Origin of the sequence: Geobacillus zalihae NBRC 101842 (assembly GCF_001544135.1) — a bacterium.
Lineage (GTDB): Bacteria > Bacillota > Bacilli > Bacillales > Anoxybacillaceae > Geobacillus > Geobacillus zalihae.
In genome coordinates this window covers 1-47,917 of record NZ_BCPV01000030.1, presented here as the reverse complement: position 1 = coordinate 47,917, position 47,917 = coordinate 1, and the positions used below count along the sequence as shown (strand labels likewise).

44 protein-coding genes, 4 pseudogenes and 1 riboswitch are annotated in these 47,917 nt (G+C 52.0%); of the genes and pseudogenes, 36 read left to right on the top strand and 12 right to left on the bottom strand.

Translation table 11 applies throughout. The features are described from left to right. The first annotated feature begins 94 nt into the window (after positions 1–94). The 7 genes from GZ1_RS10125 to GZ1_RS10095 all read left to right on the top strand — a co-directional run bounded on the left by GZ1_RS10125 (position 95) and on the right by GZ1_RS10095 (position 5,376). Entirely contained in the window at positions 95–616 is a 522-nt protein-coding gene (locus GZ1_RS10125) for a hypothetical protein (RefSeq protein WP_047817667.1), read from the top strand. Positions 617–695: 79 nt separating this feature from the next. Further along, on the top strand, positions 696–1,577 hold the full coding sequence (locus GZ1_RS10120) for an ABC transporter permease subunit (protein ID WP_060788410.1): 882 nt from the start codon (positions 696–698) through the stop codon (positions 1,575–1,577). Further along, positions 1,577–2,590: an ABC transporter permease gene (locus tag GZ1_RS10115; protein ID WP_060788409.1), complete on the top strand. Its 1,014-nt coding sequence runs from the start codon at positions 1,577–1,579 to the stop codon at positions 2,588–2,590. Before GZ1_RS10120 ends, GZ1_RS10115 begins: the two co-directional genes overlap by 1 nt. A gap of 26 nt (positions 2,591–2,616) precedes the next feature. Then, the gene (locus GZ1_RS10110) at positions 2,617–3,222 is read left to right on the top strand and encodes a kinase (protein WP_240432104.1); all 606 of its coding nucleotides are present in this window, start codon (positions 2,617–2,619) and stop codon (positions 3,220–3,222) included. A 520-nt stretch (positions 3,223–3,742) separates the two neighbouring features. Beyond that, positions 3,743–4,222, top strand: coding sequence for a DUF2975 domain-containing protein (locus GZ1_RS10105; RefSeq protein ID WP_011229691.1), 480 nt, complete (start codon positions 3,743–3,745; stop codon positions 4,220–4,222). A 10-nt stretch (positions 4,223–4,232) separates the two neighbouring features. Next, positions 4,233–4,457: a helix-turn-helix domain-containing protein gene (locus GZ1_RS10100; RefSeq protein ID WP_013144000.1), complete on the top strand. Its 225-nt coding sequence runs from the start codon at positions 4,233–4,235 to the stop codon at positions 4,455–4,457. Positions 4,458–4,473: 16 nt separating this feature from the next. Continuing rightward, a complete protein-coding gene (locus GZ1_RS10095) occupies positions 4,474–5,376 on the top strand; it encodes a DUF817 domain-containing protein (RefSeq protein ID WP_174520681.1) in 903 nt (300 codons plus the stop codon). Positions 5,377–5,439: 63 nt separating this feature from the next. Here the strand turns inward: GZ1_RS10095 and GZ1_RS10090 are convergent, their stop codons facing one another. The 3 genes from GZ1_RS10090 to GZ1_RS10080 are packed head-to-tail and all read right to left on the bottom strand — an operon-like array spanning position 5,440 to position 8,153. Then, a complete protein-coding gene (locus GZ1_RS10090) occupies positions 5,440–5,928 on the bottom strand; it encodes a DinB family protein (RefSeq protein WP_060788408.1) in 489 nt (162 codons plus the stop codon). A 49-nt stretch (positions 5,929–5,977) separates the two neighbouring features. Further along, positions 5,978–6,730 (bottom strand): TatD family hydrolase, encoded by a 753-nt coding sequence (locus tag GZ1_RS10085; protein WP_060788407.1) that lies wholly within the window; start codon positions 6,728–6,730, stop codon positions 5,978–5,980. A 49-nt stretch (positions 6,731–6,779) separates the two neighbouring features. Next, positions 6,780–8,153 (bottom strand): sigma-54 interaction domain-containing protein, encoded by a 1,374-nt coding sequence (locus GZ1_RS10080; protein WP_060788411.1) that lies wholly within the window; start codon positions 8,151–8,153, stop codon positions 6,780–6,782. Between the two features lie 234 nt (positions 8,154–8,387). Here GZ1_RS10080 and GZ1_RS10075 point away from each other — a divergent pair, with 234 nt between their 5' ends. From GZ1_RS10075 to GZ1_RS10055, 5 genes are all read left to right on the top strand, one after another. Then, complete coding sequence (locus tag GZ1_RS10075) at positions 8,388–9,800, top strand: amino acid permease (RefSeq protein ID WP_060788406.1); 1,413 nt, start codon at positions 8,388–8,390, stop codon at positions 9,798–9,800. A 96-nt stretch (positions 9,801–9,896) separates the two neighbouring features. Continuing rightward, complete coding sequence (gene pruA, locus GZ1_RS10070) at positions 9,897–11,444, top strand: L-glutamate gamma-semialdehyde dehydrogenase (protein ID WP_060788405.1); 1,548 nt, start codon at positions 9,897–9,899, stop codon at positions 11,442–11,444. 71 nt (positions 11,445–11,515) lie between these two features. Further along, positions 11,516–12,715 carry an ornithine--oxo-acid transaminase gene (locus tag GZ1_RS10065; protein ID WP_060788404.1) on the top strand — a complete coding sequence of 400 codons (1,200 nt, stop codon included), beginning with the start codon at positions 11,516–11,518 and terminating at the stop codon, positions 12,713–12,715. Positions 12,716–12,741: 26 nt separating this feature from the next. After that, positions 12,742–13,980, top strand: coding sequence for a Glu/Leu/Phe/Val family dehydrogenase (locus GZ1_RS10060; RefSeq protein ID WP_014194643.1), 1,239 nt, complete (start codon positions 12,742–12,744; stop codon positions 13,978–13,980). Between the two features lie 236 nt (positions 13,981–14,216). Continuing rightward, positions 14,217–14,825 (top strand): DedA family protein, encoded by a 609-nt coding sequence (locus GZ1_RS10055; protein ID WP_060788403.1) that lies wholly within the window; start codon positions 14,217–14,219, stop codon positions 14,823–14,825. A 198-nt stretch (positions 14,826–15,023) separates the two neighbouring features. On the opposite strand, the gene GZ1_RS10050 is transcribed toward GZ1_RS10055, so the two are convergent. The 4 genes from GZ1_RS10050 to GZ1_RS10035 form a co-directional block, all read right to left on the bottom strand. Then, on the bottom strand, positions 15,024–16,013 hold the full coding sequence (locus GZ1_RS10050; RefSeq protein WP_011229701.1) for a FecCD family ABC transporter permease: 990 nt from the start codon (positions 16,011–16,013) through the stop codon (positions 15,024–15,026). Beyond that, complete coding sequence (locus GZ1_RS10045; protein ID WP_011229702.1) at positions 16,010–17,017, bottom strand: FecCD family ABC transporter permease; 1,008 nt, start codon at positions 17,015–17,017, stop codon at positions 16,010–16,012. The genes GZ1_RS10050 and GZ1_RS10045 overlap by 4 nt, the downstream gene beginning before the upstream one ends. Positions 17,018–17,084: 67 nt before the next feature. Continuing rightward, positions 17,085–18,011: an iron-hydroxamate ABC transporter substrate-binding protein gene (locus GZ1_RS10040; protein WP_021322045.1), complete on the bottom strand. Its 927-nt coding sequence runs from the start codon at positions 18,009–18,011 to the stop codon at positions 17,085–17,087. A gap of 6 nt (positions 18,012–18,017) precedes the next feature. Continuing rightward, entirely contained in the window at positions 18,018–18,809 is a 792-nt protein-coding gene (locus GZ1_RS10035) for an ABC transporter ATP-binding protein (RefSeq protein ID WP_011229704.1), read from the bottom strand. A gap of 698 nt (positions 18,810–19,507) precedes the next feature. On the opposite strand from GZ1_RS10035, the gene GZ1_RS10030 reads away from it, so the two are divergent. From GZ1_RS10030 to GZ1_RS10010, 5 genes are all read left to right on the top strand, one after another. Then, on the top strand, positions 19,508–21,580 hold the full coding sequence (locus GZ1_RS10030) for a sigma-54-dependent Fis family transcriptional regulator (RefSeq protein ID WP_033013392.1): 2,073 nt from the start codon (positions 19,508–19,510) through the stop codon (positions 21,578–21,580). After that, positions 21,552–22,712: an acyl-CoA dehydrogenase family protein gene (locus GZ1_RS10025; RefSeq protein ID WP_011229707.1), complete on the top strand. Its 1,161-nt coding sequence runs from the start codon at positions 21,552–21,554 to the stop codon at positions 22,710–22,712. Before GZ1_RS10030 ends, GZ1_RS10025 begins: the two co-directional genes overlap by 29 nt. A gap of 388 nt (positions 22,713–23,100) precedes the next feature. Beyond that, the gene (locus tag GZ1_RS10020) at positions 23,101–23,355 is read left to right on the top strand and encodes a hypothetical protein (protein ID WP_021322043.1); all 255 of its coding nucleotides are present in this window, start codon (positions 23,101–23,103) and stop codon (positions 23,353–23,355) included. 37 nt (positions 23,356–23,392) lie between these two features. Then, a complete protein-coding gene (locus tag GZ1_RS10015; RefSeq protein WP_021322042.1) occupies positions 23,393–24,934 on the top strand; it encodes an aldehyde dehydrogenase family protein in 1,542 nt (513 codons plus the stop codon). 16 nt (positions 24,935–24,950) lie between these two features. Beyond that, the gene (locus tag GZ1_RS10010; protein ID WP_021322041.1) at positions 24,951–26,162 is read left to right on the top strand and encodes an iron-containing alcohol dehydrogenase; all 1,212 of its coding nucleotides are present in this window, start codon (positions 24,951–24,953) and stop codon (positions 26,160–26,162) included. A gap of 104 nt (positions 26,163–26,266) precedes the next feature. On the opposite strand, the gene GZ1_RS10005 is transcribed toward GZ1_RS10010, so the two are convergent. Continuing rightward, on the bottom strand, positions 26,267–26,668 hold the full coding sequence (locus tag GZ1_RS10005) for a DoxX family protein (RefSeq protein WP_011229711.1): 402 nt from the start codon (positions 26,666–26,668) through the stop codon (positions 26,267–26,269). Positions 26,669–26,809: 141 nt separating this feature from the next. Here GZ1_RS10005 and GZ1_RS10000 point away from each other — a divergent pair, with 141 nt between their 5' ends. After that, the gene (locus GZ1_RS10000) at positions 26,810–27,517 is read left to right on the top strand and encodes a DsbA family oxidoreductase (protein WP_031206260.1); all 708 of its coding nucleotides are present in this window, start codon (positions 26,810–26,812) and stop codon (positions 27,515–27,517) included. Positions 27,518–27,627: 110 nt separating this feature from the next. On the opposite strand, the gene GZ1_RS09995 is transcribed toward GZ1_RS10000, so the two are convergent. Then, entirely contained in the window at positions 27,628–28,092 is a 465-nt protein-coding gene (locus GZ1_RS09995) for a DinB family protein (protein ID WP_020278921.1), read from the bottom strand. Positions 28,093–28,156: 64 nt separating this feature from the next. Beyond that, a pseudogene (locus tag GZ1_RS09990) lies at positions 28,157–28,414 on the bottom strand (sensor histidine kinase); the annotation flags it as partial. An 86-nt stretch (positions 28,415–28,500) separates the two neighbouring features. On the opposite strand from GZ1_RS09990, the gene GZ1_RS09985 reads away from it, so the two are divergent. The 7 genes and pseudogenes from GZ1_RS09985 to GZ1_RS09960 all read left to right on the top strand — a co-directional run bounded on the left by GZ1_RS09985 (position 28,501) and on the right by GZ1_RS09960 (position 33,965). Further along, positions 28,501–29,166: a response regulator gene (locus GZ1_RS09985; protein WP_021322039.1), complete on the top strand. Its 666-nt coding sequence runs from the start codon at positions 28,501–28,503 to the stop codon at positions 29,164–29,166. A 9-nt stretch (positions 29,167–29,175) separates the two neighbouring features. Then, positions 29,176–29,874: a histidine kinase gene (locus GZ1_RS19815; protein WP_306304590.1), complete on the top strand. Its 699-nt coding sequence runs from the start codon at positions 29,176–29,178 to the stop codon at positions 29,872–29,874. Further along, positions 29,868–30,278, top strand: a pseudogene (locus tag GZ1_RS09975) (DrrA family ABC transporter ATP-binding protein); the annotation flags it as partial. The gene GZ1_RS19815 and the pseudogene GZ1_RS09975, both read left to right, overlap by 7 nt. Positions 30,279–30,315: 37 nt before the next feature. Beyond that, positions 30,316–30,447 (top strand): annotated as a pseudogene (locus GZ1_RS18930) (ABC transporter permease); the annotation flags it as partial. Continuing rightward, complete coding sequence (locus tag GZ1_RS09970) at positions 30,447–31,556, top strand: ABC transporter permease (protein ID WP_060788402.1); 1,110 nt, start codon at positions 30,447–30,449, stop codon at positions 31,554–31,556. The pseudogene GZ1_RS18930 and the gene GZ1_RS09970, both read left to right, overlap by 1 nt. 210 nt (positions 31,557–31,766) lie before the next feature. Then, positions 31,767–32,511, top strand: a pseudogene (locus GZ1_RS09965) (N-acetylmuramoyl-L-alanine amidase family protein). Between the two features lie 125 nt (positions 32,512–32,636). After that, positions 32,637–33,965 (top strand): S8 family serine peptidase, encoded by a 1,329-nt coding sequence (locus tag GZ1_RS09960; protein WP_047757494.1) that lies wholly within the window; start codon positions 32,637–32,639, stop codon positions 33,963–33,965. 17 nt (positions 33,966–33,982) lie between these two features. On the opposite strand, the gene ltaS is transcribed toward GZ1_RS09960, so the two are convergent. Next, positions 33,983–35,938 (bottom strand): lipoteichoic acid synthase, encoded by a 1,956-nt coding sequence (ltaS, locus tag GZ1_RS09955; protein WP_047757495.1) that lies wholly within the window; start codon positions 35,936–35,938, stop codon positions 33,983–33,985. Positions 35,939–36,388: 450 nt separating this feature from the next. Here ltaS and GZ1_RS09950 point away from each other — a divergent pair, with 450 nt between their 5' ends. The 8 genes from GZ1_RS09950 to GZ1_RS09920 all read left to right on the top strand — a co-directional run bounded on the left by GZ1_RS09950 (position 36,389) and on the right by GZ1_RS09920 (position 44,485). Then, on the top strand, positions 36,389–37,726 hold the full coding sequence (locus GZ1_RS09950) for a TrkH family potassium uptake protein (RefSeq protein ID WP_013522785.1): 1,338 nt from the start codon (positions 36,389–36,391) through the stop codon (positions 37,724–37,726). Between the two features lie 150 nt (positions 37,727–37,876). Next, a riboswitch (cyclic di-AMP (ydaO/yuaA leader) is annotated at positions 37,877–38,017 on the top strand. 104 nt (positions 38,018–38,121) lie between these two features. Continuing rightward, entirely contained in the window at positions 38,122–39,957 is a 1,836-nt protein-coding gene (locus tag GZ1_RS09945) for an APC family permease (protein ID WP_060788401.1), read from the top strand. 106 nt (positions 39,958–40,063) lie between these two features. Further along, the gene (gene ytaF / locus GZ1_RS09940; RefSeq protein ID WP_011229724.1) at positions 40,064–40,702 is read left to right on the top strand and encodes a sporulation membrane protein YtaF; all 639 of its coding nucleotides are present in this window, start codon (positions 40,064–40,066) and stop codon (positions 40,700–40,702) included. Positions 40,703–40,769: 67 nt separating this feature from the next. Further along, entirely contained in the window at positions 40,770–41,753 is a 984-nt protein-coding gene (locus tag GZ1_RS09935; protein ID WP_014194671.1) for a sporulation protein, read from the top strand. Then, a complete protein-coding gene (locus GZ1_RS18925) occupies positions 41,716–41,892 on the top strand; it encodes a hypothetical protein (protein WP_155824518.1) in 177 nt (58 codons plus the stop codon). Before GZ1_RS09935 ends, GZ1_RS18925 begins: the two co-directional genes overlap by 38 nt. Beyond that, positions 41,885–42,382, top strand: a complete 498-nt coding sequence (locus GZ1_RS09930) for a spore coat protein (RefSeq protein ID WP_060788400.1) — start codon at positions 41,885–41,887, stop codon at positions 42,380–42,382. Before GZ1_RS18925 ends, GZ1_RS09930 begins: the two co-directional genes overlap by 8 nt. A gap of 159 nt (positions 42,383–42,541) precedes the next feature. After that, entirely contained in the window at positions 42,542–43,480 is a 939-nt protein-coding gene (locus tag GZ1_RS09925; protein ID WP_060788399.1) for an ROK family protein, read from the top strand. A 183-nt stretch (positions 43,481–43,663) separates the two neighbouring features. After that, the gene (locus GZ1_RS09920) at positions 43,664–44,485 is read left to right on the top strand and encodes an undecaprenyl-diphosphate phosphatase (protein WP_015373784.1); all 822 of its coding nucleotides are present in this window, start codon (positions 43,664–43,666) and stop codon (positions 44,483–44,485) included. A 277-nt stretch (positions 44,486–44,762) separates the two neighbouring features. Here the strand turns inward: GZ1_RS09920 and murG are convergent, their stop codons facing one another. Then, a complete protein-coding gene (gene murG / locus GZ1_RS09915) occupies positions 44,763–45,836 on the bottom strand; it encodes an undecaprenyldiphospho-muramoylpentapeptide beta-N-acetylglucosaminyltransferase (protein WP_060788398.1) in 1,074 nt (357 codons plus the stop codon). 277 nt (positions 45,837–46,113) lie between these two features. On the opposite strand from murG, the gene GZ1_RS09910 reads away from it, so the two are divergent. From GZ1_RS09910 to GZ1_RS09900, 3 genes are all read left to right on the top strand, one after another. After that, positions 46,114–46,842, top strand: a complete 729-nt coding sequence (locus GZ1_RS09910) for a polysaccharide deacetylase family protein (RefSeq protein ID WP_033005337.1) — start codon at positions 46,114–46,116, stop codon at positions 46,840–46,842. Positions 46,843–46,852: 10 nt separating this feature from the next. Beyond that, positions 46,853–47,449, top strand: a complete 597-nt coding sequence (locus GZ1_RS09905) for a DedA family protein (RefSeq protein ID WP_011229731.1) — start codon at positions 46,853–46,855, stop codon at positions 47,447–47,449. Positions 47,450–47,461: 12 nt separating this feature from the next. Next, positions 47,462–47,917, top strand: a 456-nt coding sequence (locus GZ1_RS09900; RefSeq protein ID WP_444542588.1) for an MGDG synthase family glycosyltransferase, incomplete at its 3' end; no start/stop codon positions are given.

Here is a 47,917-nt window from a genome sequence, read left to right as displayed (position 1 = left end):
ATTCATTTGAACGAAATGGTTAACCTAATATTTCACATCGTATACTATTTTTCTTTTTAAAAGATGCTTATACATACATATAAGGAGGGTTTTTATGAAGGATATCCGAATGACGGTGGTCCTTACGTTGTTGTTGCTATTGGTGCTAGTTGGCTGTGCCAAACCGAAAGTGGAGCAAACGGTAAAATTAGGTGGTGCGGTCAAAACGATCGGTGACCTAGTGGTGCTAAACGGAAACAGCAATTTGCCAAAAGGCGCCGTCGTGCAAATTGTGATGAAAGAAATCGAGGGGGGCAAACAGGTACTCGAGGAAAAAGTAAACGTTGGGGAAGACGGAAGTTATTCATGGAGCGCGAAAAGACCGGAGCGAGCTAAGGAATATGAGCTGGATGTGATGTTTTTGCCAGAATTGCAGCCGAAGCACGTAAAAGAGAAGTATGGCGAAAAGGGAGAGCTTATCAAAAAAGACTCGTCGGGCAGGGTAGAATATCAAACAGACGGACAAACCTATGTAGGAATTAAAATGTATGACCGCATCTTGAAAATAGGCGATGGAATGGGAGGACAGCAATCCATGTTAGCAGAAACATTGCCTCCACCGCCACCATCTTATTAACATGCAAGCACTGGCAGCTTACAGATGAAAGGAACATGTAGCAATCGTTTGCCTGTGCTCTGAGGGAGGGATCGGCCTTATGAAGAAATGGAAGCTCGCCTTGACGGTGCTGGCGGATTTGTTGCTTACCATTTTCACGATTATGGCGATTATCGCGTTTGCGCAAAGCTATTCCTTGTTCCCGAGCCCGCAAATGATCACGGTATTTTGGCAGCAATTTCAGCAGCTGTTTTGGAGCTTTTTTTCTATTCGTGATATAACGGTTTCGCTCTCGCAATGGCACAATGCTCCCCTGCTCTCAACGATGATGGAGCCGTATGCCTATTCCCTTGTTATTTTATGGGGGGCGCTGGCTGTTTCCTTCCTTATAGCCGTTACGGGAGCCTACATCTGCTTTTTGCTTCCGCGTCCGCTGCAAAAAATGGTTAAAGGCATCGCGTTTTTTCTTGAGTCGATCCCCGATGTTATTTTTATTTTTTCTACGCAACTGTTTGTCATCTGGGTGTTTAAAAAGACAGATTTGCTTATTGTCAATCCTGTTGCCGGTTTTGACAATGTATACGTGCTGCCGATTGTCATGATTTCCATTTTGCCTTCCATTCTGCTGTTCCAAATGACATTTCTTGCGTTTACGGAGGAAAAAGACAAGCCATACGTCGAATATGCGCTAGCGAAAGGATTGTCAAAAACGGCAGTGCTATGGCGCCATATGTTCCGCAACGCGCTGATCACCGTGTTTTCTAACGTCCAATATTTGTTTTGGTTTATGCTGTCGAACTTGTTAGTGGCGGAATATTTGTTTAATATGCACGGATTGTTCCGGTTTTTGTATGAGCAGCTCCATACGCCGGAAGTAGTGGCTATCGGTCTTGCCATGCTGTTTTTGCCATTTTACCTCATTGATGTGGCCGGGAAACGAGTGATTGCTTATTTGACGGGAATCGAGAGGGGGGTGGCGTGATGCGCGCATTCCGCAACGTGTATTTTGCGGCAGGGTTTATCATCGCGGCTGGTCTATTGCTGGCCAGTTTTTTCTATTCTTATTGGCTGAAAGACATCATTCCCCAGCCGCCGAAGCAGATCTACAATGAGGCTGGGCGGCTCGTTGACGTTCCTCCATACCCGCCGAGCTGGGCCCACCCGTTTGGCGTCGATCGCCAAGGTGAAGACGTGTTTTGGAAAGTCATCGATGGGGCGAAATATACGATTGTCACCGCATTGGCGGTCAGTTTGCTGCGGCTTGTGTTTGGGACGGTCGGCGGAATCGTGTATGCTTTTTATTTGCAGAAATTTCGGTTTATTGCCGAGTCCATCGTCCGCGCCTTTCGGTTTGTGCCGGCGATCTTTTTAACGATGCTCTTTTTTGCTTTCATTCCATTGGAGGAGCAAGGAGCTGGAATGGGAGTGTTGATCAAACAACTATTGGTGCTTGCGGCTGTTGCGCTTCCGCCGTTAATGCTGGTCATCGGCAATGATATCGCTGTCTTTTTGCAAAATGAATTTGTCGTTTCTTCCCGGCTGATGGGAGCTGATCACGTTTGGCTCATCCGCAAGCACGTTCTCCCGTATATGCGGCCGCGGCTGTTTTTGCTGTTTACCCAGCAGACGGTGCAGTCGCTCTTGCTGCTTGTGCATCTCGGGGCGTTTCAAATATTGCTAGGAGGCGTAAAAGTTATATATGATTCCGATGGGTTGGGCCCTCCGGAGAAGGTGGCGCTCTCCCTTTCGAACGAATGGTCCGGCTTGATCGGTCTTTCCTATCGGGAAATGATGCTTGACCAATGGATTGTTGTCGGGCCGTGTGTTGCCTTTATCGTTGCCATTTTTGCCTTTAAATTAATGGGAAAAGGGTTAGAGCAAGTGATCGCTGGAAAAGGAAAACGGAAGCAGCGGAAAAAACAGCGGAGTTCATCGGGAAAAACCGCTTCTTTTCCGCCGCAGCAGGGCGATTTTGAATTGGTCCTTTATAGATAGGCTATCCGAAAAATACATGAGGGGGGATGGGGTTGCGTGATCGCATCGACTTCTTATGCAAGACCATTTTGGCGATCAAAACAGCGGGCCGATTGGTCCTCGGGATTGATGGGCTAAGCCGATCGGGCAAAACGACATTCGCCAATCAGCTGAGTCAAACGTTGCGGGAGCAAGGCATCTCCGTGTGCGTTTTTCACATGGATGATCATATTGTCGAGCGAGCCAAACGTTATCATACGGGAAACGAGGAATGGTTTGAATATTATTATTTACAGTGGGATGTGGAGTGGCTAACGCATCAGTTGTTCCGTCAACTCAAAGCATCCCACCAGCTGACCCTCCCGTTTTATGATCATGAGACCGATACGCACTCCAAGCGAACGGTTTATCTCTCTGATTCGGACATGATCATGATTGAAGGTGTTTTTCTGCAAAGGAAAGAATGGAGGCCGTTTTTTGATTTCGTCGTCTATTTGGATTGTCCGCGGGAGATTCGCTTTGCCCGTGAAAACGATCAAGTGAAACAAAACATCCAAAAGTTCATCAACCGGTATTGGAAAGCAGAAGACTATTATTTGGAAACCGAAGAGCCGATTAAACGGGCGGATGTTGTTTTCGATATGACCTCATGATCGGGAATCTTTGGTAGGGTTTGTTCCTTTGCGAGGATGACGATGTTGGAAAAGAAAACATCGAATCGATCATCGATAATTTCATACAATTTGTTGAATAATCAACGAATTGTCTTGATCTAACCATTGAAAGTGCCCTCTTTCTTTTATAATGATAGACAGGTGTTGATGAAATTTATGGATTGAAGGAGGGTATCCTATTATGATTTCCGCGAAAGCACGGGCTGTCGATGAAAAACGAGTAATTGGGGGGAGTGCGGTTAAATAGCAGAATCAGGCCTGACGGGCCGAACGGCGGCTTTTTCCGGGATGGAAAGCGAATCGATTGGTAATGGGCGGCGTGGAAGTGAATACGGTGTGCCTGTTGTCTCAATAGGTATGGTCGGGCGTTACCGTGTGGGGACGTCTTTTCTTTTTGCTGTTTTGCAGAAAAAATTTAATTTAAATCAACAATTATTTATTGATAAACGATAAGACATTCATTACAATAAAGTCGAAAACGAGTCAGTGAGGTGTTTCGATGAAACGGGAAACGTTGTTTTTGAAGGCGTCTTTAGTGTTGATCGGCCTTCCGGTTTTGGCATTGTGCCTATTTTTGGTTCCTGCGCTTGCGAAGGTGGCTGTCAAGCTGGTGCCAACGTTCCCTTGGATCAAGTATTTTGTTTATCTTGTGTTTGAGGCGTCCGCGCTGCCGTTCTACTTCGCTTTGTATCAGGCGTTCCGGTTGTTAGTGTATATTGACCGAAACGACGCGTTTTCCGAGGCGTCGGTGAAAGCGTTAAAGACGATCAAACATTGCGCCGTCGCCATCAGCGGGCTGCATTTGCTTGTCTTGCCGCTGTTTTACTTGTTCGCCGAGAAAGACGATGCTCCGGGAGTCATCTTCGTCGGTCTGATTGTGCCGTTTGCGTCGCTTGTCATCGCTGTGTTCGCCGCGGTGTTGCAAAAGCTGCTGCAGCAGGCGATTGAAATCAAACAAGAAAATGAGTTGACCATTTGAGGTGGATGGCATGCCGATTATCGTGAATCTTGATGTCATGTTGGCGAAGCGGAAGATGAGCGTCACCGAGCTGTCGGAGAGAGTCGGGATCACGATGGCGAATTTGTCGATCTTGAAAAACGGGAAGGCGAAGGCGATCCGTTTCTCGACGCTCGAAGCCATTTGCAAGGCGCTCGATTGCCAGCCCGGGGACATTTTGGAGTATCGAAGTGATGAAGGGGAGTCAAATCCGTGAGCAGGGAGGGGACGGCTTGAAAGGGGAAAAGCAAGAGCTAGCGGTGGACGAATCTCCACCGTTTGGCCTCATGATCGTCCGGGTGCGCCAGTTTGGCAGAACGTCGCGGCTGATCAAAGCGTTTGTGCAGCTTGTTCGCTTCGGTTGGGCGCAGGCGCAATCTTGCGTGTTTCCGGTTGTCATTTTTGCCTCATTGGCGCTGACGAAGCTCGCGCCGCTTCCGCTATTGCCGCGGTATGATTGGCTGCTTGTTATTTGCCTGCTCATGCAATGGTGGATGGTGCGGTCAGGGATGGAAACGCGGGATGAACTCAAAGTGATCACCTTGTTCCACGTCATTGGACTTGCGCTCGAGCTGTTTAAAGTGCGCATGGGTTCGTGGTCGTATCCGGAAGAGGGGTATACGAAAATCTTTGGCGTGCCCTTGTACAGCGGCTTTATGTATGCGAGCGTCGCCAGCTATCTTTGCCAGGCGTGGCGAAGGCTGAAGGTGGAGTTGGTGCAATGGCCGCCGTTTTGGATGGTCGTTCCTCTCGCTTCGGCGATTTACTTGAATTTTTTCACCCACCATTATTGGGTGGACGTTCGTTGGTGGCTCTCAAGCCTCGTCATGCTTGTCTTTTGGCGGTCATGGGTGACGTATGAGGTCGGGGGAATCCGCTACCGGATGCCGCTTGTTTTGTCGTTTTTGCTGATCGGGTTTTTCATCTGGATCGCGGAAAACATCGCCACCTTTTTTGGCGCTTGGCAATATCCAAACCAGGCGAAGGCGTGGAGCCTTGTTCATCTTGGGAAGGTGAGTTCATGGTGTTTGCTCGTTATTGTCAGTTTTCTCATCGTGGCGACGTTAAAGCAAGTGAAAACAATTGCTGTGACAGGGGCAGTGGAGCGTTCGCATGAAGATGGAAAATCGTTGTAAGCCGAGCAGGGCGGGATTTGGCTGGTCGTTGCTCGGCTTTTTCCTTGATGAGCCGCCCGCTCCTCACGGAAGCTGTGCCTTGATTTCTTCAATTTGCGCGAGGTGGCGCTGTTCATGGTAGCCGACAAATTCCACCCATTGCTTCAAATTCAGTGGCCCAAAAATGGGATGCGGGAACGATTTGGCTTCCAAGTCAGCCGGATTGGCTTGCTCCGTGATTTGGCGCAACCGCTGCCGCGATTGATGCAATTTTTCTTCCAGTTCGTGTCGAGTGAAAAAGCGGTCGCTCGGGCGGGCGAAATCAGGCGCCTCCACTTTTTTAGAACGGTCAACGGTCAAGTGGATCGGTTTCTCCTCAACCGGCTGGCTCTCGCCATGCTTTACTGTATGGGCGATCATGGCTGCGATCGATGTTTCGATTAAGTACAGGTGTTCGAGCACTTGGGCGATGGTCCAACTCCCTTTCGCCGCCCGGGTGTTCAGCTGTTCGTCCGACAGCCCGGAAACGCTTTTGATCAGCTGTTGGCGCACTCGCTCATTATGATCCATCATGTTTCCCTCATTTCGATGTAGATTTGGTTTCATCGTACGATAAGGAAGATCAACCGTAAAGCCGTTTTGTGTTCGCCGTGATCATGGTTTTGACTTGTTCGATATCTCGGCCATAGTGTGCCGCCACGGCTCGCGCGGAGTCCAATAGCCATAACGGCGTTGTCAGTTTTCCGGCAAACGGGCCTGCAAACGGCCATGGGCCATCGGTTTCAAGGAGCAGCTGCTCGATGGGAACGAGGGATAACAGCTGCTTGTCGCGCTCGCGGTAGCACACTTCTGGAGTGACGGAAATGTAGCAGCCGTACTCGATGATTTGTTTGACCACGGCAGGCTCGGCCTTCAGCCAGTGGAAATGGGCTTGTCGGACGCCAGCTTGCTGCAAGATGGCCAAGGCGGTTTCGGCGCGGTCGTAGACGGCGTGAAGAACGAGCGGCAAGGAGGCATCCGCGGCGATGGCCGCGATTTCGGTTAATCGTTCTTGATACGCGGGCAGCTTGGCGCATGCTTCCGCTGAATAGTATGGCAGCCCGACTTCGCCGATGGCGGCGAGCAGCGGCCGCTCTTGTTTGACAAGCTCTGTCCATTCGTTCCAATCGGCTGCGCTTGGCAGCGGTTGCTCGGGATGAAAACCGATGGCGGCGTAGACGAAGGAAGGGAATCGCTGTTTCAACTCGAGCGTTCGGCAGCTTGAGCGCAAATCGGTGGATACGGCGACGACGCCGATGATGCCCGCTTCTTGCCAACGGTTGATTTGTTCATCGATGTCCGTGTACTGGTCGAGATGAAGATGAGCGTCGATCATCCACAGCGACCTCCCCTGTCCTTTTGGCCGTACGATCGCCAACTGCAGCTTATCCCCATTCCTTATCAATCTGGTACTTGCGGATGCGGTATTGCAAGTTTTGTCGGCTTAAGCCGAGCGCTTTGGCCGTTTTTGTGATGTTGAAGCCGTGATGCTGCAGCGCCTTGCGGATGTAGTAAATTTCGACTTCTTCCATGTATTTGTCAAGCGGCAACATATCTTCCGTATCGAACAAAAAGTCCGTTTTCGCTTCGTCGGGCGCCAGCTTGGCTCGAAAAGGGGCAGGCAGATGGGCGAGGGTGATGGTTTGTTCTTGTTCCATCGTCGCCATCGTTTCCAACATGACGGCCTCCAGTTCGCGCACGTTGCCGGGCCAGCTGTAAGCAAGAAACGCCTCTTGCACGTCATCGCCGAGTCCTTCGACATGTAGGCCATAGCGCTCGTTGCCTTGACGGATGAAATGGATAGCGAGCGGCAAAATGTCCTCTTTCCGTTCGCGCAACGGCGGCAGGACGATGCAGTGGACGGCAATTTGGTAGTAAAGCGATTTGAGCAATTCCCCGTTTTGGACCGCGTCAATCGGGTCGCCGCTTGTCGAGGCGATAAGGCGAACGTCCGCACGAACCGGTTTTTGGCCATGGGCGCGGACAAACTGTTTTTCTTGCAGGAAACGGGCAAGTTTTTGTTGAAGCGGCAGGCTTAACGAGTCGATATCGTCAAGCAGCACAGTGCCGCCGTCCGCTTGTTCAAACAAGCCGGGCTGGATCTCGCCGTCTTCTTCGCTGCCAAACAGCATCGTTTCCATCCAATCGTCCGGAAGCGACAAACACGTTTGCGCAAAAAACGGCTTCGCTCGCCGTTCGCTTTCATGGTGAATGCAGGAAGCGAGCAAGTCTTTTCCTGTCCCTTTCTCCCCAATGAGCAGCACGGACGCTTCGGAGCGGGCGGCATGACGAGCAAGGCGGATGGCCTTTTGCATGGCTTCGCTTTGGCCAATGACGTCGGCAAACGTGCGACCGGCTTCACCGCGTTGGTGGTGCTCTTGGATCAGCTTGCGGAATTTGGTGATGTCTTTGGCGATTTCCACGGCGCCGATGATGCGCCCGTCTTTTTGCAGCGGGTGTGTTTGATTGACCGTTGTCACGGCTTGTCCTTTATTATTGAAATACGTTTGCTGCTTGTTCAGAATGCTTTCACCGGTGCGCAGCGCTTCAAGCAATGTGCTCGGCTGCTCCGGGTTGAAGCGGAAGACGTCCAAAATGTTTTTATCGAGCACGTCCTCGATGTTCATACCCTCGATGTCCCGCATTTTCCGGTTGTAAATGACGGTTTTCCCATGTTGATCGACGGCATGGACGCCAAGGTCGATCAGTTCGAGAATTTGCTCATACATCGATAAAAGCGTTTCCATATCCCGGTTCACGATCAGCACCTCTCTTTTTTGTATTATAGCATAAGGTGGATGGGAGACGGGAAGGGAAAGAAAGATGTGAAAAAAATTTTTGCTAAATATATTGAAAATAGAAAAAAACAACTTCATAATAAAGTTGTGATACACGAAAAATTGAAAAATAATTTTGCATAAAAGGGGGTTCTGTTTGTTTGATAAAAATGTAAGCGGTTGCGAAATCGATCATAGAGAGGGGAGAGTTTTCGGATGCAACCCGTGCAAGAACTGAGACGAGAGCTAAAAAGCAGGCATTTGTTTATGATTGCGCTTGGCGGGGTGATCGGCACCGGTTTGTTTTTAGGATCGGGCTATACGATTCATGAGGCGGGGCCAGGCGGGGCTGTCGTTGCGTATCTTTTTGGCGGATTGGTCATGTATTTGACCATGCTTTCGTTGGGAGAATTGGCCGTCCGCATTCCTGATGCCGGGTCGTATCAGACGTATGCGACAAAATTCATCTCGCCGGCGGTAGGGTATTGCATCGGCTGGCTGTCATGGCTGAACTGGTCGGTGACAGTCGGCATCGAGCTTCTCACCGTCAGCATCCTCATGAAACGATGGTTTCCCGATGTGCCGACGTGGGTGTTTTGCGCCGTCTTCGCTTTGCTCTTGTTTTTGATCAATGCGTTGTCTGTCAAAGGATTTGGCGAGGTGGAGTTTTGGTTTTCGAGCATCAAGGTGCTGACGGTGATCGCGTTTATTGTTCTTGGTCTGGCGGCGATGTTTGGCGTCATCCAGATGAAAAATGGGCAGCCCGCTCCGTTTTTCTCGAATTTTACTGATCATGGCGGATTGTTTCCAAACGGGTTTTGGGCGATTTTTACGACGATGATCCTGGTGAACTTTTCGTTCCAAGGGACGGAATTGGTCGGCGTGGCGGCAGGGGAAAGCCGCGAGCCGGAAAAAACAGTGCCGGTTGCGTTGCGCAACACCGTATGGCGCATTTTGATCTTCTTTATTTTGGCCATTTTTGTGCTGGCTGGCTTGTTTCCGTGGGAGAAAGCCGGCGTTGTGGAAAGCCCGTTTGTTGAGGTGTTTGACAACATTGGCATTCCGTATGCAGCCGATATCATGAATTTTGTCATCATTACGGCGGTGCTGTCGGTGGCCAACTCGGGCTTATATGCGACATCGCGCGTCCTCTGGTCGATGTCGCGCCAAGGCATGGTCAGTCCGTTTTTCAGCAAGCTATCGAAACGCGGCGTGCCCATCAATGCGCTTATTGCCAGCATTGCCATCGGCTGCTTGTCTCTGTTGTGCAGCGTGTATGCGGAAGATACGGTGTACGTCTGGCTGACGGCGATCGCCGGTTTTGGCGCCGTCACGGTGTGGGCTTCCATCGCGCTGTCAAGCTATTTCGGCCGGAAAGCGTTTTTGCGCGAAGGCGGCGATGTGCGCGATCTGAAATACCGGACGCCGTTGTATCCGTTCGTGCCGCTCGCGGCGTTTGCGCTGAATATGGCGACGATCATCGGACTGGCGTTTATTCCAGATCAACGGATCGCTCTTTACTGCGGCATTCCGTTTTTGCTCGCTTGCTACGGGTACTACCACCTTGTGGCGAAAAAACGGGTTCAGCCCCTAGCCGCAGAAAAAGGGGAGCTCAAGGCCGCCAAGTAAAAACAATTGAAAAAAGCCATAATCATTTGCATAATATAACTATGAAACCGTTTTATAACGAAAAATTTTTTTGCCTTTAAAAAGGAGGATGACGAAATGGTGCAGCCGTACAGACACGAACCGCTCACAGATTTTACCGTGGAAGCAAACCGCGAGGCGTTTTTAGCAGCGCTCAAAAAAGTGGAATCGGAGCTTGGGCGCGATTATCCGCTTGTGATCGGCGGCGAGCGGGTGATGACGGAAGACAAAATCATTTCGATCAATCCGGCGAACAAAACGGAAGTGGTCGGCCGGGTGGCGAAAGCGAACAAAGAGCTGGCGGAGCGGGCGATGAAAACCGCTGATGAGGCGTTCCGTACATGGAGCCGGACGAGCCCGGAAGCGCGGGCCGATATTTTGTTCCGGGCGGCGGCGATCGTGCGCCGGCGCAAGCACGAGTTTTCCGCTTGGCTGGTGAAAGAAGCGGGCAAACCGTGGCGTGAAGCGGACGCCGATACCGCGGAAGCGATCGACTTTATGGAATATTACGGCCGGCAAATGTTGAAGTTGAAAGACGGTATTCCGGTTGAGAGCCGTCCGGGGGAAACGAACCGGTTCTTCTACATTCCGCTTGGCGTCGGGGTTGTCATTTCGCCGTGGAACTTCCCGTTTGCCATTATGGCGGGAACAACCGTTGCTTCGCTTGTGACCGGCAATACGGTGCTGTTGAAACCGGCGAGCGCGACGCCGGTCGTGGCGTATAAATTTGTGGAAGTGTTGGAAGAAGCGGGGCTTCCGGCTGGTGTGTTGAACTATATTCCGGGCAGCGGGGCTGAAGTCGGAGATTATCTCGTCGACCATCCGCGTACACGATTTATCAGCTTCACCGGATCGCGCGATGTCGGCATCCGCATTTATGAGCGGGCAGCGAAAGTGCATCCGGGGCAAATTTGGCTGAAGCGCGTCATCGCGGAAATGGGAGGCAAAGACGCCATCGTCGTCGATAAAGAAGCGGACCTCGAACTGGCGGCGCAATCGATTGTCGCATCGGCGTTTGGATTCTCGGGGCAAAAATGCTCAGCGTGCTCGCGCGCGATCGTGGTTCAAGATGTCTACGACCAAGTGCTAAACCGCGTCGTCGAGCTGACGAAGCAGCTCAACGTCGGCGATCCGGCGGAGCAAGCGACGTTTATGGGCCCGGTCATCGACCAAGGGGCGTACAACAAAATTATGGAGTACATCGAAATCGGCAAACAAGAAGGCCGTCTCATGACCGGCGGGGAAGGAGACGATTCGAAAGGGTTCTTCATCCAGCCGACCGTGTTTGCGGATGTCGACCCGAACGCGCGCATCATGCAGGAGGAAATTTTCGGACCGGTCGTGGCGTTTGCCAAAGCGCGCGACTTTGACCATGCGCTTGAGATTGCGAACAACACCGAATACGGTCTGACAGGAGCCGTCATTTCGCGCAATCGGGCGAATCTCGAAAAAGCGCGGCACGAGTTCCATGTTGGCAATTTGTACTTCAACCGCGGCTGCACAGGGGCGATTGTCGGGTATCAGCCGTTTGGCGGCTTTAACATGTCAGGCACCGACTCGAAAGCGGGCGGTCCGGACTATTTGATTCTCCATATGCAAGCGAAAACGGTGTCGGAAATGTTTTAAACCAAAAAAAGGGCGGCGGCGTCCGCCCTTTTATAGCGAAGAAACGCAGATAAGGAAAGGAGCGGTTGATGATGGCTACGAAGTCCGAACAGCTGATCGAACAAACGGAACGATATGGAGCGCGAAATTATCATCCATTGCCGATCGTCATTTCCGAAGCGGAAGGGGTATGGGTGAAAGATCCAGAGGGCAACCGTTATATGGACATGTTAAGCGCTTATTCGGCCGTCAACCAAGGACATCGGCATCCGAAAATTGTGGAGGCGTTAAAGCGGCAAGCTGATCGCGTCACGCTCACATCGCGCGCCTTCCATAACGACCAGCTTGGCCCGTGGTATGAAAAAGTGTGCCGGTTGACGAAAAAAGAGATGGTGCTGCCGATGAACACGGGCGCCGAGGCGGTGGAAACGGCGCTCAAGGCGGCGCGCCGCTGGGCGTATGATGTAAAAGGCGTTCCGGACAACAAAGCGGAAATCATCGTTTGTGAAGGAAACTTCCACGGCCGGACGCTTGCCGCCGTGTCGCTGTCGTCCGAACCGGCTTATAAACGCGGGTTTGGACCGCTGCTATCCGGAGTGAAAATCATCCCGTACGGCGACATCGAAGCGTTGAAAGCGGCGATTACACCGAATACGGCGGCGTTTCTTGTCGAACCGATCCAAGGAGAAGCCGGCATCCGCATTCCACCGCAAGGATTTTTAAAAGCGGCGTATGACGTATGCAAAGCGAACAACGTCCTGTTCATCGCGGACGAAATTCAAACCGGTCTCGGCCGGACCGGGAAGTTGTTTGCCTGCGACTGGGAAGAGGTTGTGCCCGATATGTATATTTTAGGGAAAGCGTTGGGCGGCGGGGTGTTCCCGATTTCTTGCGTCGTCGCCAACCGCGACATTTTGTCGGTGTTTGAACCCGGTTCGCACGGATCGACGTTTGGCGGCAATCCGCTTGCATGTGCGGTGTCGATCGCGGCGCTCGAAGTGATTGAAGAAGAGCGTCTAGCGGAGCGTTCGCTTGAGCTTGGCGAATACTTCCTTTCGAAACTAAAACAAATCCGAAACGACGATATTAAAGAGATCCGCGGCCGCGGCTTATTTATCGGCGTCGAGCTGCATGTGCCGGCGCGTCCGTACTGTGAGGCGCTGAAAGAGCAAGGATTGCTTTGCAAGGAAACGCACGAGACGGTCATTCGTTTCGCACCGCCGCTCATCATTACGAAAGAGGAATTGGATTGGGCGTTCGAACGGATTGCGAATGTCTTGTCCCGTCCATAAATCGAGTCAAAGAGGCGAATGAGACGATGGAAGAAAATATGTTTCTCTCCACCCAGCGCGTGATCAAAGAGGCGCTGGCCAAACTTGGCTACGGCGAGGAGATGTATGAGCTGCTCAAAGAACCTTTGCGCGTCCTTACCGTACGCATTCCCGTCCGTATGGATGACGGAACGGTGAAAGTGTTTACCGGCTACCGCGCCCAGCATAGCGATGCCGTAGGGCCGACCAAGGGAGGCATTCGTTTTCATCCGGATGTCACCGAGGAAGAAGTCAAGGCGCTGTCGATGTGGATGACGATCAAAGCCGGAATTGTCGGCTTGCCGTATGGCGGCGGCAAAGGTGGGATCGTCTGCGACCCGCGGAACATGTCGATGGGTGAGCTGGAGCGGCTCAGCCGCGGCTATGTGCGGGCGATCAGCCAGATCGTGGGGCCATCCAAAGATATCCCGGCGCCGGACGTGTTTACCAACTCGCAAATTATGGCGTGGATGATGGATGAATATAGCCGCATCCGCGAATTTGACTCGCCTGGGTTTATCACCGGCAAGCCGCTTGTGCTCGGCGGCTCCCAAGGCCGGGAAAAAGCGACGGCGCTCGGTGTCACGATTTGCATCGAAGAAGCAGCGAAAAAAGCGGGAATCGAGTTGCAGGGGGCGCGGGTCATTATTCAAGGATTCGGCAATGCAGGCAGCTTTTTGGCCAAGTTTTTGCATGAAGCTGGAGCTCGCGTCATTGGCATTTCCGATGCGTATGGCGCGTTGTATGACCCGAACGGACTGGATATTCCGTATTTGTTGGATCGCCGCGACAGTTTTGGCACGGTGACAACGCTGTTTGAGAATGTCATCACCAATCAAGAGCTGCTGGAAAAAGAGTGTGATATTTTAGTTCCGGCCGCGGTAGCGAATCAAATTACGCGTGACAATGCCGCGAATATTCGCGCTAAAATTGTGGTCGAGGCGGCCAACGGCCCGACGACGCTGGAAGCGACCAAAATCTTGACGGAGCGGGGCGTGCTATTGGTGCCTGATGTGCTGGCGAGCGCTGGCGGGGTGACGGTTTCCTATTTTGAATGGGTGCAAAACAACCAAGGCTATTATTGGACGGAAGAGGAAGTCGTCGAGAAGTTGAAAGAGAAATTGACGAGCGCGTTTCATCGCGTCTATGAATTGGCGGAATCGCGCCGTGTGGATATGCGCATGGCGGCGTACATGATCGGGCTGCGCCAAACAGCAGAAGCAGCTCGCTACCGCGGTTGGGTATAATCATGGAAAGGTTGTTGCTAGGGGGGCGTGCCGTCCATCCTCATCTGCTTGGGGGTGGGCGGCCTTTCGTTTGCGAGACGCCGATGAAGCCGGTGATATCGAAGGGAGAGCGAAAGCAAGCTGCTTTTCTTTTTTGCAAAGGATCTTTTTTTGTACTACCATATCATATACATACATTATGAGGAAAGAGACATGCGTACATACAATGAGCCGTGCGGAAGGGAGAGAATGGCGCCATGCAGGCGTGGATCACTGATTTTATGGAGCAATTTGGCTATATCGGCATTTTTTTTATGATCGCGCTGGAAAATATCTTTCCGCCGATTCCGTCGGAAGTCATTTTGCCGTTTGGCGGGTTTATGACGACGTACACGTCTTTGACGGTGCCTGGCGTTATTGCGGCGGCGACCGCCGGTTCGGTTGCCGGGGCATTGGTGCTGTACGGAATTGGCCGGCTGTTGTCGGTTGAACGGCTCGAGCGGATCGTCGACCGTTGGGGGAGATGGCTGCGGGTGAAGCCGGAAGACATCGATAAGGCGAACCTGACGTTTCACCGCTATGGGGTGTGGGCCGTTTTTTTCGGGCGCATGGTTCCGCTTGTACGCAGCTTGATTTCCATCCCGGCGGGCATGGCGAAGATGAATATAGGGCTGTTTGTCTGGCTGTCGGTGCTGGGCACGCTCATTTGGAATACGATTTTAATCTCGATCGGGGCGGCGCTCGGTGAGTCGTGGGGGAAAGTGTCCGAGGTGATTGGAATGTATGCCGAAGTGGTGTATGTCATTATTGCTGCGATCATTTTGATTGGAGCTGTCCGCTTTTGGAAGCGGCGCCGGGCTTCTTAATTCCGGCATTTTAAGGAATGGTTTTGCCAAAAAGGGCTGCGCGCCCAAGGCTGTTTTTCGGTCTTGGAGCCAGCCCTTTTCGCATCGCAAACGGAAAAATTCCCGTTTCAAAGTGAAACGGGAGTAGAGAGATGAAGATGAAGGCAGTTGAACGAGCTTATCCGCCATCCTTGATCCGTCTCATGGCCATCAAAAGGTTCAACGCTTCAATAACAAATAAATGAAGTATGGTGCACCGATGAATGACACAACAACTCCGGCCGGAAGCGGTTCGGCGAGAACGTTTCGCCCGATCGTGTCAGCGGCAAGCAGCAGCCAGCCGCCGATGAGCATCGCTGCCGGAATGGCCCGCTCATGGCGCGGGCCGATGATCATTTTGGCGATGTGCGGCGCCATTAAGCCGATAAAAGAGATGCCCCCGGTTACAGCGACGGCCGCTGCAGCGACGGCGACCGCTGTCGCCATCAGTACGAGCCGCTCGCGGCGAACATGAACGCCGACGCCGATGGCGACCGGATCGCCTAAATGCAAAAGGTTTAGCCGTTTCGCCCGATATAGACCGATCAATGCACCGATGACAAGCCACGGCAGCATCGCCCAAACAAACGGCCAATCATCGCCCCAAATGTTTCCGGAAAGCCATCTGGCGATAAAGTCGACTTTCGTTCGGTCCGCGGCGGAAATGAGGATGATCATGAGCCCGGAGAGCGCCATCGAAAACCCGATCCCGGTCAGGACGAACGATACCGGCTGCAGCCCGGTTGTTTGATGGTAGGAAACGGCGTACATGGCCGCCGCCGTCAACAGTGCTCCCACTAAGGCGACGAGCGGCAGAGCATAAAGGAACGTCCCGGCTTCAATCGGGAAAAATAAAAAGAATATAGCGACGCCTGCGCCGGCACCGGCGTTGATGCCCAATATGCCCGGATCGGCGAGCTCATTTCGGGTGGTGCCTTGCAGCATCGCTCCCGACAAGGCGAGCGCCATCCCGGCGAGCAACGTAATCACGATGCGCGGCAGGCGGAGAGAAAACAAAATAAACGCTTCTTGCATCGAACCGTAGCCGAACAGTGTCGGCGCGATGCGTCCGTACGAGAGCGGCGCTTCGCCGGTGCCCAACGCGATGGCGGCTGTTGCGGCAATAAGCAACAAAAGCATGCCTAACACTGCTGTGATGCGCATTCTCATTCAAAGCCCCTCCCTTTTTTCCGCACGACAAACAGGAAAAACGGCAAGCCGATCACCGCAACGATGGCTGCCACTGGCGTTTCAAATGGGGCATTGACCGTGCGGGCCGCCGTATCAGCGACGATCATGCCGGTCGCGCCGACCGTGGCCGACAGCGGGATGATAAATCGGTAATCGGCGCCGGCGATTGCGCGCACAAGATGAGGGATCATCAAGCCGATGAAGGTGATGTTGCCGGCGATGGCGACCGATGCTCCTGTTAATAAAAACACAGCGGAAAACAGCCACGTTTTGACGGCTGTTGTTTTTTGTCCGACGCCAACGGCGACGTCTTCGCTCAAGCTAAGAATCGTCAGCTGCCGCGAATACCATACGGCAATGGCGAGCCCGATCACGATGAGCGGAATGATGACTGACAGCTGTTTCCACGACGTTCCGGCTACCCCGCCCGATGTCCACATCGAAACGTCTTTGGAAATATGAAAATAAAGGCCAACTCCTTCAGCGACGGCAAACAAAAGCGCTGAGACCGCCGAGCCGGCTAGGACGATGCGCAATGGAGAAAAGCCGCCTTTGCGGGCGGCGCCGATGCCAAAGACCGTCCCTGCTCCCACAGCCGCCCCAAGCAAACAGGCGATGGTGATTGCGAGATAATGGGCGGAAGGAAAAAAGGCCATCGTTATGGCCAACGCTGCGTTCGCTCCAGCGGTTAAGCCGAGCAGTCCTGGGTCAGCAAGCGGGTTGCGTGTCATTCCTTGCATGATCGCCCCAGCGACGGCGAGTCCGGCGCCGACAAAGGCCGCCGCGGTTTCCCGAGGCAAACGGAGCTCGCGAATCAAGTCCAGTTGTTTACCTTGTTCATCGGAAAAGAGCGCGCGCCATACGTCACTCCATGTCGTATCAGCGACGCCGATGGCCATGGATCCGAACCAGATGGCCATCAGCAGGATAAGAGAGAAGAGAAACGTATAACGAAACGGCCATAGCCGGCGGTTTGCTTCCATCGGCGGTTTCCTCCTTTTCACAAGAAAGGACGGGACATTCACTGTCCGTGAACGCCCCGTCTCGTCATTATTGGCCTAAAAAATGCTTTTTAAAGAAATCGAGCTGGTAGTCTAACGTAATCGGGTCATTGAAATAAAACGCCTTGGCATCAGCGACGAACATACGGCCGTTTTTGACAGCAGGGATGTTTTTAAACGTGTTCGTTTCCATAAACGATGTATCGCCGTCGCCGTTTTTGCTTAAGATGAGGTAATCGCCGACAAACTGCGGCAGCGCTTCAAGGGAAACGGCATAGTAGCCCGGTTTGAGCGCCTGCTCTTCGACCGCTTTTGGCATTTTCAGCTTCATTTCTTGATACAAAATTTCTGTGCCGCGCGCCCAATTGTTGCCGAACACATACAGCTGCTTATCAAAGTTTTCGGCTACGGTGACCGTTGCGTTTTCGCCAATTTTCGCCCGGATTTCTTCCCCGGCTTGTTGCGCCCGTTGTTTGAAGTCGTCAATCCATGCTTTCGCTTCTTTTTCTTTATTTAACAGTTTACCAATCTCTAGAAACTGTGTTAAATAATCGACCTTTCCGTATGTAAACGTGACGGTCGGGGCGATTTTGCTTAATTTATCGACGTTTTTCGTATTGGATAATCCGATAATTAAGTCCGGTTTTAACGCCATAATTTTTTCAATGTCTTCATCGGTCACGACTTCGGCATCTTTCAGTTTTTCTTGAAAAAGCGGGCTCATTTTCGACCACGAATCCACGCCAACAATGGGGACGTCCAAGGCCAGCACATGCCCAGCAAACGTCGATAAGACGACGACGCGTTTTGGATCAGCCGGTACTTCCACCGGTCCGTTTTCCGATTGGTATGTAATCGTTTCCGGCTTTTTTTCTTTTGGTGAAGCGCTGCTGTTCTTGTTGTCGTCCGCCGCGTTGCCGCAGGCGCTTAGCACAAGCGCCAAAAGAAGCAACAAGGAAAGCCATGTTTTCCTCATGACGAATCAAGCCTCCCTAAGCAGTTGATAAGTGAAGCAAATCGGTTTGTTCGTCCGCGGGTCGCGGCCGATGTCAGCGTCAATGCCAAACACGTCGCGAAGCACATCGCGGCAAATGACGTCTTCGCTCGGCCCGGCTTTGACGATCGTGCCCGCCTTCATGGCGATCACATAGTCGGAAAACCGCGCCGCTTGGTTAATGTCATGGAGCACCATCACAATTGTCCGCCCTTCTTCTTTGTTCAGCCGTTCAAGCAGCTCGAGCACCTCGAGCTGGTGGGCGATGTCCAAATACGTCGTCGGTTCGTCCAAAAAGATGATGTCCGTCTCTTGAGCGAGCGCCATGGCGATCCAGACGCGCTGCCGCTGTCCGCCGGAGAGGGCGTCAACCGGCCGGTGTTTCAAATCGGCTGTTTTCGTTACGGCAAGCGCCCAGTCGATTGCTTCGTAATCTTGTTTCGTTAGGCGGCCCCATCCTCTTTGATAAGGGAAGCGGCCGTACGAGACGAGCTCAGCGACGGTCAATCCGCTTGTCGCTTCCGGCGTCTGCGGCAAAATAGCTATTTTTTTCGCCAGTTCTTTCGTTGGCTGTTGCGAAATGGCCCGGCCGTCCAAAATGACGGCGCCGGACTGCGGGGAAATGATGCGCGTCAACGTCTTGAGCAGCGTCGATTTTCCGCATCCGTTTGGTCCAATAATGGCTGTGATTTGTCGGTCGGGAATGCGGACGGACAAGCGTTCGAAAATCGTCCGGTCATCGTAGCGGACGGTCAACTCCTCGGCGTATAGGCGGACCATGAGGCCACCTCCTTCCGGATCAAGAAAATGATAATCAATATCAATATTATTATAGCGCATCCAATGAAAAAAACAATGATTTTTTGAAAATGGGAATCAATTTTATATAGATGCAATTTAAAGCTTTAACATTTTTCGTCTTTGCCGGTCATTGCATCCGACTGTCGAGTGACCGAACAACGCCGCTTCCAGACCCATGAATGGGTCTGTGAAGCGAGTCGTTGTTCGGTCTTCCGTCACGCTAAGGCGTGACGGAGGCAAGCCACACGCTTGCCTTCGACAGTCGAAAATGGGCAAACCACTTTTCTGTCAAGGATATGTTAAACTTCTTTGTTGCATCTATATAGTTGCAAAGAAGTGACTAATGAGTGTTGCGAAATAACAACATTTTTTAGCTGAATAACGGCAGAACTGTTGTTGCGAGATTGCAACAATATGTTGTTGTTTGGCAACAAGCGATCAAGTAAGATGAATTTTAGAAGGTTGGTGATTTAAGGGGAAATGCTGCTCTCCAACAGTGTTTCTCAAATTGAAAAACCTTGCAACACCATAACCTCCTTCCTTACGATTTCTCACAAACCGAGCGAATTCGTTGTTTTTCACCAGCCTTCTAGGGGTTTGTTTTTTCTGAATAGCGGGAACTTTTTTGGCACAAAAATTGCTTGAGTAGAAAATAAGGCGGAACGGTGGGAGAGGAAATGGCAATGATGGTCGGAGACATCATGGTGAAGGCAAAGGCAGTAATTTTTGAAAGCGATTCCCTTGATGAAGCGGCTCGGACATTCGTTGAATATGGACTTGATGGGATGGTCGTATGCCGTTGCAGTGAGGAAATCGTCGGCGTGGTGGCGGTCAAAGACGTGTTGTTCGGTCTTGTCCAAGGGAAAACAACTGTGCGTGAGGTGATGCGCCCGTCGCTGCCGCCGCTTTCCATTCACGACCGTGTGGAAGTGATCGAGTTTGGCGGCGGTCCGCTCCGGCCCGTTGTCGATGAGAGCGGACGCCTTGTCGGTGTGTTGACGAAAGAGCAGCATTTGACGGCATATGCGAAGGTGGCACAACTCCGCTTAAAACATTTGGATGCCATTTTCAACGCCGCCCATAACGGCATTTTATCGATCGATGCAAAAGGACGGATTACATCGATCAATCCACCGGCTGAGAAAATGGCGCGGACGACGAAAGAAGAAGCCATCGGCAAGTTTTTGACCGATGTCGTGATCCCGTCTGGCTTGCTCGAGGTCGTGCGCACCGGCAAAGGGCATACGGAAAAATACCGCGTCGGCAAGCGCGTCTATATTACAAACCGCTCGCCAATTATCGACGAGGGGAAGGTCGTTGGGGCGGTCGGGGTGTTTCAAGACATTTCCGAGATTGAATTTATCTCCAACGAACTTGAGACCGTCAAGCGCATCGTCAATGAATTGCAAACGGTGATGGAGGCATCCAGCGACGGCATCGCTATCACGGACCGCAGTGGAATGATCACGCGGCGAAACAAAAAATGGGATGCGCTGTTTCTAGGAACGGAGCAAGAGCGGGTGACCGCCCCGCTTGACCGGGTCGTTCGACAGGCGCTTGATGGACGTCAGCCCTGTTCGATGCTTCATCAGGGGATGGAAACAGGAAATATTTGGATCGTTTCCGCGGTGCCGATCATCGAGGAAGATGGGCGGGCAGAGCGGGTTGTTCTCTACGTCAAAGATATGACCGAGATGGAACAGCTGCGCTCGGAACTGGAGGAGACGAAACGGCTCCTTCATATGTTGGGCCGTCAGGAAGAAGATCATCTCATTTATCGCGCTCCAGCGATGGCGCATGTTGTCAATATCGCCCGCCAAGCGGCGGCTGTCGATGTGACGTTGTTGTTGACCGGAGAGTCGGGCACCGGGAAAGAGGAATTGGCGAACTACATTTGGAAACAAAGCGCCCGCCGCGCCCGACCGTTTGTGAAAGTGAATTGCGGGGCGATCCCCGAGACGTTGATGGAGTCTGAACTGTTCGGCTACGAGCCGGGGGCGTTCACCGGAGCGGCGAAGAAAGGGAAAAAAGGCTATTTCGAGCAGGCGGATGGCGGGACGATTTTTCTCGATGAAATCAGTGAAATTCCGCTTCACCTGCAAGTGAAGCTCCTTCGCGTGTTGCAGTCGATGGAAATCATGAGGTTGGGGGCGGAGGCGCCGAAGCGGATCGATGTGCGTGTCATCGCCGCGACGAACAAGCCGCTTGAGGAGCTTGTTGCCGCTGGGCAGTTTCGCGCTGATTTGTTTTACCGGCTGAACGTGATGCCGATTGCCATTCCGCCGCTGCGCGACCGGAAAGAAGATATTCCGCTCTTGGTTGACCATTACCGAAAGCGGTTTGCGGAAAAGTATCAAAAACCGCTTGTCTTTACCGACGGAGCGCTGGCGGCGATGATGGACTATCACTGGCCCGGCAACGTTCGAGAGCTCGTTAATGCTGTAGAACGTATGTTTGTGACCGCCGTTTCCCCAGTCATTGACGAACACCAAGTGGCGAAATGGCTCCACCTTGAACCGGAGCCAGCTGCGAGCCCGGTGGCGGTCGGAGAGATCATCCCGCTCAAACAGGCAACGGCTGAGGTCGAGCGCCAGCTGATCATCAAGGCGCTTCACAAGGCGAAGACGTATCGGCGGGCTGCGAAACTGCTTGGTGTCGATGCGTCGACACTCGTGCGCAAGGCGCAAAAATATGGAATTCAATCATGGGGAGGGGAAGAAGATGGATTTCACGCTGCCAGCCGAGATTGAATTTTTAAAAGAAAACGTCCGCAAGTTTGTGAGAGAAGTTGTCGAACCGGTGGCGATGGATATTGAGGAAAATGACCAGATTCCGCAAGATATCATTGAAAAGTCGAAAGAAATGGGGCTGTTTGGATTAAGCATTCCGGAAGAGTACGGAGGCCTCGGTTTGTCAATGGTCGGCAAATGCGCCATTTACGAAGAGCTCGGCAAAACGCATAACGGCTATACGACGTTAATCGGCGCCCATACCGGCATCGGCACCGTCGGCATCGTTGAGCTCGGCACGGAAGAACAAAAGCAGCGCTATTTGCCAAAGATGGCGACGGGCGAATGGATCGGCGCTTTTGCTCTCACTGAGCCCAGCGCCGGATCAAACGCCGCTGCGATCAAAACGACCGCCGTCCGCAAAGGCGACCGCTACATCATTAACGGCTCGAAACATTATATTACGAACGCTGTCGACGCCCATGTGTTTACCGTCATGGCAGTCACCGATCCGTCGAAAGGCCCGAAAGGCATCACGTCCTTTATCGTAGAAAAAGATTTTCCCGGCTTTATCGTCGGAAAAGTCGAGCGGAAAATGGGGCTGCGCGGATCGCATTCGGCTGAGCTGTTTTTTGACAACTTGGAAGTGCCGGCCGAAAACGTGCTCGGGAGAGAAGGCGAAGGGTATGTCAACGCCTTGAAGATTTTAGCGAACGGCCGTGCTGGTCTTGCCGCGCGCAACCTCGGCTCGTGCATCCGCCTCTTGGAATACTGCATGGAATACGCCGAACAGCGTGAACAGTTCGGCAAGCCGATTATCGAGCAGCAAGCGATCCAGCATATGCTGGCGGAAATGAGCATGTTGATCGAAGTGCTGCGTTCGACCGTCTACCGCGTCGCCTGGATGGTCGACCAAAAGATGCGCGTCGTCAAAGAAGCGGCCATCGCCAAGCTGTTCGGTTCGGAAGTGTACAACAAAATCGCTGACATGGCCGTGCAAATCCACGGCGGCCTCGGCTACATGAAAGACTACCCGATCGAACGTTACTTCCGCGATGCCCGCATTACGAAAATTTACGAAGGTACCTCGGAAATCCAGCGCAACATCATTGCGAGCGAACTGCGGAAAGAATACGGAAAAGTGCGGGCATGACCGGAGTAGGTGCTGTCCTAACGAGGTGCTGGCTTTCAAGAGGAGTGCGAGAGATTGAATAACAAATCAGCTCGATGCGGATATACGGCCGTGGCAGAGGAGGTCTCGATGCTGTTGTGACCCCCTCTGTTTTTTTAGCGTTATTGTCGGAAAATGTCATTCGCTTTTTGTTGACGAAAGAAAGGGAAGGTTGCTAGAATGAGGGAAAATGATTGACTATTCATAACATTTTGGTCATTTTTACAACCTGCCTTTTTGCCAGCAACCCGCCTATTGTCGCAACAGCCTATTTGTAAGCCTTTACATTGATTGGTTGTCCCCGCGTTCATCTATCCAGAAGTACAACACCAGCCGACATTTCAAGAAAAATGGAAAAGGAGTGGTGAGCGTGCGTCGTGCCGAGCCGTTGGTCACAACAGGCAGCCGCGGGCTGCAGGAGGATTCGTTCCCGTTTCGGCTTTACCAAAAGGCAAAGCGGTTGGAAGCAGCGGCCCACGATTCGATTTTCGGACCCGACCACCATGCCGATATCATGAATTTCACCGCTCGCCAACTGGCAGCGAGGATGGAAGTGTTGAAAAAAGCGCAGGAGAAACCGTTTGACGAGCTGTTCGGTCTTGAGGAAAGCGAAAACGTTGGCTAGAGGTTGAGAGTCGAAAACAAGGAAGGGAGAAATCGTCATGACCACTCATGTGCAAGTGCATCATTTTCCACTCTTCATTGACGGCCAATGGCAGCCGGCAACGAGCGGGGAAACGTTTCACGTATACAATCCGGCGACCGGAGAGGTGGTGGCGACTGTCGCGAAGGCGACAGCGGATGATGTTGACCGGGCGGTGAAGGCGGCGCGCAAGGCGTTTGACGAGACCGATTGGAAGGCGATGAAACCGAAAGAACGGGCGCGCGTGCTGAATGCGATCGCCCAAGCCATTGCCGCCAACGCTCAAGAGCTCGCCTATTTGGAAGCAATCTCAAGCGGAGGGACGATCCGGCGCATCAGCTCGATCGATATTTTGCAGACGGTCGATCTATTCCAAACGATGGCAAACATCGTCCAAGAGTACCCGTTTTCGGAAACACTGCCGATTCCGCCGTTTCCCGGACCGGCGCATAACTTTGTTTGGCGCGAGCCGATCGGGGTTTGCGCGGCGATCACACCATGGAACTTGCCGCTCATGATCGCGTCGTGGAAAATCGCCCCGGCGCTGGCAGCGGGCAATACGATCGTCGTGAAACCGGCGAGCTACACACCGCTGTCGACACTGAAGCTGGCGGAAATCATTTCGTCCTTCGTGCCGCCGGGGGTCATCAACGTGGTGGCTGGTCCCGGCGCCGATGTCGGGGAGGCGCTTGTCCGCCATCCGCAAGTTGACAAGGTGGCGTTCACCGGTTCGACGGAAGTCGGCCGCCGCATTATGGCGTTGGCGGCGGAAACGGTGAAAAACGTTACGCTTGAGCTTGGCGGCAAGTCGCCGAACATTTTGCTCGAAGATGCGGATTTGGACCTTGCCGTTCCCGGCAGTTTGTTTGGCGTCTTTTTGCACTCTGGTCAGTTGTGCGAATCGGGAACAAGGCTGTTTGTGCCTGAACGGCTCCATGATGAAGTGGTCGAGCGGCTTGTCGCCCTGACGAAGACGCTGCAAATCGGCCATCCGCTCGATCCGGCGACCGACGTCGGGCCGGTTATCTCCAAGCGGCAAAAAGAGACAGTGCTCTCCTATATTGAAGCCGGCAAGCAAGAAGGTGCGACCATTGTATGCGGAGGTCATGAAGTCGAAGTGCCCGGCTGTGAAGGCGGCCATTTTGTCGCGCCGACGATTTTTTCGAATGTCACGAATGACATGAAAATCGCTCAAGAAGAGATTTTCGGTCCAGTGTTGTCGATCATCCGCTATCATGACGTGGAAGAAGCGGTGGCGATGGCCAACGACACGATCTACGGGCTTGCGGCCGGCGTCTGGACGCGAGACGTCAACAAGGCGTACGCCATCGCCGGGCGCCTGCAGGCTGGCGTCGTCTGGATCAATGACTGGCATATGCTTCGCAATGACGCGCCGTTTGGCGGCTACAAACAAAGCGGCATCGGGCGCGAGATGGGCAAATATTCACTTGATGCTTACACGCAGCTGAAGCATGTGCACACATCAATGGTGCCGGAGCTTGGGAAACGGAAATGGTATCAAGTGCTGTTTTCTCGCCTGCACACCATGATGAAAAAGTAAAGGGGGATGAAGGAACATGACGACGTTAGCGAACTTTTGGCTGCGCACGGCAATTTACACCGGGTCGAACACCCGAGCGCTCGTGCCGGATTTGTTTCGCGGGCTGGGCGCTAAACGGGTGCTATTGCTTTCTGACCGTGGGCTCGAGCAAGCTGGGGTTGTCGAAAAAGTAGCGAGCCTCTTTGACTTGACGACGCATGGAGTCGGACCAGAGCTTGTCGGCATCTTTTTGGATATCCGCCAGGATGCGGAAAGTGAATGCGTCAATGAAGCGGTGCGCTATGCGCGCGCTGTCGGAGCTGACGCCTTGTTGGCGGTCGGCGGCGGCAGTGTGCTGGATACGGCCAAAGGGGTGAAATACGCCCTGTTTAAAGGGTTGCGTGATATTAAAGAGGCGATTCCAGGCGGGCTGCGGTACGAGTCGTTCCCGCAAGCGCAATTCATGCCGATCCCGCACATCGCCATCCCGACGACGGCCGGCACGGGGTCGGAAGTATCGCCGATCGCAGTCATTTATAATGAAGAGCTGCGCTTGAAAACGAACATCATCAATCCGTTTATCAACGCTGATGTGGCCGTTTTGGATCCGGATTTAACGGTAGGGCTTCCCCCGAAGGTGACGGCGTTTACCGGCATGGACGCGCTCACCCATGCCATTGAAGCGCTCGCCTCGCCGATGGCGACCGCGCTCACCGATGCATGCGCCTTGCAGGCGATCCGTTTGATTCGTGACTACTTGCCGGAGGCGGTTCGTGACGGCGGGGACATCCGCGCCCGCTTGGAGATGCTGCATGCGAGCTTGCTTGGCATCACCGCGTTCAGCTTTGCGTTAAACGCCATTCCGGTGCACAATTTCGCCCATGCGTACGGAGCGATGTTTCGCATTCCACATGGCTTGGCGAACGCCGTCTTTTTGCCAGTCGTGATGGAAGCGATTCCGGAATTGTATTTGCCGAAAGCGAAGCTGTTGGCTCAAGCGCTTGGCATTTATGATCACGGTCAAGGCAATGAAGCGCTGTTGGTAAAGTCCATTGAGCGAATTCGCCAATTGCGCGATGACATCGGGCTGCCGGCTGATTTTGCCGACTATCCGATGACGGAAGAACAATTCGCGGCGACGATTCCAGCGGTGGCATCTGACCCGGCTGCAGTCAGTTTCCCGATGCCGCCGGAGTTGATTCGGGCCATCGGCGAGCGCGTCGTCAAGCTGACAGTGGAAAAAGGATGAAGCAGCGTACCGACAAGCAAGGACAAGATTTGTCCAGTCTTATTCAGCCTTATTAAGCAAGAAAAAGGTGTCCCGCTGTGAGGGACACCCGTTTTTGTGCCTACTTAGCCCCGCGGCCGCCCGATAACCGTGTCTAACGACCAAAGCCGGCTGCCGTTCAGCCACAAATATACGGACATAGCGAGCAAGGCGAGATTGAATTCATAGCCCGTTTCCCGGCCGTTGCCGAGCAAGCCGGCGTCGACTTTCGCCGTGGCGATGGCCCCGACCATGATGACGGCAAATGCCGCGGCGATCGGGCGTGTGCCAAGGCCAAGCATCATCGCCCAGCCCCCAGCAAGCTCTATGATCGTCACGATGTAGGCGAGCCAGCCGGGAAGGCCCATAGCAACAAACGAATCCGCTGCCGCCTCAAGCCCCCGTTGCCATTTCACCCACCCATGGGCGAAAAAGATGAATCCGGTGACAATCCGCAATAGAAAGGCGCCTAGTTCGTGAGAATGCATCGGTTTTTGTCCTCCTTGTCCCAACAGCATGGTAGTACAATGTATGCGGGCGGGTCCGTCCCCATGCCTTTCGTTAGCCATTCGACCGGCAATGGGCTACAATGGAGGGGAAGCGCGTCAAAAGTAGAGGAGGATATGGCCGTGAAAATTGAAGTATGGTCCGATTTTGTCTGCCCGTTTTGCTATATCGGCAAACGTCGCTTGGAACAGGCGCTTGAACAGTTTCCGCACCGAGAAGATGTTGAGGTTGTATTTCGCAGCTTTGAATTGGATCCGAATGCGAAAAAAGAGACGCCATTGACGATTCACGAAATCATTGCTAACAAATACGGCATTTCAATCGAGGAAGCGAAGCGGGCCAATGCCGATATCGGCAGGCAGGCGGAAGCGGTCGGATTGACATTCCGCTTTGAGACGATGAAGCCGACGAATACGTTTGACGCCCACCGTTTGGCTCATTATGCCAAGGAAAAAGGGAAGCTGAATGAAATGGTGGAACGGCTGTTTTATGCGTATTTCACGGAGTCAAAGCGAATCAGCGACCGCGATGTGCTGCTTGCGATCGCCGAAGCAACCGGGCTTGACCGGGCGGAAGCCGAGGAGGTGTTGGCAAGTGGTCGTTATACGGAAGAGGTGCGCCGCGATGAGGAAGAAGCAGCGGCGTTGGGCGTCCGCGGCGTACCGTTTTTCGTGCTGAATGGGAAGTATGCGATTTCGGGGGCCCAGCCGGTTGACGTGTTCCGGCGGGCGCTAGAGAAAGTATGGGAGGAAGAACAACAAGCTTCCCCGTTGCGGTCGTTGGCGGGTGAAGGCGGAATGTGCGCAGACGGAAGCTGCTCGATTGACTAGATCGCCTCAACCAAAAAGGAAAAGCCGGCTAGGGGTTTCTTAGCCGGCTTTTTTTGTTATTTTCACGGAGAAGCTTCTCGTTTAGTTAGATGAAACAAAAATGGGGAAGATTAACCGCGTTTCACAAACAGCGGCAAGTCCGTATGCCCCATGCCGCGGACGTAGACGAACAGCTGGCCTTTATGGTGGATTTCATGGTCCATTGCCAATTGCAGGAACTGAACTGTGGACATTTGCGTGCCAAAGATGGCAGTTAAATCAAGCGTCCGGTCGAAGTCGTCATCGCTCATCGATTCGATGAGCTGCCTCGTCTTTTCCGTATACGTTTCCGCCAGCTTGGCCAAATTCGTCTCCGGTTCCTCGATTTTTTGCCGGAACAGCGATAGATCGCCGTGTTTTGCCGTGTTAGCGAAATTGTAGAAGCTGAACAGCATATGCGTCGCCAGCTGCTTCGCTGTCATCGAGGTCGGCGTCGGTTTGTAATCATAATGCGCTTCGTCGATTTTGTGGATCAGTTCCATCGTGACATGGCGGTGGGAAAGGAAATATTGCACCCATTTTTTTGCGCGGGACATGGCTCTTCCTCCTTCTAGTTATGGAATTCTGTTTTCCATTTTACCATAAACATCTTCTCTATCGTCAGCGGGGAAGCTTGACCCGAAAGGTGGTCCCTTGGCCAGGGGTGCTATGGACATCGATTGTTCCGCCGTGAGCCGATACGAATTCTTTGGCAATGGCAAGACCCAATCCGGTTCCCCCGCGATTTCGCGTTCTGGCTTCATCTGTGCGGTAAAATCGATCGAACAAAAAAGGCAAATGCTCCGGCGCGATGCCGATGCCTGTATCTGAAACCTCTTGCTTTGGCTCATTTCCCTTAATGGCAATGGAAGAAATCCCCCTTATTCATTACAATGAAAGTAAATCATGAAAATCATGCACGCGAGGTAGTGGACAGGCGTCATGATGAAAAGGGGTGGGTAAAGATGGAACATCACTCTTCGTCCCATGTTCCGCGCATAAAAGTGCTCATCGCCGATGACAATCCCTTTGTCCGCGAAGGGCTGCGGATCATCTTAAGCACGTATGACGAGTTTGATGTCGCCGCGACTGTAGGCGATGGGAAAGAGGCAGTGGACTATTGTCGACATCATGAAGTTGATGTCGCGTTATTGGATGTGCGCATGCCGAACATGAATGGAGTGGAAGCGACAAAGCTTCTATGCGAGCAGACGAAGACAAAGCCGCTCATCTTGACGACGTTTGATGATGATGAATACATTCTAGACGCCATTCAATACGGTGCAAAAGGATATTTTTTGAAAAATACCGATCCGGAACGAATCCGCGAAGCGATCAAAGCGGTTTATCACGGCCAAGTGGTGATGCAGGAGATTGTGATGGACAAAATTAAGTCCAACTTAAAAGAAGAAACAGAAGCAGCCCCGAAAATCGATAAAAGCCTGTTTACGGAACGAGAGTTGGACATTATGGCGCTCATTGCGAAGGGGCTTTCGAATAAAGAGATTGCCAAACAGCTATTTCTCTCCGAGGGAACGGTGGCCAATTACATCACATCGATTTTGGACAAAACCGGACTGCAACATCGAACGCAAATTGCCGTTTATTATCTGACGGGAAAAGTCGGCTGAGGGGATGTTATGGAATCGCTGCTGATCATTTACAAGCTGATTGTATGGGGCTATGCGGCATTCGATTACATTTCATCGAAACAGAGAACGGGAGCGGGCTTTGTTCTAGTCTCTCTGATCTATTTTTGTCTTCAGCTGTTTGCCCTGATCGTTCGCCATATGAGTTGGAAAAGGGGAGCGGCGTTTGGTTCCGTTGCTCTTCTCGTTCTAGCCGCCGCCTTTGTGGAGCCGTTATGGGCGTTGTTGCTGCCTCTCAATGGGTATGAGCTGGCCTCCGTGTATATCCACCGAGTTTGGGGGATCGGGGCGGTGTTGTTGACGCCGATGATTTGGCTTGATCCATCGGCGGGGAAATTATACGGCTTTGTGGCATTGTTCAGTTTTGTCAGCGTGACGGCAGTCAAGCGGCACATCGAGCGGATGGAACAACAAGAAGATCGTTTGGATCAAATGCGCAACGATTTGCATCGGCTGACAAGAAGGATCAGCGAATATCATCAATACATCAAGCAGTCGGAATATACGTTGCAGTTGGAAGAACGGAACCGTCTGTCGCAGCGCATCCATGACCAAATCGGCCACTCGCTCGCTGGAGCGCTCATTCAGATGGAGGCGGCCAAACGGTTGATGGATGGGGACCGCGACAAGGCGAAACAACTGTTGGAAAACGCCATCCATATTTCCAAAGAAGGCATGGAACATCGGTGAAAAAGCTCAATGAGATGGGATGCACGATCATTTATACAAGCCACTATATGGAGGAAGTGGAGGAGATTTGCACACGGATCGCCATCATTGATCATGGAAAGATCATCGCAGAGGGGACAAAGGAGCAGCTGGAAGCGATTATCACCGATACAAAAGATATTTGGCTGGAAATCAGGGGAATGGATCGGCTCAACAAGCAGCATCTTCAAGACATTCCCGGGGTCAAGGCGGTGCAATGTGAAGAAAATATGATCAAAATCAGTTCGGATATCAGTGTCAATAATTTAAACGAAATTGTGCAATGCCTGATCAATGACGGTGTCGAAATCCGTTCGCTTGAAGACAAATCACCGAACTTGGAAACGGTCTTTCTGGCGCTGACGGGGAGAAATTTGCGGGATTAGCTGTTTGGAGTGCCATCATGCGAGGGAGGTGCTTCTTTTGAATATTTTTCGCATTGCAGCCAAGGAAATCAAAAGCGATTTTCGTGATGTCCGGACGCTATTTTTTATGCTGCTGTTTCCGATCGTACTGATGTTCATCTTAGGAACAGCCCTTTCCAACACGTTTCACTGGACGATTTCCGTCGGAAAATCAATTTTTTGTTATATTTTGGAACTCCGTTGGCGGCGATCCTTTTGTCTTTGTTTGCGGCCGGGGGCAACCCTGTCAAGGAAGTTCGCATTGGAATCGTCAATGAGGATCAAGGACGGATTACCGATGATACGATCCGTTTTCTGAAAAGCCTTGATCATCTCTCCGTGAAAAGCGTGAAGTTATCAGCGGTCGATGAGCAAATCACCTCGCAAAAGATGGATGGCGTGCTGATTTTCCCCCAAGGGTTTTCCGAAAGCGTTCAGCACGGCCAGCCCCGGCCGATCGAACTTGTCTCGCTCAAGGGAGCGGAAATCACGATGTTCATCAAGTCGTACTTGCATGAATACATCGATCATTTGGCGACATTGGGGCGATTGGCCAATGGGGATCGCGATCTCTTTTGGAAGATGTATGAACGGTATCAACAAGCGCCGTTCCGCCTGTCCGTTCACTCGCTGTCCGACACAGCCAAACAAAAAGGGGTCACGTATCAAACGATCGGTTATTTGGTCATGATTATGTTGATGTCAGCGGGAAATTTGACGGAGATCATCATCAAAGAAAAAGAAGAGCGCACCTATTCCCGCTTATTGACGACGCCGATTCAAGCGAGAACGTATGTGTTATCGAATATCGTGGTGAATTTGTTGATGATGACGGCACAAATCATCGTGACACTCGTGGCCATGAAGAACATCTTTCATATTGATCCTCATATTCCGATGTGGCAAATGGCCCTGGTGCTCCTGCTTTTCTCTTTATCCGCGATCGGCTTGTCTTTGATTACAGTGATGTTTGCGAACAGCTCTGCTTCCGCCGGGGCGCTGCAGCCATTGATTACCGTGCCGACATGTATGCTGGCCGGCTGTTTTTGGCCGGTCGAGCTGATGCCGGAATTTTTGCAAAAAGCGGCGTATTTTATACCGCAGCGGTGGGCGCTCGATTGTTTGGTAAAGCTGCAGGAGGGGCGCTCTTTCGGAAGTTTGTATTGGCATCTGTTGATTCTTCTCGCCTTTGCGCTGACCTTTTTCCTTCTGGCTGTTTACAAGTTCAGTCGAAGCCAACAGAGTGGACAGTTTGTATAATGCCTAGCGGTCTATGTTTTCTTGTATGGCTGTGTGGGGGGCTTTCATCATATCGAACAAGTCGATCAGCGGGAATGTCAGGTGCAGTCGTTTTTTTGACTGCGCCTTATTTGTTGGCCTTGGGGAAGTATCTATGGCATTTTGGAGTGCCACGCTTATGCTAACAGTGCCATATTCCGAAACGACGAAGGATGTGAAAGGAGAAGAAAAATGGTTAAAATTTTTCTCGATCCAGGTCACGGTGGGAACGATGCCGGCGCGGTCGGCAACGGGTTGTTGGAAAAAGACATTACGTTGTTTATCGCTCTCGAAATCAATCGTCTGCTGCAAAATGAGTATGAAGGAGTTTCCGTGCAGCTAAGCCGAACAAAAGATGAAACGGTGTCACTTGATGAGCGGACGGACCGGGCCAATCAATGGGGGGGCGGATGTATACGTCGCGATTCACGTGAATGCCGGTGGCGGCACGGGGTATGAAGATTATATTTATGATCGGCTCGATGACGATTTGGCAACAGCCCGCATCCGTGATGCCATTCACGAAGAAGTCGTCAAAGCTACAGGATTTCGCGACTGCGGGAAAAAGAAAGCGAATTTTCATGTGCTGCGGGAGACCGCGATGCCAGCCGTGCTCACGGAGAACGGGTTTATTGACCGGGAAGAGGATGCAGAAAAACTGAATGACACCCGTTTTTTGCGCATGGTCGCCCGCGGGCATGTGAACGGGTTGGAGCGGGCGCTTGGGCTGCGGAAGAAACCGAATGCTCCGAACGATCCTCCGCCAAGCAGGCCGGACGAAGGAGGGGGACAGGCGCCAAGTGGGAGTGATTTGACGCGCGTCATCGTGGATGGAACGCAAGTCGGGGCATTTGCGGAGAAGGAAAATGTGCTGCGCCAAGTGGAGCGTTATTTAGGAAAAGCAAAATACATTGTGTTGGAGCGGATTGGAATGTAAATAAGAAAGGCTTGCCTAGTTTTCGCTGGGCAAGCTTTTTGTCTGTTTGTCTTAGTGAGTTCGCCGCTTCTTTCGCGATCTTTCCCTCATATGAGTATAGCGAAACACGCAAGGAGGGGAAGAATGTGTTCACCTATTCGATCGTGCAGCTCGCTCGCCGCCATGCAGCGCGGCTTGACCGTCCGCTTCGTCATGCGCTTGTCAATATGTATAAGCCCATGATGCGCATGCCGTGCATTTTCCATCGTTGGGTGGAGCGATGGCTGAGGAAATGGCGGACGCTTTCCGTCTTGATTGAAGTCGAAAATGCTGAAGGGATGGAGGCAGTGGCCAAGGCGGAACGCGATCATTTCCGTATGAAAGTACGCCACCATTTTCGCCATGTTCCCTTCTACAGCGCACGGGTGACGCCGGCAGCGATTGAGCAGCTGCTCGAGCATCCGAAAGTGAAAAAAGTGTACCTCAATCGGCAGGTCAAGGCGCTGTTAAACAATGCAGTCCCATCGGCCAATGCCAAACATGTGGCTGTCAACGGAACGGAGTTAAGCGGAAAAGGAGTGACGATCGCCATTGTCGACACAGGCATTTACCCGCACCCGGATTTGGAGGGGAGGATTGCTGCCTTTGTCGATTTTGTCAATGGGCGCACAACCCCGTATGATGACAACGGCCACGGTACGCATTGCGCCGGCGATGCGGCCGGAAACGGGCGCATGTCGGACGGGCTGTATGCCGGACCGGCGTATGAGGCAAGCCTCATTGGTATCAAGGTGCTCGACCGTTCGGGAAGCGGGACGCTCGAGACGATCATACGCGGCATTGAGTGGTGCATTGATTACAATAAGAAAAACTCGGCCAAGCGAATCCATATTATTTCCTTATCGCTTGGAGGGGAGCCGCAGCCGTTTCCGATAGAAAATGATGATCCGCTCGTGCAAGTCGCGGAGCGGGCGTGGGAGCAGGGCATTGTCGTCTGTGCGGCGGCAGGGAATGAAGGGCCGAATTATGGGACGATTTCAAGCCCGGGCATTAGCGACCGCATCATTACCGTCGGTGCTCTTGACGATCATGATACGGCGGCAACGCGCGCCGACGATGAGGTGGCGTCGTTTTCGAGCCGAGGGCCGACCGAGTATGGGGTGACAAAACCGGATCTCGTCGTTCCCGGGGTCAACATTATATCGCTTCGCGCCCCGCGTTCATTTCTTGACAAGATGAATAAGCAAAGCCGGGTCGGTGACCATTATATATCGATGTCCGGTACATCGATGGCGACGCCGATTTGCGCCGGCATTGTCGCGTTGATGCTTCAGGCCAAACCAAATGCAACGCCGGATGAAATCAAGCAGGCGTTAAAAGACGGCGCCGATTTGTGGAAAGGGCGCGACCCGAACGTATATGGGGCGGGTTACGTGAATGCGAAGCGGGCCATTGAGCAACTGCTGCAGCGCTAGAAAAAAGAGGGAGGCGATCATTGATCGCTTCCCTCTTCACGGTTATTGTAATCATATTTTGACGGATCGACCGGCTTGAAGCCTTTCGGTGTATAGAACCGGAGCAAATCGCCGTAAACAACCTTATCCGACAGGTCGAGCTTCGTGCGGATGATTTGTTCGAGACGTTGAATCTCCGGCGTTTCTTCAAGCGGCTCGCCCGTTTTCGTATCATAGTACTTGCCGTTGACCGCTGTCACGGTTGGCGTTACGAAGTCACCGTTGCGGAACGGGATGATTTCTTGATGGTCCGGCGACAACAAGTCCGTTCCGAAGTGGACGTAATTTTTCGTGTCGATGCCAAGCAAATGCAGCAAAGTCGGCAACAAATCGATTTGGCCGCCAAACTCGTGAATGACGCCGCCTTTTATGCCCGGCACGTGGATGAACAGCGGCACCCGCTGCAATTGCGCATGTTCATACGGCGTAATTTCTTTTCCTAAAATTTGCGCCATGGCTTTGTTATGATTTTCCGAAATGCCGTAATGGTCGCCGTACAAAATGATGACCGAGCGGTCGTACAGACCGGATTTTTTCAAGTAATCAAAGAACTCTTTGACGGCCTCATCCAAGTAGCGGGCCGTTTGGAAGTAACGGTCGACCGAGTCGTCTCCCGTCGTTGCCGGCGGGATTGTGGCATCTTCCTCGCTGATCGGGTACGGGAAGTGGTTCGACAGTGTAATAAATTTCACATAGAACGGCTCTTTCAACGTTTCCAACAGCGGGATCGACTCCCGGAAGAACGGTTTGTCTTTCAACCCGTAGTTCAAGACGTCCTCGTCGTTCATATCATAGTAGCTGGCGTCAAAGAAATGATCGAACCCGAACGATTTGTAAATTTCATCGCGGTTCCAGAACGATTTGTAGTTGCCGTGGAAAACCGCGCTTGTGTAACCGTATTGGCGCAAAATGGCAGGAGCCGCATGGTACGTATTTTGCCCTTTCGTCGTGAAGACAGCCCCTTGCGGCAGGCCATAGAGCGAGTTTTCGAGCATAAACTCTGCGTCCGATGTTTTCCCTTGACCCGTTTGATGGAAGAAGTTATCGAAATAGAATGTGTTCGGATCGCGGGTGAGCGAGTTTAAGAACGGGGTGACTTCTTCACCGTTCAACTTATAGTTAATCACAAAGTTTTGCAGCGACTCTAAATGAATGTAAATGACGTTTTTCCCTTTCGCCACGCCGAAATATTTCGGGTTCGGTTTGGCATACGTCGCCTGCACATAGTTCAGCACGGTCGTGATGTCGCTTTTGTTTGCGAACGCCCGCTGCGTCGATGATTTCATGCTTTGGAACGCATCGTAAATCAAATAGTTGTACACGCCTAAATATTTGACGATATAGTTGCGGTCGAACGTTCTTGTCAAGAGCTGCGGGCGGTCGGTCTCAGCGAGCGCCAAGTTGATGCTGAACATAAGAATGGCCGAAGCGAAAATGGCGCCTTTTTTGAATCGGCCGGCCTGCACTTCCGGGAGCGAGAATCGCTTCGAGAAAACGATCACCGCCAAAATGATCGTATCCAAGAAATAGAACACGTCATACCAGCGGAGCAACTCCCAAATGCTTCTGCCGAGATCGCCGAAGTTTTTCGTTTGCGTCAACGTCGGGAATGTAATAAAATCGCTGAAAAAACGATAATAAACGATATTGGCGTATAGAATGAACGATAAGATGAAATTAATAATAATGATCCATTTGTACACACGCGTTTCCTTGGCCAACAGCGCCAACCCAAGGAAGAATACCGCCGAGCTGATCGGGTTGATGAACAATAAAAACTCCTGCATGGAGTTGCTGATGCCAAGGTTAAATTCCGCTAAATAGGCGGCGTACGTCTTCAACCAAAATAAGAGCACGGCAAAAATAAAAAAGCCAATGTATTGGTTAGGGAGAGAACGACATTTTTTCAACCATTTTTCCCAAATTGCCTTCACGTCCTCTTCTCCTCCTTTGCCTCGTATTCTTAACGATGCTTCTATGTTTATATCAACAGCCGTTGCCCACAGCAACAAACATTTTATTCTTACATGATTTTACATCGGAACGTCTCCATGTCAAGTAGCATAATACGTCTGTTGCCAAAAGTCAATGGAATGTTTTTATGGGACTGGTGCAAGCCCCCTTCCGCGCTTCAATGCCTGTGTGGTCCCAGTCGGACTGCCATTTGCCATTCATATAGACGAACGGAGACGGAAAAGGTTTCAATGCATCCACATTCTTGAAGTCGGTGGCCATGCCCTTTATCCATTTTATTATGCAGAAAGAATGTTATGATGAAAATGGTTTAGAGTACCCGAACAAGCTTGTTTTTGGTATATTTTTTCTATGCATCATCCACAACTATAAAGAGGCGATTATGTGAGCGAGGGGGAAGGGATGGGGCTTTGAATGCGAACCGTAAATTTTTCGATCCGCCGAAAGTATTAGTGTCCGGCTTTGCCTTGATTATTTTGGTTGGAGCTTTCTTGTTGATGCTGCCGACGGCGACCGTTGACGGAAAAGGACTTCCGTTTTTAGACGCCTTGTTTACGGCGACGTCTGCTACGTGCGTGACCGGACTTGTTGTGGTTGATACGGGGACGACGTTCACGTTGTTCGGCCAGCTGGTCATTTTAGCGCTGATCCAAGTGGGCGGGCTTGGATTTATGACATTTGCTACGTTGTTTGCCTTTTTGCTCGGCAAGCGGATTTCCTTGAAAGAGCGGTTGTTGCTGCAAGAGGCGCTCAATCAGCTGAGCATCGAAGGGATTGTTCGGCTCGTGAAACGCATTCTCGTTTTTACCGTCGTCATTGAGGGCATCGGCGGATTGCTGTTGGCGATTCGTTTCTCGTTCGATATGCCGTTTTGGAAAGCCGTGTACTTTGGGTTCTTTCATGCGATTTCCAACTTTAACAACGCCGGCTTTGACTTGATGGGCGAGTTTCGCAGTTTGACCGGCTATGTGGAAGATCCGGTCGTGAGCCTTGTCGTGCCGATTTTAATTATACTGGGCGGCATCGGATTTATTGTCATGAATGAAGTGTATGAGTACCGGCAAACACGGCGGCTGTCTCTTCATACGAAGGTGGTGGTCATCACGACCGCATGGCTGGTGTTTGCCAGCATGGCGCTGATATTGCTGCTGGAGTGGAACAATCCGAAGACGATGGGGCCGCTGTCGCTCTCAGGCAAGTTTTTGTCCGCGTTTTACCAAGCGGTCACTCCGAGAACGGCGGGCTCGAATACGCTTAACATCCCGGATTTGACGCAACCGACGCTGTTTTTGATCGTTTTTCTCATGTTTGTCGGCGCTTCCCCGGGTTCGACGGGCGGAGGAATCAAAACAACGACATTTACGACCTTGCTCGGCGCGGTTTGGTCGCAAATCCGCGGGAAGGAAGACGTCATTTTGTTCCGAAAACGAATCGTCTACGATACGGTATACAAGTCGCTGACCGTGACGATGAGCGGATTGTTTGTCGTCATGCTTGTGACGATGGTGTTGACGATTACCGAAAAGGGAAAAGACTTTTTCATGATTTTATTCGAAGCGACATCGGCGTTTGGGACTGTTGGACTATCGATGGGATTAACCCCTGAATTGTCTCCGCTTGGAAAAGCGATCATTATTTTCACGATGTTTGCCGGCCGCGTAGGCCCGTTGACGATCGCTTATGCGGTCACGCTGCGCCGTCAGCCCGATCCGTTCCGCTATCCGAAAGGGAAAATGATGATTGGATGAGTGAAAAACAGAAAAATGTCGGGAGCGTGAGCGAAGGGAAAATAATAAAGAAAAAATAAGCCCAAAAGCCCAGAAACTCGCTGTTTTCCTCCTTTTTCAAGGTTGGCGGAGGGACAAGCAAAGGGGTAAGATATGGAAGCAAGAATAACTTGATACGATGCGCTGAATCCGGCATGGAGCGGGGGACCCGATTTGGCAGCGTCTGCTGTCTTGGGGTGAATCCGATCAGGAAGGGCATCTCTCCAAGCCCGAACCCGACAGCTAACCTCGCAAGCGCTTTGGGGAGGGACGAGTATGGCCTTAGAACATTTGTAGCCGTTGAGTGCGTCCTCAGCGGTTTTTTCTTTTGAATCGATGAGTCAACTCTATATGCTGCTTTAGGGAGGAATGGAAGCATGGCTTCCTTAAAACGTTTGTTGATTGGGAAACCGATGGAAACGAAACAGTTGAAACATGAAAAATTGCCTAAGTGGAAGGCATTGGCCGTTTTTTCTTCCGATGCCCTGTCATCGGTGGCTTACGCGACGGAAGAAATTTTGCTTGTGCTTGCTTTATTAGGGACAAGCGTCTTTTTCTATTCGCTGCCGATCGCGGTGGCGATTTTAGTATTGCTCTTGTTAGTGACGTTGTCGTATCGGCAAATTATTTACGCGTTTCCGTCTGGAGGCGGGGCGTATGTTGTCGCCCGCGACCATTTGGGGACGAAAATCAGTTTGGTGGCTGGGGCGGCGCTTATGATCGATTATATCTTGACCGTCGCTGTCAGCATCAGCTCCGGCGTCGCCGCGTTGACATCGGCGTTTCCGGGGTTGCTGCCGTGGAAAGTGGAGCTCGCTGTCGCCCTTGTCTTGTTTTTGATGGTGCTCAATTTGCGTGGCATTACCGAATCCGCAACAGTTTTCGCCTACCCGACGTATGTGTTCATTGGCTTCGTTCTCGTGATGATCGCTGTCGGCGGGTGGCAGTTGTGGCATGAAGGATGGCATGGGTTTACGATGCATGAGCATGCTTCCTCAGCTCACATGTTTGCGTCCGGTTACAGTTTGTTTATTTTGCTGCGCGCCTTTTCGTCGGGATGTTCGGCGATGACCGGGGTCGAAGCCATCAGCAACGGCGTGCCGGCGTTCCGGCCGGACAGTTCAAAAAACGCTGCCATTACGATGGGATGGATGTCCGCATTGCTTGGCGTGATGTTTTTAGGCATCACCGTGTTGGCGGCGGGATTCGGCGTTACTCCGACCGAGCATCAAACGGTCATTTCGCAAATCGGGCGTCATGTATTTGGGAATGGTCTTGTGTTTTACTTGTTTCAGCTGGCCACGATGGTCATTTTAGTGCTCGCGGCGAATACGAGTTTTGCCGGATTTCCGCAGCTGACGTCGATTATGGCGAAGGACGGTTTTTTGCCGAGAAGCTTGGCGGCCCGGGGCGATCGCCTCGTGTTTTCCAATGGCATCATGTTGTTGAGCGTGCTGGCGATCGTATTGATCATCGCGTTTCATGCCAAAACTCATTCGCTCATCCCGCTTTATGCGGTTGGCGTCTTTCTTTCCTTTACCATCGGTCAGAGCGGGTTGATTAAAAAATTATGGAAACGGGAAGAAGGACGGAAGTTCGGCGTGCTGCTCACCGTCGGAACGGGAGCGGTGGTCACCGGGATCGTCACGCTCGTCACGATGGTCGCTAAATTTACGCAAGGAGCGTGGATCGTTATCGTGGCGATTCCGTTGTTTGTCTGGATGTTCATCCGAATTCACGAGCATTACAAAAAACTTGGCGAGCAATTGCGGCTTGACGAACGGGAGTGGCAACAGCGCGAGAAACTGTTGAAACCAAAAGTCATTATTCCCATTTCCGGCGTCAGCAAAGTGGTCGCCCAATCCGTTCAGTACGCTCGCAGCATTTCCGACGACATTACGGCACTGTCGATTACTTTCGACGAAAAAGACGAACAAAAGCTGCGGCAAAAGTGGGAGAAGTTTTATCCGGACATTCCGTTGAAAGTCATCTATTCACCGTACCGAACCATTTTGTCGCCATTGTTAGAATACATCACGAAAGCGGAAAAAGAAGCAGACCGCGCGCCGGTGACGGTGCTCTTGCCGCAATTTATCGTGAAAAAATGGTGGCATACATTTTTGCATAACCAAACAGCCATCATCTTGCGCTTTTTCTTGATCATGAAAAAAGATGTTGTCATTGCGACGCTGCCGTATCATTTGCGGGAATAATGTCGAGAAAAGGGGAAACATTTCCCCGGAAATCGATGCGTGTCGAATGGCAAGAAAGTCCCCTCTCCGTACGGAATTGCATATTGTACGGCAGGGGGGGATTCATATGTGGTTATGGGTGTCCATGATTTTGCTCGCTTTCAGCGTGAGCATGGACAGCTTGAGCGTAGGCATTACGTATGGAATGGGTGGTGTCCGTTTTTCCTGCTTTTCGTTGGCGCTTATTGCATGCATGTCTGGAATGATGGTGTTTGTGTCCATGAACATCGGCCGTCTGTTGGCGCTTGTTTTGCCGTTGCAAGTCGAGAGAGGGCTTGCTTCAGTCATTCTCATGGCGCTTGGCGGTTGGGCGATTTATAACGTCTATAAGCCAAAGGGAGACGGAAGCGATTCCTCTATGGAATGTGATGGAACAGGGGAGGCTAACCGATTCAGTGGCGCTGTTCAAGTATTGAAACGGCCTGAACTTGGGGATCTTGATCGTTCAGGCACGATCAGCCAAAAAGAAGCGTTGTTGATCGGGATCGCTTTGTCGATGGATTCATTTGGCGCCGGGATCAGTTCGTCGCTTTTGCATTTCCCGCCGCTTTCGTTTTCCCTGTTGGTTGGCGTATTTACTCTCATGTTCATCCGAGTCGGCTTATCGTTGGGGTACATGGTGTCGAAAACGGGAATCATGAAAAAGGCGACAATGCTGCCTGGGGTTGTGTTGATTGTCCTAGGGTTGATCAAATTATTTCGGTGACACCATTTTGGCGGCTCGTTCGTAATTCAAATGTGAAAATAGGTTGATGAAAAAGGAGAGAGGTCCGATGTGGAAAAAGTTTTTATCGAAATTCGGCATTGGCGCTGCCAAAGTGGATCTCGTGCTGCATCGCCCTCATGTGCGCCTTGGTGAAACGTTGGAAGGGGAATTTTTGCTGGAAGGTGGTTCGGTCGCCCAACACATTCGGAACCTAGATGTCGTATTGCAATTGGAGGTGCACGCGGAAGGAAAGGCATATCGCCGAACCGCAGCGGTGATCCCGGTCGCTTCCTCGTTTACGATTCAGCCCGGTGAGCGGAAAGTGCTCCCGTTTTCGTACGCACTGCCGCTCCATTTGCCGATCAGCCGCCCAACGGTCCGTTATACGTTCGTCACCCGGCTCGATATTGCCGATGGGGCGGATGCATATGACCAAGACGCCATTCACATTTTGCCGCCGACGGCCTTGGAGCAAGTGTTTTCCGCTTTGGCCGCCCTGGGATTCCGGGAGAAAGCGACATCCGGAAGCATTACGCCGCATGGCCAGGAATTTTCGTTCTTCCCGACGAGCGAATTTCAAGGGATCGTCCAAGAAGTCGAGTTTTTTGCCCTTGTCGAGGGAGAAGGGGTGCGTTTGTATATGGAGATCGACGTCCGCCACGGCTTTGGCGGGGAACGCGAAATGAAACGGGAGCTGTTGATCACTCACGAACAGCTTCGCGATTCGGCGACGGCAGCCCGTCTGCTTCGGGAAGCCATCGAAGAGGCGGTGTGGGCGGCCGGGGCGTTCGGCCAGCTGAGCGGGCATCCGTTGGCAACGCCGCATTCGCCTATTTATAGCCATCCAGTTGGCCATTATCCACCCGTCCATCATTCGCATCATGGCGGACATGGGTGGGCTGGCGCCATTGGAGGATTTGCGGCCGGGATGTTGGCGGGAATGGTGGCGGAAGAGTTGCTTGACGATGTGATCGATGATGTCGCTGACGGGTTGGACGTGGATGATTGGTTTGATGGCGGCGATGGATTTGATGGCGGGGATTGGCTGTAATGATGATATGGAAGGTGCTTCGCATTTCGCGAAGCGCTTTTTTGCTGATGCGGATGTCTTGTACAACGGTGACCGTTTCTCCTTAGTGGGCATATACAATAAATGGAAAAATAAAACAAGGAGGAAACAAAATGAATGATACGTACGGTCATCGCCATTTGGCTTGGCATGAAACGTTGGAGTTGCATGAACTGATCGCTTTTCAAGCAAACGGTCTCATAAAAATGAAAAAGGCGGTCGGCAAAATCGACTGTCCTGAATTAAAAAGATTGTACCTTGAGACGATTCAAGGGCTGGAAACGAATTTGCGCGAGTTGCTTGCCTTCATCCCGGCCGCACCGATGATGGAAGAAAGCCGTGACCATGATGATGGCGACCGCGCCTTGCACGCTGGCGACTTGCTTGGCTTTTCAAAAGCGGCAGTGCGTAATTATGCTGCTGCCATTACCGAGGCGGCGACGCCGGTGCTGCGCAAAACGTTTGTCAAACATCTGCTTAAAGCCATTGACACGCACGAAAAAGCGTTCAACTATATGTATGAACGAAGTGATTATCCAGCGTACGATCTCGTCCAGCTCCTTCACAACGACGTCCGCAACGCGCAAAAGGCGTTGTCGATTAGGATATGAACGATAACAGAAACGAGCCGCTCCCCCAAGTGGAGCGGCCTCTTTCATTGCGGCAGGGAGGAGCGGATGGACCGACGGCGAATACATAAAAGCGGAGAAACAGCTAAGCCGAATGGAGCTAGAAGAGAGGAAAGATAAAAAACGAAGGAGGCGTCATCGGTGCGTTACTATATCGTTTTTGATATTGGCGGCACATATGTCAAACATGCCGTCATGAACGAGCATGGCGACTTTTTCGAAAAGGGGCGTTACCGTTCGGAGCGGCATGACTTTCATCAATTTCGCGATGACTTGCTTAACGTCGTCCGCCAGGCGCAGGCCAACTATCCACTTTCCGGCATTGCGATCAGTTCCGCAGGAAGCGTGGATAGCGACATCGGCGTCATCGGCGGAAGCAGCGCCTTGCCTTGTATTCACGGCCCAAACTTTAAAGAAGTATTCGGCGGGGCGACGGGCCTGCCGGTGGAGATGGAAAATGACGCGAATTGCGCGGCGCTTGGCGAGTTATGGAAGGGGGCGGGCCGGGGCTGCCGCGACATCGCCTTTGTCATTGTCGGCACCGGCATTGGCGGGGCGATCGTGAAAGACGGACGCATCCATAAAGGGGCGCATTTGCACGGCGGGGAATTTGGCTATATGTTGATGGATGTCCGCTATGAGAACGGAAGGATCGAATGCAAAACATGGAGCGAACTGGCGGCGACAAGCGCGTTGATCCGGATGGCGGCTGAGGAAAAGGGGATGCCGGAGAGGGAGCTGGACGGAGAAAAAGTATTTGCGTTGGCCGAGAGCGGCGATGAAGCCGCGCAAAAGGCCATTGACCGGTTTTATTTTTCATTGGCCCAAGGGATTTTTAACTTGCAGTACGCATATGACCCGGAAAAAATCATTTTGGGCGGGGCCATTAGCAGCCGCCCCGATTTCGTCGACGAAATCAACAAGCGGCTTTCGGTGTTATTGTCGCTCGTTCCCATTGCCAAAGTCCAGCCAGTGGTGGAGACGTGCCAATTCAAAAACGATGCGAACTTGCTCGGCGCTTTGTATCATTACTTAGAGCGGCGCGGGGAGTTAGGGGAAGCGTCCGGCCCGTCCCATTAGGCAGCAACAGGAAGTCGACTGTTCTGTCTTGAAAACAAGGTCGCTGACTAGAAAAAGCGCGGGTAGTACAAGACAAAGATTTGTAGTACAATAGAGCAGGCGCGGCCAAAAGCGGAGTGTTATTCCACCCGCTTGGCCCATATGTATAGAAAGGACGACCCCGCGCAGAAAGGATGGAAGGACATGCACTGGATGGAATTATGGAAGGCGATCATTTTAGGAATGGTCGAAGGGCTGACCGAGTTTGCCCCGGTTTCCTCGACCGGCCATATGATTATGGTCGACGATCTTTGGCTGAAATCCACAGAGTTTTTAGGCAAGTACGCGGCGAATACGTTTAAAGTCGTCATCCAGCTCGGCTCGATTCTAGCCGCTGTGGTCGTGTTTAAAGACCGATTTCTCGACTTGCTTGGCGTTCGCGGCCGTCATCCGGGCGGACATCCGCGCCTTAACCTCATTCACGTCATCATTGGTCTGCTGCCGGCTGGGGTGCTCGGCGTCTTGTTTGAAGATTACATCGATGAACATTTGTTTTCGACCAAAACGGTGCTGATCGGCCTTGTGCTCGGCGCGTTGCTCATGATTGCCGCCGACCAATTCGCCAAAAAAGCCGCGCGGACGCAGACGGTCGACCAAATTACGTACAAGCAGGCGTTTTTTGTTGGTTTGATGCAATGTTTATCCTTGTGGCCCGGCTTTTCCCGCTCCGGCTCGACGATTTCTGGCGGGGTGCTTGTCGGCATGAGCCATCGCGCCGCCGCCGATTTCACGTTCATTATGGCTGTTCCGATCATGGCTGGGGCGAGCGGGCTGTCGCTGTTGAAAAACTGGCAATACGTCACCACCGCCGATATTCCGTTTTTCATCGCCGGCTTTTTGAGCGCCTTTGTCTTCGCCTTGCTCGCGATTCGCTTTTTCCTTGAGCTCATCAACCGCATCCGCCTCGTGCCGTTTGCCGTGTATCGGATCGTGCTGGCCATTGTCATTTATTTCTTATACTTCTAGTCGTGCCGCCTGGCGGGGTGTTCCGCCGGGCGGGTTGCTTATCTTCACTTGGATGGTGTACATTCCGCCTAAGAGGATAAAAGATAACGGATGGATTGCAAGTAAAAATATGCTTAGATTGGGAAGGTTGTTGAGAAGAGTAGAAAAAATGGTTGTTGCTTATCTGTACTATGAGTTATAATACAGATAAGTAGTTCACGTTTATTAGTCATTTCCATGCAAAACAAGGCGATGCCGAAAAACGGCCGTGGTTGGCCGCATCGGGCATCGCCTGTTTTTACCGGCGGGCGGTGTCTTGAATGATTGCAAGCAACGTTTGCAGCGGATCGCTTGCGCCGGCTTTCTCCATGTTTTTTCGGTAGCGGTCTTTGTTTTCGTATAGGCGGTGAATGGCGGCTTGCAGCGATTCGTTCGTCAAGTCCTCTTCCATCAGCACTTCCGCATAGCCGGCTTTTTCAAACGAACGGGCGTTAAGGATTTGGTCGCCGCGGCTTGCCGCTTTCGAGAGCGGGATGAGCAGCATCGGCTTGCGCAAGGAGAGCAGTTCGAAAATGGCGTTCGCCCCGGCGCGGGAGACGACGATGTCGGCTAAGGCGAGTAAGTGGGGCAGCTCTTCGTTGACGTATTCGAACTGTTTGTATCCTTTTTGGCCTGCGAGGCTTCGGTCGATGTTCCCTTTGCCGCAAATGTGGATGATGTCAAATTCGGCAAGAAGCGTCGATAGGTTGGCGCGCAAGGCGTCGTTAATTTTTTTCGAGCCTAAGCTGCCGCCCATCGCCAGCAAGACCGGTTTTTTTCCGTCGAACTGGCACATCTTCCTCCCTTGTTCGGCTCTGCCATCCTTCAACTCTTCGCGGACGACGGCGCCCACGTAGACAGCTTTATCGGCATTGACATATTGCTTCGTTTCCGGGAAGGTGAGGCAGATTTTTGTCGCAAACGGCATGGCAATTTTATTCGCAAGCCCCGGGGTTAAGTCAGATTCATGGATCACCGACGGCACGCCGTTCAGCCAAGCGCCGAGAATGACGGGAACGGAGACGAATCCGCCTTTTGAGAAGACGACGTCCGGTTTTTCTTTTTGGATCAGGCGGTACGCCTGCCAAACGCCTTTCAGCACGTTGAATGGATCTTTAAAGTTTTTCCAGTCAAAATAGCGGCGCAGTTTTCCAGTCGAAACCGAATAGTACGGGACGCCGTCGATGCGGCCGATAATCTCCCGTTCAATCCCTTGATGAGATCCGATGTAAACGATATCCCATCCAAGCTCTTTCAATTTCGGGATGAGGGCGACGTTGACCATCACGTGGCCGGCTGTGCCGCCGCCGGTTAAAATGATTTTTTTTCGCAATGCGGATCACCTGTCTTTTTTTAATCGCTCGTGTATCGTTATGTATTATAGCAAATTCCACCGAGCTTCGGGAGGAAACCAAGCGATGGCGGTTTTCGTATAGGAAATAAGAAGACTGGACGGTCTGCATGAAATTTTCATGATTTTCTTTTCGATTTCTCATTTGTTTGTTATATGATAAAACACCTACATCGTGATGATCTCGAATACAGAAAGTTCATTTTTCTATTTTCAGAGAGAAGAAATATTGGTAAAGTACAATCAAGAGGTGAATGCCATGTGGGCTTGGTTGTTCGTTTGTTTCATTGTGGGAATTGCCATTTATGGGATTGTACCGACGATCATCATTCGCAAAAAGCGGGTGCGTTTGTTTCGGGAGGGAACGGCATCCGATTGTCTGGCGCTGACGTTTGATGATGGCCCCGACCCGTATTATACGCCAAAGTTGCTTGATTTATTAAAGAAATATGGCGTGAAGGCGACGTTTTTCGTTGTCGGCCGCAAAGTCGAGCGCTATCCGGATATTGTGCGGCGGATGGCCGAAGAAGGCCATGAAATTGGGATTCATAATTACCGCCACATCAGCAATTGGCTGTTGCCGCCGCTTTGGTTGGATTGGGGGGTGCGCCGCGCCGCTAAGGCGATTGAGCGGGCGACGGGCCAACGCCCGGTGTATTACCGCCCGCCGTGGGGGCATTTTAACGCTTGGACGCCGATCGTGCAAAAGCGGTATACAACGGTGCTATGGTCGCATATTCTTGGCGATTGGAACGAAAAAATTGGTACAATGGAATTGTTCCACCGCTTGCGTTCGTCCATCCGCGGCGGGGCGGTGATTGTGCTTCATGACAATGGGGATGCGCTGGGTGCTGACAAACGCGCGCCAGAGCAAATGTTGTCAGCGCTCGAGCTGCTGTTTAAGGATGAAGCAGCGAAAAAGATGCGTTGGGTGACGATTACGGAACTGCGAAATGTGCAAACTAATACACAAATCTCGGCGATGTAGCGGGGGAGCTATGGATACAAGCGTATGGTTGCCGTATGTCCAGTCATATGGATATGTGATGCTGTTTTTCTTTTTGTTTTGCGGCATTGTCGGCATTCCGGCGCCGGAGGAAAGCTTGCTCTTTTTGGTCGGCGTGATGGTGGCCAAGGAGCAGTTGCTGCTTGGACCGTCGCTCGCTTCATGCTGGGGCGGGGCGATGGCCGGCATGGTGACGGCATACGGCGCCGGCCGGTGGTGGGGGGCGCCGTTTGTGCAAAAGTACGGCAAGTGCGTCGGAATTACGGCTGAACGTTGGGAGCGGGCTCGCCGATGGTTTGGCCGCTATGGCAAATGGGGGATTTTGTTCGGCTGCTATGCTCCCGGGGTGCGGCAAATTTGCCCGTATATGGCGGGAGTGAGCCGGTTTCCGTTCGGGCCGTTTTTGTTGCTGTCGGCGCTTGGAACGGCAGGTTGGGCCGTTCCGTTGACCGCGGCGGGGCTTTGGCTCGGCCAGCGCATCCATATCCCCCTGATTTCTTTTCCGCTTGCCGGTTTGGCGTTGTTTTTGCTTTTTTTGCTTGCGGCATGGGTTGGGCAGCGGAGGCGCAAAAAATCTTTCGAAAGCTAAAGGGTGCGATCGATGATGAAAGTATTGTTTTTGCCGCTGTTTCAAATGAATACGGGACACCATAAAGTAGCCGATACGTTGATGGATTTTTTGCGCCGCCAGTTTCCGGCGGTCGAAAGCAAAAAGATCGATTTTTTGAGCTATTGCAATGAACTGATGGAAAAAATGGTGTCAGAGGCCTACTTGCGCTGGATTCGCTCGCATCCTGCTTCGTACCACCGTGTGTACAAAACGCTGATGTACCAAGAGCCGCCCCGGTTTGAGTTCATTTCGTTTGAGCCATGGCTGCCTTATTTTGAAAGCAAAATGAAAAAGATGGTGGAAGAAGAACAGCCGGATTTAATCGTCTGCACCCATTCGTTTCCGTCGCGCATTTTGCAGCGGCTGAAGCGAAAACGGGTGCTGACGGTTCCAGTTGTCAATGTCTACACCGACTTTTTTATGAACAGCATCTGGGGGAAACGGTTT

Bases quoted from the DNA above. Each gene is read 5' to 3' on its own strand.
- GZ1_RS10015 (WP_021322042.1), top strand. From the start codon at position 23,393: ATGACCACTCATGTGCAAGTGCATCATTTTCCACTCTTCATTGACGGC.
- GZ1_RS10060 (WP_014194643.1), top strand. From the start codon at position 12,742: ATGGAAGAAAATATGTTTCTCTCCACCCAGCGCGTGATCAAAGAGGCG.
- GZ1_RS09905 (WP_011229731.1), top strand. From the start codon at position 46,853: ATGGATACAAGCGTATGGTTGCCGTATGTCCAGTCATATGGATATGTG.
- GZ1_RS10110 (WP_240432104.1), top strand. From the start codon at position 2,617: ATGGGGTTGCGTGATCGCATCGACTTCTTATGCAAGACCATTTTGGCG.
- GZ1_RS10085 (WP_060788407.1), bottom strand. From the start codon at position 6,730: ATGATCGACGCTCATCTTCATCTCGACCAGTACACGGACATCGATGAA.
- GZ1_RS18925 (WP_155824518.1), top strand. From the start codon at position 41,716: ATGGCGGCGATGGATTTGATGGCGGGGATTGGCTGTAATGATGATATG.
- GZ1_RS10045 (WP_011229702.1), bottom strand. From the start codon at position 17,017: ATGGAAGCAAACCGCCGGCTATGGCCGTTTCGTTATACGTTTCTCTTC.
- GZ1_RS10105 (WP_011229691.1), top strand. From the start codon at position 3,743: ATGAAACGGGAAACGTTGTTTTTGAAGGCGTCTTTAGTGTTGATCGGC.
- GZ1_RS10090 (WP_060788408.1), bottom strand. From the start codon at position 5,928: ATGATGGATCATAATGAGCGAGTGCGCCAACAGCTGATCAAAAGCGTT.
- GZ1_RS10035 (WP_011229704.1), bottom strand. From the start codon at position 18,809: ATGGTCCGCCTATACGCCGAGGAGTTGACCGTCCGCTACGATGACCGG.
- GZ1_RS09935 (WP_014194671.1), top strand. From the start codon at position 40,770: ATGTGGAAAAAGTTTTTATCGAAATTCGGCATTGGCGCTGCCAAAGTG.
- GZ1_RS10100 (WP_013144000.1), top strand. From the start codon at position 4,233: ATGCCGATTATCGTGAATCTTGATGTCATGTTGGCGAAGCGGAAGATG.
- GZ1_RS10040 (WP_021322045.1), bottom strand. From the start codon at position 18,011: ATGAGGAAAACATGGCTTTCCTTGTTGCTTCTTTTGGCGCTTGTGCTA.
- ytaF (WP_011229724.1), top strand. From the start codon at position 40,064: ATGTGGTTATGGGTGTCCATGATTTTGCTCGCTTTCAGCGTGAGCATG.
- GZ1_RS10055 (WP_060788403.1), top strand. From the start codon at position 14,217: ATGCAGGCGTGGATCACTGATTTTATGGAGCAATTTGGCTATATCGGC.
- GZ1_RS10065 (WP_060788404.1), top strand. From the start codon at position 11,516: ATGGCTACGAAGTCCGAACAGCTGATCGAACAAACGGAACGATATGGA.
- GZ1_RS10120 (WP_060788410.1), top strand. From the start codon at position 696: ATGAAGAAATGGAAGCTCGCCTTGACGGTGCTGGCGGATTTGTTGCTT.
- GZ1_RS10025 (WP_011229707.1), top strand. From the start codon at position 21,552: ATGGATTTCACGCTGCCAGCCGAGATTGAATTTTTAAAAGAAAACGTC.
- GZ1_RS10050 (WP_011229701.1), bottom strand. From the start codon at position 16,013: ATGAGAATGCGCATCACAGCAGTGTTAGGCATGCTTTTGTTGCTTATT.
- GZ1_RS09910 (WP_033005337.1), top strand. From the start codon at position 46,114: ATGTGGGCTTGGTTGTTCGTTTGTTTCATTGTGGGAATTGCCATTTAT.
- GZ1_RS10005 (WP_011229711.1), bottom strand. From the start codon at position 26,668: ATGCATTCTCACGAACTAGGCGCCTTTCTATTGCGGATTGTCACCGGA.
- GZ1_RS10075 (WP_060788406.1), top strand. From the start codon at position 8,388: ATGCAACCCGTGCAAGAACTGAGACGAGAGCTAAAAAGCAGGCATTTG.
- GZ1_RS10030 (WP_033013392.1), top strand. From the start codon at position 19,508: ATGGCAATGATGGTCGGAGACATCATGGTGAAGGCAAAGGCAGTAATT.
- GZ1_RS10010 (WP_021322041.1), top strand. From the start codon at position 24,951: ATGACGACGTTAGCGAACTTTTGGCTGCGCACGGCAATTTACACCGGG.
- GZ1_RS09945 (WP_060788401.1), top strand. From the start codon at position 38,122: ATGGCTTCCTTAAAACGTTTGTTGATTGGGAAACCGATGGAAACGAAA.
- GZ1_RS09930 (WP_060788400.1), top strand. From the start codon at position 41,885: ATGAATGATACGTACGGTCATCGCCATTTGGCTTGGCATGAAACGTTG.
- GZ1_RS19815 (WP_306304590.1), top strand. From the start codon at position 29,176: ATGGAATCGCTGCTGATCATTTACAAGCTGATTGTATGGGGCTATGCG.
- GZ1_RS09920 (WP_015373784.1), top strand. From the start codon at position 43,664: ATGCACTGGATGGAATTATGGAAGGCGATCATTTTAGGAATGGTCGAA.
- GZ1_RS10125 (WP_047817667.1), top strand. From the start codon at position 95: ATGAAGGATATCCGAATGACGGTGGTCCTTACGTTGTTGTTGCTATTG.
- GZ1_RS09985 (WP_021322039.1), top strand. From the start codon at position 28,501: ATGGAACATCACTCTTCGTCCCATGTTCCGCGCATAAAAGTGCTCATC.
- GZ1_RS09995 (WP_020278921.1), bottom strand. From the start codon at position 28,092: ATGTCCCGCGCAAAAAAATGGGTGCAATATTTCCTTTCCCACCGCCAT.
- pruA (WP_060788405.1), top strand. From the start codon at position 9,897: ATGGTGCAGCCGTACAGACACGAACCGCTCACAGATTTTACCGTGGAA.
- GZ1_RS10115 (WP_060788409.1), top strand. From the start codon at position 1,577: ATGCGCGCATTCCGCAACGTGTATTTTGCGGCAGGGTTTATCATCGCG.